Raw genomic sequence first — 57326 nt, forward strand, 5'->3', positions numbered from 1 at the left:
AAGTCGTATGCTTTCCATTCATTGACCGATGTATTTGGTAATATTCCATATCAATCCTATGGCAATGCAGATCCCGATTTTGAAGCCCTACAGCAAGATCCAGATAACTTGGCGCCTAAATATGCCAGTCAAGAAAAAATCTATAAAGATATCCTGAATGAATTGAAGCAAGCAGCTGATACTTTGATCAAATATAAAGGTGAAAAAACATTTGGTGCATCCGATGTCATTTATCAAGGTGATAATGCAAAGTGGGCGAAGTTTGCCAATTCGCTACGTTTACGCTTAGCAACGCGGATCAAAACAAAGGATGCCAATCTTGCACAAACTCATATTGCTGACGCGATAAACAAAGGCATTTTCACCGCTAACAGTGACAATGCCGTATTTAAATACTCTAAGACTTCACCAAACGAAGCACCTTTATTTCGTGCTACAACATCAAACCGTAGAGATTTTGCAATTTCCAATGTCATTGTTGAGGCGCTACAAGGAAAAAGAGGACCATTTACAGCTGCAGATCCTAGACTTGATAAATATGCAAGACCAACAACTGCAACAAATACGTATTTTGGACAACCCTACGGCTTACCTTTAGCTGCCGGCAACTTATTCCCAGCCGACAAAGTTTCTCTACCAGGCACGGTAATCAATGCTGCAGACTATGGAGAAGTACTATTAGAATATGCAGAAGTAGCTTTCCTGTTATCTGAAAATAGCAATTGGGATCAAACCCAATATGTAAATGGCACACGTGCATCCCTAGAAAATGGGGAGTGGCTGCATCCGACATTACTGCTTACTTAGACAAGCTGCCTGCAGCTAATAAAGAACGCGTACTATCACAAAAATATTTAGCTTTATTCAATCAAAGCATTGAATCATGGTCTGAAGTGAGACGTACCGGTTATCCTTTATTCTTAATTAAAAAGGGAGATGTGGTATGGAGTGGTACTGTAGATGGAAAGCCTGTTACCTATACTTTCAATCCTGAAATCGGAGATGCTATCCCTAGTCGTCTGGTTTACCCGATTAAAGAGCAAAGCACCAATAAAGTCAACTATCAGGCTTCGCTTGCACAACAGGGCGATGATGTGATTACGAATAAATTATGGTGGAACAAATAAGTGATTCCTAATTTTCTTAAAACAAAGCCAATCTGAAAAGGTATGGCTTTGTTTTATTTAAGCATATTTTCTAAACATCTATCTATCAGATCTATGAATTTTAAAAAATATATTTTTCACTAATTTATATGATCTTTCTCATAAAATCAATAAAAATGATAACAAAAGCAGGTTTATCTTAAATGAACAATGGTTTATTATTCTTTTTTATTTAATGACTTTGATATGTCACAAATAAAAAGTAAAAATCACAATTTTGTCTTAACACTGTTAAATCATTTATGCTTATAAGGCATGGCTAGTAAAGATCGCATACAACGTCTTAAAGACGAAAATAGAAGCAATATTCTTGACGCCTCTCTTCAGATTGTAAAAGAAGAGGGATGGCAAGCATTGAGCATGCGTAAGATCGCCGATATCATCGAATATACGGCACCCATGATTTATGAATATTTTGCAAACAAAGATGCTATCTTAACAGAACTTGCTAACCAAGGTTACAGGCTCCTTGCCCAAAAAGTAAAAGAAGCAAAATCTACAGAAACAAATCTGGAAAAACAATTGGAAACTATGTGGTTTAGCTATTGGGATTTTGCATTCGAGGAACGTGAACTTTATCAATTAATGTTTGGTGTCGGAACTGCCTGCTGTGGTTTTGAAAAAACATATAAATGTGCTGAATCACACGGGAAGATGATCAGTGACGTTATCCGAGAAATTATGAAAGAAAAAAATCCTTCGGAAGACTGATCTGTAGAAAGTACTTTACATACTGGTCTATTATACATGGATTAATATCGATCAATCTGGTGAATCAAGGTAATGGAGATATTACCAACCAACAAGTTTTAAAAGACGCGATTTACGGAATTACACGTTCGCTTACTGATTAGTTTTTTTTTACCTTAAATAATACAACGTTAAAAGATTTAACAGCGTTAAATATACCATACCTCAATTTTTTAATATAACATGAAAACACATCTATTACTAGATTTTAAGAGAATTTACGTCTTATCACTTAACAGTGTTAAACAACTTAATGTAGTAAAGGCGCTTTATTTTTTACCTGCAATTTTCCTGTACAGCTGTACCACAGGAACAAGCAAACCAGCACCTCCTCCCCCTGCTAACTTACCGGTAATGACCATATCAAACGGTGAGGAAACAGTCTATCAGGAATATCCTGCTAGCATCGAAGCATCGGCCAACATTGAAATCAGACCTCAGGTAGAAGGTATTTTGGACCGTATTTTTGTCGATGAAGGAGCAAAAGTTAAGAAAGGTCAGGCACTCTTCAAAATTAATGATCGTCCTTATCAAGAGCAACTTAATCAAGCGAAAGCTAATTTACTATCTGCCCGTGCAGCATTAGAAAATGCGTCTTTAGAAGTAGAGAAAAAGACACGGTTAGTCAATAATAAGGTATTGACAGATTTCCAACTCAAAACAGCAATCAGCGCCCGAAATGCAGCAGAAGCAAATGTTCAACTTGCCATTTCAGCAATTGAATCCGCTAAAATAAATGTTGGATATACGTTGATCCGTGCCACATCTGATGGCTTTATCGGAAGATTGCAAAAAAAGCAAGGAAGTTTGGTTAGCCCATCTGATGCACAACCATTAACGGCTCTGTCTGATGTACAGGATCTACATGTATATTTTTCTCTAGGCGAGAATGATTTCATTGCATTCAAAAACAACACAGCAGGAAGCAATTTACAACAAAAATTAAACAATCTTCCTCCGATTAACTTAGTGCTATCTGATCAAAGTATATATGATCAAACTGGTAAGATCGATATGGTGGACGGTCAATTTGACAAAAACACCGGAGCCATTACTTTACGTGCTACTTTCAAGAATCCCGAAGGTGTTTTAAGAAATGGAAATACGGGACGTGTACGATTGCAGAAAAAATATGACAATACGCTATTGGTACCACAAATGGCAACCCTCGAGATGCAGGATAAAATTTCGTTTATACTGTTAACAAAGAAAACAAAGTAGTGCAACAGCCTATCACAGTCATCGGCAAAAGCGGATCCAATTACCTCGTTAGTAACGGCCTTAAAGAAGGAGACCGTATCGTATATAAGGGAATTGATTTGCTTCAAGATGGTCAAGTGATCACCCCACAAGCACTACCTAAAGACAGCATCAACTAAAACATAATACGATAAACAAAATGTTTAAAAAATTTATAGAAAGACCCGTACTTGCTACAGTTATCTCCATTCTGCTCGTCATATTGGGGATCATCGGGATCCTAAAACTTCCTTTGCAACAGTTTCCCGATATTGCTCCACCAGCGGTGCAAGTTACGGCACTTTATCCCGGAGCAAATGCCGAAACGGTACTCCGTGCTGTAGCCCCCTCTCTTGAAGAGTCCATCAATGGAGTGGAAAATATGAGTTACATGAGTTCCACAGCCAGTAATGATGGTTCTCTCATGATTACCGTTTATTTCAAATTAGGAACTGATCCGGACCAGGCTGCAGTCAATGTCCAAAATCGTGTTTCACAAGCCACCAGCCAACTTCCAAGCGAAGTTGTACAGGCGGGGATCACAACCGCCAAGCAGCAAAACAGTCTGATCATGGTATTAGATCTTTATACGGAAGATGAAAGCAAATATGATCAAACTTTTATTACCAACTATGCGCAGATCAATATTATTCCTGAACTTAAACGTATCCCCGGAGTAGGACAAGCTTTGCCCTTTGGCGGAAGTAAAGATTATTCGATGCGTGTATGGCTCAAGCCTAATCAGATGGCGACTTACAAACTGACACCAGAGGAAGTCATGGCGGCCATTCAGGATAAAAACGTTGAAGCAGCTCCCGGAAAATTCGGAGAAAGCAGTAAAGAGGCTTTCGAATTTGTTATCAAATACAAAGGAAAACTTAACCAGCCAAGCGATTACGAAAACATTATTATTCGCTCTAATACAGATGGTTCGGTTTTAAGACTTAAGGATGTTGCCCGTGTTGAATTGGGTTCTTATACCTATGCCAGCCACACTCGAATCAATGGTAAACCTGGACTTAATATCGGTGTAATGCAATTGGCAGGTTCCAATGCCAATGAAATTCAGATTGCGATCCAGGAGTTTATGGAAAAAGCATCATTAAGTTTTCCAAAAGGGGTCAAATACTTAGTGCTTTATAATACGAAAGATGCTTTGGATCAATCCATAGACCAAGTTAAACATACTTTAATAGAAGCTTTTATACTGGTATTTTTAGTCGTATTCCTATTCTTACAAGATTTTAGATCAACACTGATTCCTGCCATCGCAGTTCCTGTAGCGATCGTCGGAACCTTCTTCTTCATGCAGTTATTCGGCTTTTCGATCAACTTGCTGACACTATTTGCACTTGTCCTCGCCATCGGTATTGTGGTCGATGATGCTATTGTCGTCGTCGAAGCTGTACATGCTAAGATGGAGAATGAACATCTGTCTCCAAAACTGGCCACAACATCGGCCATGAGTGAAATCACAGGAGCCATTATTTCCATTACATTAGTTATGTCGGCGGTATTCCTTCCAATCGGATTTATGGAGGGATCAACAGGCGTATTTTATCGGCAGTTTGCTTTTACTTTGGCCATTGCTATTGTTATTTCAGCTATCAATGCGTTGACTTTGAGCCCGGCACTCTGTGCACTTTTTTTAAAGCCTACGCATCATAACCAATCTGATAAAAAGCAACTCAACTTTAAAGAACGCTTTTTTGCTGGATTTAATGTCGGTTTTGATCGATTAACTAAAAACTATATCGGTAGTCTGCGTTTCTTAATTCGTTACAAATGGATTGCATTTAGTGCTTTGGGCGTGATATTACTGCTTACTGTTGTCATGATTCGCAAGACTCCAACTGGTTTTATTCCTTCGGAAGACCAGGGTTTTATTGCAATATCTCTTTCAATGCCAGCAGGAGCATCTTTAGACCGTACATCAAGCGCATTAGCCGAAGCAGAACAACAGTTGCAACATGCCGATTTTACAAAAACATTGAATGTTTTAGCCGGCTTCAATATTTTGACACAGTCAACTAGCCCATCTGCTGGTGTGGCTTTTATCTTACTTAAATCACATAAAGAACGGGGAGCTATAAAAGATATCAATGCTATTATGGCTGATGTTAACCAGAAATTATCTAAAATTAAAGGTGCTAATTTTTTCGTCTTTACTTTCCCAACTGTTCCTGGATTTAGTAATGTTGATGGACTTGATATGGTTTTACAAGATCGAACTGGTGGCCAACTGGGTAAATTTAGTACTGTAGGACAACAGTTTATTGGAGAACTGATGCAACGTCCTGAAATTATGATGGCCTTTACCACATTCAAAGCCGACTATCCGCAGTTCGAACTGCAGGTTGATGACATAAAGGCTGAACAGCTCGGTGTAAGTACCAAAAGTATTTTGCAGACCATGCAGGCATACTTCGGAAGCTCGCAGGCTTCAGACTTTAACCGATTCGGTAAGTATTACCGCGTCATGGTTCAGGCTGACGTACAAGACCGTACCGAGCCCTCTTCTATGGACGGGATTTTCGTTAAAAATCGTCAGGGAGATATGGTTCCTATCAATACGCTGGTTACCATGACACGTGTATATGGTCCGGAGACAGCATCACGCTATAACCTATTCAATTCTATTGGTATCAATGCGATTCCAAAACCTGGATACAGTTCAGGAGATGCTATTCGTGCGGTAGAAGAGGTAGCAAAACAGCACCTCCCTACAGGATATACTTATGAATTCTCAGGTATGACAAAAGAGGAAATTGTTTCGGGTGGACAGTCTACTCTTATTTTCATCTTGTGTTTGATATTTGTTTACTTCCTGCTTGCTGCGCAATATGAAAGTTATATCATTCCATTAGCAGTTATCCTATCTATTCCAACAGGAATCTTCGGCGTATTTGCTGCGATTAGTCTAACAGATATATCTAATAATATTTATGTTCAGGTTGCCTTGGTTATGCTGATCGGCTTATTAGCCAAAAACGCCATTCTTATCGTTGAATTTGCTATTCAGGGACGTAAACGAGGACTTTCGATTGCAAGTGCTGCTCTAAAAGCTGCAAAACTACGTCTGAGGCCTATCATTATGACCTCTCTCGCTTTTATCGTAGGAATGATCCCAATGATGACGGCAGTTGGTCCTTCAGCGCAAGGAAATCACTCTATTAGTATTGCCGCTGCAGGCGGTATGCTCAGTGGAGTTGTACTTGGCCTATTCATCATTCCGGTACTTTTTATTTTCTTCCAATATATACAAGAGAAAGTAAGTCAAAAGCCTACGGAAAAACAAGAATTTGACCAATCAGAAGTGGTTAGAGTACCCGCACATACTAATGTTTAGTGAAACAATGACAAAATTGAAATACATGAATATAAAAGTAAACATACTGATGGCTTTCATATTACCCCTTGTTGTATGGTCTTGTAAAACCGATAAACTGATCAGCAACAAGGATCTTGCTCCTCCCCTTCCTACACAGTTTCGTGATCAAGAAGAAGGAGCAAAAGAAACGAGCATCGGTTCCATTCCATGGCGAGACTTCTTTCAAGACCCTATTTTACAAGTTCTGATTGATAGTGCCATCCATCAAAATGTAGACATGCAACTCGCCATCAAAAACATCGAGTCATCGCAGCTGATGTTAAAACAAGCTAAAGCTAACTATTTGCCAAATTTGCAATTGCAGATAAAGGCAAACAGTACTAATCCATCCAATAACAGTATGAATGGGTTGAGTCTAGGACAATTTCTAGGTCAAAATCATGTTGAAGATTATACAGCATCGTTAGGACTATCGTGGGAAGCCGATCTATGGGGAAAGATCAAGAGTCAAAATACCGCAGCATTAGCTTCTTATTTACAGACCGAAGAAGCAAAAAAAGCTGTACAGACACAACTGATTTCTCAAGTAGCACAGGGATATTACCAGTTGCTTATGCTTTATCAGCTACATGAGATTGCACAGCAAAATCTACGTCTTAGCGACAGTACCTTACGCATTGTCCAACAACAATACGAAGTTGGTGACATCAGTATGTTGGCTGTAGAGCAAGTGGATGCGCAACGTCTTGCTGCGGCCAGTCTTATTCCAGATTTTGAACAGCAGATCCATTTACAGGAGAATGCCATTCAAACGTTGAGTGGTCGACTACCGCAGGAGATTAAAATCAAAGAAAAACTGGCAAATATTCAACTTCCTGACAATTGGTCTGCGGGTGTACCTGCCGATTTATTGAGCCGTAGACCTGATGTTAAGCAAGCAGAACTTGCTGTTACCAGTTCCAAAGCCTATCAACAATATGCTAAAGCTAGGATGTATCCTTCCTTAGTTATCAGTGCCGAAGCTGGAATCAATGCTTTCAAAAGCAGCAATTGGTTCAACATACCAGCTTCCCTATTTGGTGCTGTCGCAGGAAGCCTTACCCAGCCTATATTTCAACGTCGTGAACTAAAAACACAATATGAAATCGCACAAATTGATCAAGAAAAAAATGTTATCCGATTTAGACAAACAGTGATCACAGCAGTTGGTGAAGTATCTGATGCTTTAATTTCAATACAGAAATTAAAAGAAAAGCAACGCATCACTTTAGAAAGAACCAATCGATTGAAGAAAGCTATTCAACATGCCGATGTGCTTTTCGAAACCGGGATGGCAACTTACTTGGAAGTCATCACAGCTCAAAGCAATATGCTACAAAGTGAATTGGAACTTGCACAAGTTAAGAAGGCAGAACTTGCTGCTGTTGTCGATTTATACCGATCTCTAGGTGGTGGCTGGAATCAATAATTAATATATACAAGTATAACAAAGGAGCAAGTTTTATGAGACCTGCTTCTTTGTTATTTTTAAAACTTATATAGCCCTTTTTAAAAATTATTAATTCTACAGATTATCTTTTCCCCACCTCTTAACCTTTTCTATCCACTTTTTTCGCAAATTTTCATCAGCTGTTTTTACAATACCGATGTAGCTTACCTTTATTGGAGTAACACCACAAAACTGCAGTGTTGATTTTTTCAACTGATTGATACTTGGTCTTCCATAGATAAGACGGTAATACCAGCCCGGCTGATCCAATGTCGTAATGATATGCCCAGTTTTACCTTTCAACAGTCGATCCCAAAATATCGAATCAGATCGATACTTAAAAGCCATACCCGGTAAAAACAAACGGTCTATAAATCCCTTCATTAAGGCAGGCAATCCGCCCCACCATACCGGATGTACCCATACAAGATGATCTGCCCACAAAATAATTTCCCAAGCTTTGATTAAATCTGGTTCTAGGTCCATACGTTTGTGATAACCATATTGGAGATTAGGATTAAATTCCATATCTGCTATTGTAATCTCCTTTATTTCGGCTCCTGATTGTTCGGCTCCTTCAATATAGGCTTTTACAAGAGCAAAGTTTAGTGCATCTTTATTAGGATGTCCATTGATAATTACTATATTTTTCATTAGCGTCATTAAATTTGTAAACATTACATTTTAGCCACATCCATTAATATATTTTTACATTAATGGTTTTATATTCCACTAATTGTTGCTGCAAGTCCTGTTTTTTATGCAATTCATGCGCAAAATAGACACGATTATTAAAAACATTTTTGCAAAGAGATTCAATATGTATAACTGTTGATAAGGCAGTCAATTCAGCCTGCCCTTTCTCACTGAGCACACTAATTTTCTTAAATTTTCCATCAGTATTTGCTACAGTAATTTCGAAGACTGCTAAATCTCCATTTCCACTCGATCCGAAAACTTTCTTCCTAGTATTAAGAGACAGGCTATTAAAAATTCCAAATTGTTGCATCGTCCCTAATAACCAGGTTATAAATTTAGAATTATAGGTCATCTTGACAGAGACGTCTGAGATTTTTTCAACTTTATTAAGGATATACAAATCCGGTACGTCGAAATTATAAATTTGCCGACGGCCGATTCCAAACCCAAAATTAAAATAATCGGTATCCAAAAAATGTTTAATCTGTACGGGCTCATTGTTCTGGTATCGGACAAAAGGTTTGGCAACATTTTCTGCCATAAAATGAGCTGAACTTCTCCTGCAAGATCTTTAACAGAATAGTAAACGGCTACATCAACTTTTTCAATATCAGTCATGCTGTTTACATTCGCCTTGATCAAACCAGCAATTATTCCTCCCATCCAACCCGATGCAAATACAATCCGGCTATTGATATCATGACCTACGAGCGAGTGGTAGGCTTTCATCAATGCTGGAGTTGGTTTTGTAATATCAATATAATCCAAATGGTGTTTAACCGCAAAATGTAAAACATTGTCTTCGTTATCATTTACACTCAACACAATAATATCTATTTTTTTATCTAAAATAGACTGAAAAGTATCCGGTTGGTTGACATCAATCGTTAGTTCATTATTTTCCACAGTAGCTTTCCGACTTCCCACGAAGAGGTCAGCATCAGGATTTCTGGATTTAAGTATCCGATAAATAGTCTTCCCTACCAATCCTTTACCTCCAATAATTAAGATATTCTTTTGCATATTTTTTTTATACAAAAATATCGCTGAAAACTTAACCTCTACAGGACATATGTCTAAAAGGTAATTGTGACATAAGAACAGTTCTGACTATAAAGATTAATTTTCTGGTTAGTATTAAATTAATCTCAGACCTCTTCTTTTTCAAAAATTAATAAGGGTAAGGGAGCATCCGGTTGTCAGATATAAAAAGGGATACTTGTTGAAGTACTGAAATAATAGGATTTAGTTTTTCTACAAATTACGGCATAGTATTAAAATTTCTCGGAACATTAAAAAACAATCAATATGTTAGGTTATTTCATTGGACAAGTTTGTAAATATCGGCTAAGCGTATGCGTACAAAATCTCGCTCGCGCCTTCCCTCACTTGTCCTATCAGGAAATTAACATACATCGTCATAATTTCTACCAAAATCTTGCCCGTATTATATGGGAAAATTTTCATCCTCGTCAGGTAAAAATACATTTATCAGAATCAGCCCTTGAAACGATCAATAGGCTCCAAAAACAACGAAGTCAAGCTATACTGTTATTAGGTCATTACGGAAATTGGGAGCTGATAACGAAAATACCACAATTTACAAACATACCTACACAAGCTCTATATAAACCTTTAAAAAACAGATTTTTAAATTATTTAAGTTATAAAAAAAGGACCAAACATGGTATGCGCCTGTTGCCTGCTCAACATGCATTAAGGATACTTTTACGGGAAAAACAAACTCCTTCCATTACATTATTTATTGCAGATCAATTTCCTGGACATGACAATGGAATTGCTGTTGAGTTTTTACAACAAACTACCTTCATGTTTTCTGGTGCAGAAAAGCTAGCAAGGCAACTAAATACATCTGTAGGATATGTTTCCTTACAACCTTTAAATAAACTAGAGTGGGAACTTGATATTAAACCGATATGTGATCATGCAGCAGCAACTTCAGAAGGATTGATAACTAAGCAATTTGCGTCCATGCTGGAAAAAAGCATACAAAAAGACCCTAGTTGGTGGTTGTGGACACATCGCCGTTGGAAATAAAAATAAAGGGTAAAGTACCTACCAATTGTCTTAATAAAAATTAAATACTTCATATGATCAGAAATTTTGAAATTAAAAAAACAGTGCTTTTCGCATTTATAATGGTTATTTCCTGCCAATTTGTGGATGCACAAGTACAAATAGAAATGAAAACCGAATATATTGGAAAATCGGACTACCGAAAATCAGAGAACGAAAAAAGCGAAAAGTAGGTGATAGTCAAGGTGCTGCTATGGTTCACCAGGCTAACATTACGATTCCTCTATCTTTGAAATTGAACGAAAATAAACGTCCCACACTCTGGGCTATAAGTGCGAATGGTGCTTATGCAAAGCTGGACAATAAAAACTTTACAGCGCCCTTAGTCGTAGATGAAATATTAAATATTGGGATGAATCTAACTCATTTGAGACCTTTGAACGACCGGTGGTCTATACTGGCGACTATCGGTGGAGGTATTTTTATGTCTAATACTGATTTTTCACAAGCAGGATTCAAAAATGTACTTGGCAATGTCGGAACTGTTTTCATTCGTCACTTAAAACCAAATTTGGATTTAGGCGGTGGCATTATGATCAACAATTCTTTTGGTTTCCCAATGGTCTTTCCTGCCCTTTATCTCAACTGGAAAACTGAGGGGAAATATGCAGTAAAGATAGCTCTTATGCAGGGCTTAGAAATGGCGGTAGGATATGATTTGACGAAAAATTTCCGGTTAAATCTTATCGCAGAAATGAATGGCCAGACAGCTCTACTACAACAAGAAGGAAAAGATAAAATGTTTTCACATTTATATATGATTGCGGGTTTTCGTCCAGAAATAAAAATAGGAAAAAAGATATCAATACCGCTAACCGTTGGTATGAATCTTTGGCGACCAGCTCAGATCACAGATAGAACATTGAAAAGTATGTTTCAAGATAAAGAGTATTATTTCAGAACATCTCCCTATGCATCGGCAGGTTTAAAGATGAATTTATAATAAAGCAAAAGGAGTCAGATATTATCACTGTAAATCTGGCCCTTTAATATAAGAGGCAATCTTTATTCAAAGATGCAAGACAAGGAATAGCTATAATAAGTTTCTAAAAATTATTAATATACCCATCTAAACCTTAATGATTGCTTTTTATTCATTAAGGTCACATTAATAAATCAATATCACATTAGTGACTAAGAAGTAATCTCTTTTCGTATACGACTCAAATGTCGTTGCGTAATACCTAGGTAGGAAGCGAGATAATGTAATGGGATTTGCAAGATAAATTCTGGTTGATTTTTGAGCAACGATGCATAACGTTGGGCGGCAGTTTCCTTCTGCAATTGAAAAACCCGTTTTTCCAATTCTAGATATTGCTGTTCTGCTATTATCTTAAGAAACATAGTCCATATCGGCTTCTCAAGAACCAATTGATCAAGTTTATTTTTCTGAATCACATATAATTCTGTCGGCACAATAGCCTGTATGGCTTCCACACTAGGACCACCAGTTATAAAAGAAGAATAGGCCGCCATAAGATCATTTGGAAATCGAAAACAATAAGTAATATCGTCACCATTTGGAGTTGTATAAAAGGAGCGAAAGATCCCAGATCGAATAAATGCCACTTCATTACTTTTTTCATGCTCACGAGCAAAATATTCTCCTTTATTCAACTTTCTGATCGTAAAAAGTTGAAGAACTTGTGCAATCTCCTCTTCCGAAAAAATTCCAAAATCACGAAAAAATGCTGCTATCATTTATGCTCTATATCTAATTTCTGTACGTTCTAACAAAATTATTATTACAAAGCTACATTTAATCTTTTGCAGATAGATCTATTCATGCGCTTTAGTTATTCGTTTTACATTTAAGCCTATAAAATTTATTTTTTGTAATTTTGAATCAATAACAAAAGACTCATTAAAACAGAATATACATTGGAAGAACTACAGTACAGCAAGATATATGGAGCAGAAAACGCGGGTATTCCGTTAGTAGTTATACACGGCTTATTTGGCATGTCCGATAATTGGGGAACATTTGGCCGCAATTTTGGAGAAAAAAGACAAGTGCATCTTTTGGATCTTCGTAATCATGGGCGCAGTTTTCATAGTGAAGAGATGTCTATCGAAGTTATGGTTGATGATCTATCTGCCTATATCGCATCTATTGGAGCGGATCAAATTGATCTTATTGGACATTCATTAGGTGGTAAAGTTGCCATGCAATTTGCTATAGATCATCCTGAAAAGTAGCTAAATTGATTATAGCTGATATTGCCCCCAAATCCTATCCTCCGCATCATGAAGATATATTCAATGCACTAAGTGCCGTTAATATTGAAACTGTCGAAAATCGTAAAGATGTACAGATAGCACTTGAGCACTATATTAAAGAACCAGGAGTTGTCCAGTTTTTATTGAAGAACGTGTATATCAAAGAAGACCGAAGTCTAGGGTGGCGTTTCAATCTAGACGTTCTGAAAGGTAAATACACTTCGTTTATCACAGTAGGTGTCAAATCAGGTATATTTAAAGGACCTACTTTATTTTTGGCTGGTGAAAAGTCACAATACATCCTGCCCGAAGACAAAGCAACTATCGAAAAGCAGTTTCCAAAAGCCATAATAAAAACAATCCCTAATGCAGGACATTGGGTGCAGGCAGAAAACCCACAAGCATTTGATGCTTTTGTTGCCGAGTTTTTAAATCAATAAAAAGAAGTTTCTTATAACTTTCTTTTCTAAAAAAGGTTTCCAAAACAGGAAATTCTAGTAAAATATAAAGCCTCTTGAAAAAATCAAGAGGCTTTATAGTATTATTCTTCATCTCTTCATCAAGTATACACCTAAAAATTTAGTCTCTTATCAAAAGTACTCCTTCTTGAATACCAAAATCATTCTTCTGGTTCTGATTTTAATATTGTTAGACACGCATTAAGATATACTCCTATTTAACTAAGACTAGTGAAGTAATTATACAGATATTACATAGAGATAAAATAGAGGATATATAGAGCTTTACCTCTACGAACCCTCTAGAAACCCTCTATTATGACTCAATAAAATCTTTATAAGATATAGATCAGCTCATCACATGTGTACAAGAAAGTCTAGCTGAAAAGTGCTTACATTTTTAATTCTCCGGGAGAAATACCGTAATATTTTTTAAATGCGCTACTGAAGTTATTTTGATGTCCATACCCCGTCAACAATGCTACTTCATATACTGTCTTTTTATCCGCTAACAAATAATTTTTAGCTTTTTCCATACGTACACGTGTTAGATAATCGTGAATAGTAACTGAGAAATATTCTTTAAAATCTTTACGCAGTTTACTTTCACTGGTTAACACTTCTGCAGCCAGTTCTTTTTGGGTCGGTGGATTTGCGATACGTTGCTCCAGGATGTGTCGTGCCATTTCAAGCCGTTGAATATCTTCCTCATGAAATAAAGAATCCGTATTTCCTTTTTGTTCGTTGTACTGTTCAATTGGTACATCAGCAATTCAACAATCCGAGACTCGGTATGTAATCTTCTTATTTCTCCTTTTTTCTTTGATTCAATTAATTCAGAATGGTATGTTGCATTTCGTAAGTAGCAACAAGATCTTCTTCAGAAAATGAAGCATATTGCCCTTTTTCGATCTCATGCACAAACTGCTGATGGAGCAAAGAATCTCTCTTAATTAAATTGAGGTAATATTCTTTAGATATAACTGCTATAAAATAAATATATTCAATACCAGGTTCTACTTGATGGGTTGTTCGCACAGAAGGAATGTAACGAATATTATGTCTACTCATGCCATAGGGCATTTTTGCATCTTTTGGTTTAAAAAATATAAATTGACTTGTAATCGTTTCACCTTCTATTTCAGTGAGGATCTGTACAGGTCTATCGAAGTTCATTTTAGAATGTAATATAAAAAGACCAGAAGTTGAAAGTTGAAAATTCTCCATATGCACAGGCCCCATTTCAATAATGGTTTTGTTTTCAACCAGTGGTTTGTCTGGCACATAACTGTCCGGGATTTCTTCCTCAAAAAGCCAATCTTCCAACTCTACTATTTTACTTTTCACTAACATGATTACAGTTTAAAATAAGCTTTGCGCAGTTAAAATTAATGAAATAAGCTGGAATATTAAAATTATTTATAATCTTTCTAAATAACTATCAAATTCAACATGCATTTCTTCAAGTTGAACATAAGGTTTCAATGTTCTTGGATTCATCGTCACATTTGATTCGACTGAAAAAATAGTATAGATTTCTTTCTTATTCAAAACCTCCACAGGCGTACCATCAAATAGCTTTCTGCCATTTTTGAGCATCATAATGCGATTGGCATATGTAGCTGCAAAATTAACATCATGTACGATCAAAATAACCATGAGTCCTTTGCGCGCCAATGCTTTGGCAATACCTAAAACTTTCTGCTGATAATGTAAATCCAATGCTGAAATAGGCTCATCTAAGAGCAAGAGTGCATCTGGATTATCCCATATCTGTGCTAAGACCCGAGCTAAATGGACACGTTGCTGTTCACCACCTGATAAACTTAGAAAATCACGGTCTGCAAATGATGCTACACCACAAAGTTTCATTGTTTCGGCTACAACTTCGAGATCATGTGCTTGAGGTACATTTTTATAATGCGGATAACGTCCCATTAATACAATTTCATCGACTTTAAAACTTAAAGTCATTTGCTGTTGCTGACTCAATAAAGCTCTACATTGTGACAAAATATATGGAGTATAATCCGACAGTAGCTTTCCATTTAAGTGAATGCTACCTGAGCAGGGTTTCTTTTCTCCGCAGAGTAATCCCATCAAAGTAGATTTTCCTGCGCCATTGGCACCTAACACAGCCAATACCTCTCCCTTCCGTACTTGAAAAGTAACATCTTTCAGGAGTTTTCTTCCCTTGATTTCGTAATTAAGTTTCTCTACACGTAACATAACAGACCCTATATTTGAACTAATTATTTTTCCTTTATCAAAATATATAAAAACAAAGGAGTTCCCAATAGGGCGGTGATCACGCCAATTGGAAGCTCTATTGGAGCAACCGAAACCCGAGCTATAACATCTGCTAGCGTCAGCACCAAAGCGCCAAACAGCAACGATCCAGGTAAAACAAATCGATGATCTGCCCCACCTATAAGACGAATAATATGAGGAACAATCAATCCCACAAAACCGATAATACCTGAAACTGCTACAGAAGCTCCTACAGCTAAAGTTGAAAGGACTACAACCCATCTTTTGATACGGTCGGTTTGTACACCTAATAAATCGGCCTGCATTTCACCGAGAGCGAATGCATTTAATGATTTTCCAAAAAAGGTAAACAGATTAAGGGAATAATTATAAATGGAGCAACTGCCAATAGATTTTCCCATGTAGCTCCACCCAGACTACCAAGCAACCAAAATGTAATGGTCCGTAATTGCTGCTCGGTCGAGACATAGGTCATCAAGCCCGTCAGTGCACCAGCAAAAGCATTAATCGCAATTCCAGCCAATAACATCGTTGTTACGGATGGCTTACCATTTTTACTAGCTATACGATAAACCAAAAATGCTGTTAAACCTGCACCCGCAAATGCTCCAAAAGCTAATACATAATAACCGATCCAAGCTGAAAGTGAGGTGAAAACCAATGTTTCAAAAGCGATAATCATAACTGCAAATAACGATGCGCCAGAAGATATACCGATGAGTCCCGGTTCTGCTAATGGATTACGAAATATTCCCTGGATAGCTGCTCCAGAGATACCCAATGCTGCCCCTACCAGTACGCCTAGTAATAATCGTGGTAACCGAATTTCAAAAATGACATCCTCATGCATGCTGTTGATGGGTGTTGCTGATGCTAAATGCGTTTTTTGCATCAACAAGGAAAAAATATCTCTGGGAGGAATAAAATAAGCCCCTAATCCCAAGGAAATTATACACACGACAATTAAAATTGATACAAGTGCCAGTAAAATTAGCTTCTGTCTTTTATACACATCGATTACTTTGAATCCATTATTCTTACAAAACCTCTGTGCAATTCCAGAATTGCGTCAGGTAGCCGATTACTAAAATTGACTAATAAAGAAGCATTCATCGCGAGAATACGTTTATTTTTTCCTGCATTGGTAATTCTCATACCGGGTAATTTTAAAATTGCATCCTCACCCCCCAAACTACTAGCCCCAAAATCGAATAGCAATATTATATCTGGATTGGCCTGTACCAGCGCTTCTGTCGTATAAGGTTTAAAATCAGAAAACTCTTGAATAGCATTCTTTCCTCCAGCTAAATTGATGATTGCATCTAAACTACTCCCCTTACCGGCGACACTCATAGTGCCCGTACCACGTGCATAAATAAAAAGAACTTTTGGAGGAACTTTACCTTTATTTTCACTTTTAACCAATTCAGTAATACGGTTCAAACTTAACTTTGTTTGGGATACCACTCCTTTTCCGAGCTCAGGTTGACTAATGGCATCCGCCACTTGCTGTATATAATTTAAAGCGCCTGGAATTGTATAGTTGGGTTTTAAGGCTATATATTTTACACCAGCTGCGCGTACTTGTCGAATGATTGCTGCAGGAACTTCACCTTCATTTGCTAATATGATATTCGGTTCAAACGAAAGTAATCCCTCTGCTGAAACTGAACGATTTTTACTTACACGGGGCAAAGCTGCGGCAGCCATAGGTGAGACACTGGTCACGTCGGTAGCAACAACACGATTCCCCACACCTAATCCAAATATCGTCTCAGTAATGGAACTGTTCAATGTAATAATCCGTTGCTGTGCATGACCACCAAAAGCAATATACATACAACAATGGATTATTATAATAAAGCAAAATCTACTCATTCTTTTTTCTTTAATTCAAGTTAAACGCATCATGACAGGAAAACTTATCTAACGCTTTTCAACACAAAACAAATCAATAATCAGTCTAAATACAAATTAATTTAAATTTACCTTTTGCGTATACCTTAGATTAAATAAAGTCAAAAACCACTATAAATCAATCAAATACATCAATTTAAAAGTTGTAAAAGGATATATTCAAATCGAATTAAATAGAATTAATGTCAGTTTTCATATAGAAAAGTTCAATTCAATTGCCTTTTTTGTAATATTATTTAGATTGATTAAAAATAACCTAGTGTTTACAAAAAGCTCCTTAATACGAACTAGTTCTCTCCTGATATTATGTGCATGCAACTTAATAGTAACTCATGCCCAAGATAAATTACAGATTAGTGGCACTGTAAAAAACGAATCTAACAAAGCGATACCAAACGTAACGGTTTATTTATATCCTGATAAAAAGGCTATAAAGACAGATACTTCCGGTCATTTCCATTTTAATCAGCTTTATGCAGGTAATTATGATTTGGAAGTTCAAGCTCTTGGTTATAAGAAATTCCAACGAACCATTGATCTAGAAGATAAAAAACAGCAGCTGAATATTATACTAGAGACCGATAACCGCCATATTGATGAGGTACAAGTAAACCGTAAACTGGAAGCGGTAGACAATCTTGTTAAAGCCGAAAATGCAGCTATGCCTGTTAAGATTATTACCAAACGTGAAATCGAATTGATGGGGAGTCGCCGACTGGATGAAGTATTGAAAGAACAAACAGGTATTGCCATAGTCAATGACATTGCCGGAGGATCAAGAGCTGTCGGGGTACAGATCCAAGGTTTTAGTAGCAACTATGTGATGGTATTAGTAGATGGACAACCCATGTTGGGGAGAAACAGTGGGAATTTTGATTTATCAAGAATTTCAGTTACAAATATAGAACGTATAGAAATTATAAAAGGAGCTTCATCGTGTCTTTATGGCAGTGATGCTTTAGGAGGTGCTATTAATATCATTACGCGACATGGTGCAGTGACGCCACAGCTACACACTTCATTTCTATATGGCACATTAAACACGGTAGATGCAACTTTAGAAGCTGAAACACCTTTTGACAATCAACGTGGAAGTATTGTTTTATCCGGAAACTACTACCGCACTGATGGATTTAATACTGACAAAAACTATCTGGAGTCAAATAGTACCACTTATCCCCCATATACCAATTACAGTTTTCAAGGACGCACACGTTATCGTATCAGCAAAAATGGAACAATCGGTATTACGGCGAGGTATGCAGGCCGAGTATCAAAGATGATCAATGCCTGGTCTGAACAGACCATATTGAAAGATACCCAGAAAGATCAGGACATTAACATAGCAGCGAGTTATGATCATAACTTTGAATCAGGGATTCGGAGTATGTCTCGCTATTATTATTCTCGTTTTCACTCAGAAATTGCTGCTCAGTGGTTGCAACAAGGAGTATTGGCCGGCGCTGAAGAATTTGGTCAAGATGTACATCGAATAGAACAACAGTTTGCTTATAGTCCTATTACAAAACTAAAATTTACAGCTGGTATCGGTGGAAGTCTAGAGGTAATGGATGATCAAAAACTGGATGCTAAAAGATCGTTAAATACCGGCTTTGTATATCTACAGACCGAATGGAAACCTGTTGATCAGCTACTGACCACATTGGGACTACGCTATGACCAAACAAATGTATATAATGGTCGTCTCAGCCCAAGTCTTGGTTTACAATACCATATTAATTCAACTCTTGTTGCCAAAGCAGGTTTTGGGGCAGGATTTAAAGCTCCTGATTACAAAATGCGGTATCAGGTATTCTACAATCCAGCGGCAAACTATATGGTAGTTGGTACTGAACGCGTGGCAGATGTTATTTCAGCAATGGATGCGGCTGGTGAATTGAGCTATAAAAACAGTTATATGTTGAATTTAGTCGCAGGAAATCTAAAAGCGGAAACTAGCCTGTCTAATAATATTGGTTTAACATGGAATGCTAGTCAAAAAATTCAAGCTGATATTTCCGTATTTTATCATCGCATCAATAATCAGATCAATACGGTCAGTGTCGGGAATGGGACGAATGTTGCTCAGATCTACAGTTACCGCAATCTACCGAAGGCGATGAACAAAGGTTTCGAAACTTCAATTACTTATCAAGCAAACAAAGTTTTACAGTTCTCTGTAGGCTATCAATATTTAATAGCAAAAGATTTAAGTGTCTTAGACAGTATAGCAAGCGGAAACTTTCCATATAATCAAATCAATAATCCTGAAACAGGAGAATATCGACAAAGTAAAAAATCAGACTATTGGGGTATTGAAGATAGATCAAGACACATGATCAATTTTAAAACGCAGTACGCATATAAACCTTGGGATATGAATATCAATGCAAGAATTAATTTTAGGGGAAATACACCATTCCAGGAATACAATGGAAATCAATTCATAGACAAGAATGATATTTTCATTCCATACCATACGCTTTTAAATATGACCGTTGAAAAAAGTCTGATGAAAGGAAAGCTCACTTTTCGTCTCATTGGAGATAACCTATTTAATTTTACCAGCCGCTATTTACTTGGACAACCGGGTCGTGTCATCATGGGTGGACTGAGTTATCGTTGGATCAAAGAATAAATTTTCCAAAGCCACATAGCATGTAGAAATAGGAGAACAGCAATTAAGTTTTAAATGCTAGCTAGCCCTCCTTTCAAGATGTTTTATAATTTTAAAAATTGCTACAAAATGAATACAATAAAACTAATAATAGCTGAATGCAGCATATGGATTTCTTTTCATAAAATAGGTCGTTGTATTTTCTCTACAGTTATCGTATTTCTTATTGCCTCATGTGGCAAGGATAAAGAGTACAATATTGTACTTGAAGATGGCAAGAGTATCGTCATTAAAGATCTTCCAGGTGATACCGATGCTTCTATGGGAGATGGAACAGAAGGTAAAGAAAAACGTAACTTTTATACTTTTCTATTTCGATTTAAGGATCAGAAACAAATTTGGATTAAGACAAAAGCAGATTCGACTCAATGGCTGAAAACGAAAGATTGGGACTTAGCTTTTACTGGCCCCTATAATTCTGAAGTTTTTGTCAACAATGCGCAATACCAATATAACCCAGGATATCAAGGAGAGGCAAATAATAGCGCAGTCATCTTAATTAAACAGCCCTATCAAAGTATCACCGTCGCACCTTCGGATGACGAATTTAATAAAAGTGAAGTTAACAAAATCGGATGGGCATCTTCAGAAGGTTCAGATGGATGGTTTCGATATAGCCTGAACAATCACATTATGCAGGCGCTCCCTAACAGGACATACGTCATTAGACTTCCTGATGGGAAATATGCCAAATTACAACTTATCAATGCCTACAAAGGTAATCCATCTGCCGTTACAAATATGAACTGGCCCGCACCCTATTATACATTCAAATACTATGTACAAGAGGATGGTAGTAAGGCGTTAAACACAAACACGCTCTAAAAAATGAAAATTAATTATCCGTTAATAGTATATTCTGCCATAAATTTTATCAAATAATATTTATGGTAAAGTAATTTTCATAGATGCTGATCATATCATAAAAATAAAAACGCAATTATACCATAGTGTATTAATGAGTAAATGATTCCAAATCTCTTAATAATCCACAGGCTAGTGATTATCCTTAAAAAATATTAAACTTCTAATTAACAGCTATTTAACAAGAAATATTTGTTGATTATTACAACTAACAAATAAGCTTAAAAGCTAAACTCTAAAAAGCAAAAAGCATAGATTAAATATCATTTTTAATATACAATGGATAAGCTAAACTCATTACCTTTACTATTATTTAGAATTAATATAAATAAAGATAACAATCAAATAACCTGATCATATAACCACGGGAATAATTGAAATTATAGTATTACAATATATAGCACTAAAAATGAAAATAACAAAAACTAATACCCTTTTAAAATTCGTTGCAATCTTTGTTTTTTTAACATTGCTAGGCGCCTGCAGTAAAAGCGATCCTAAAATAGAACCTGAACCGAATCCAGATATTTCAGAAGGAATGTTCAATCGCTTAATTTCAGTAAAGAACTTTGGAGAGGACTTACCAACCGGGACCTTACCCACAACTAAGCAATCACCTATATATTATAGTTTAGAACAGAATAAGGCTATTACGCCAGATTATAGGCTGACAGCACGTTGGGATATTTCTTTCGCAGACATATACAGGAGTTTTATCAATTGCAATAATAGTTCAAATGGATATGGGGTAGGTGGACCTGGTAAAGGTGGAATTTATCTAGTCAAGAAAAAATTTGAAGATGTTGTAGATATTCCTTCCGATGCTGAATTCCGCAAGGGAGAAAAAGCGTATGGAACGGATGACTCAGGAATTTTTGGCGAAGGCCTGGGATGGTATCTATATGATTTTGGTGGCGACATCAAGGGTGGTGGAGCCGAAAACAAAAAGCACGTTTGTTATCCAATTGAAGAACATACCTTGATCGTGCGCACAGCCAATGGCAATTATGCAAAAATCAAAATACAGAGCATTTACAAAGACTTATTAGACCCAAAAGATTGGTTTAGAACTTCACCTACACCATTCTTTACTTTCCAGTATGTATTAGCGAAATCTGGGAGTACCAAATTTGAGATCAAGAATTAAATAATAATGTCCATAAATACGATAGTTCAATATTTAGATAAAATGAAAAGAATATACACTTTTATAAGCATACTATTCCTTGGGTTACTGTTTAGTAACTGTACTAAAACTGAGGATCTTCCTTTACTTCCTAGTGACAAAATACTAGAATATAAGGTGACCAACCTCCCGAATGATGATGTTATCTATGGTGCCATAGACAATAACGAGAATACCATCACGGTTTACTTACCCTATTATTATGGATTATTAGTAATTGATCCTACAATTCAGGTATCATCTGGAGCCAAAATCACGGAGGAGATCTTGCCTGTTAAAACTGATGAAAAAGATAAGACATACACCGTAAAATCTGCAACAGGAACAACCCGTACCTACAAGCTAAAGATCGAATTACAAAGTACACCTTCTTTTGAAGCGACTTTTGCATCAACATCTTCCATTGCACTTACACAAGGGCCAGGAACCACACTTCCAGCGATAAATGGGACTTTTATGCATACAAACTCTTCTCTAGTCAGTATAGTACTCATCAACCAAGAGACCAAGCAACGTGTTCAGATGCCAACTCCGAATAGTTTAAAAGTTTCGGCTAACGGGTATCAATTAACTTATACAGGGACAGAACGGGAGTATCGTATTCCTTCGGATATCATAGCGGGTACATACGATGTCGAAGTGACCAACCTTAATCATACCATTATATTGGCCAATCCGATCAAGATTACCTATCGACAACCGAATGTAGCTTTAACTTTATTGGGTTTAAAATTGGCTAAAAAAGCGGATTGGACTATCAATGCTAGCTCAGACAAAGTGTTACTCGATCCGACAGCAGTCATTATGACACTTAACGGCATAGATTACCCGCTTACGATCAAATCCCATACCCGTACCGAAATGCAGGTTTCGCTACCGGAAAACCTTCCAACAGGGAGTTTCGAAAATGTCCAGATCAAATTCCAGTTCAAAGACTGGCCTGACGTAATAAAAACCCAGCTGTACACCAGTACGATAACGGAATCATAAACATGCATCCACAATATGCCAAGGTAGCATCAACATTAAATAAATAAAACAAAGGAGGTCAACATGAAATTAAACATTAAAACAATCTTACAATCGGCAATGGCTGTAACAGTGCTTTCGGCAACAGTGTGGGCAGCAACTCCAAAAACAGAACAGGTAACAGCTCCTTTGGCGCTTACTCAAACAAAAGCAAATACCAACTTCACCGTAATAGGTCAATGGTGGACTCCTTCAGATGTTGCAAACTGGCCGGTTATTTATTTAGATCTTACTACAGGTAACCAAAGCTTAAGTAATGGTGGACAAATCACATTATCCCGTTTTGTCAATGCAACTATTCGTGCCAATGCAGGTTTCGAAATTAGAACAGTAATGGCAGACATGTCGGCTGTTTCGGCATCTGATTGGTCTGTTGCTAATGTAGTAACATCACTAGGAAATAACGAGTGGTATGAATTTGATTTATCAACAATTAGCATCCTACCAATTCAACCCATTACTGTACTGGTTGGCAACAGTTCTGGAGCGTTGTATGCATTAACCCTGAATAGCTTCATTAATATACAACAAAAAATAGTTACTGGCCAAATTCAAATGAAAACTGATTTAAACATTGAATATAAAGCTTTATAAAAATACCTAAGATTATTAAAATATAATTTTCGAACATACGGTTTTTATAAAAATAACACGCATCCACAGTATGCCAAGGTGGCATCAACATTAAATAAATAAAAAACAGGAGGTCAACATGAAATTAAACATTAAAACAATCTTACAATCGGCAATGGCCGTGACAGTGCTATCGGCAGCAGTATGGGCAGCGGCCCCAAAAACGGAACAGGTAACAGCTCCTTTAGCGCTTACTCAAGCAAAAGCAAACACCAGCTTAACAGTAGTTGGTCAATGGTGGAGCCCATCAAACGCTGCCAACTGGCCTGCTGTTTATGTAGATTTTACAACAGGTTCTCAAAGTCTAATCAACAGTGGACAAGTAGCATTCTTCAGTCATGTTAATGGCTCGATCAAAGCAAATGCAGGTTTCGAAATTAGAACAGTAACGACGGACATCTCCGCTGTTTCTGCATCGGACTGGAGTACTGCTACACTAGTAACATCATTAGGTAGTGGCACATGGTATGAGTACGATCTAGGTTCCCATGAGAATGTAGCCATTCAACCACTGACTGTATTGGTTGGTAACGCTTCAGGTGCCTTATATGCCGTAAAACTCAATAACTTCAGTAACGTAGGGCAACGAGTTGTTGCAGGTCAACTACAGGTAAAAGCTGATGCTAATATCGAGTATAAAGCGCTTTAAACAACAATAATTATCTATAGAAGATGCCGTAACCTGTGGATGGGTTGCGGATCTTTTTAATCAAAAAAATCATGCTACTTTCATTATCGAAAAAACAAATACGTTCATTCCAATTATTAACTATCTTCATACTGACTATGACATGTTGGTCTTGCAAGAAAGAAACCCCCGATTTACCATATAACGAGATCGAGTCATTTAGCATAAGAGATGCTTCAGGCAATACCTTTTCAGCAAGTATTGTGGAAGACCGTATAATCCTATACTGGCCACCGCTGGTGGACCAACCAAAAAGCATTACACCGACCATAAAAGTCTCAGAACTAGCCACTATTACACCTGCTTCAGGCACGTCAATAGAATTACAATCAGAAAAACCCATTACCTATACCGTTAGAGCGCAGGATGGTTCCAGCAAAAACTATACATTATCCTTTCAGGTCAACCAACCGCAGGTACAGGCCAAATTGAATGACCCTGTAAACACCTATTATCTAAAGGAACCAGAAAAAGGGATCTTTACCTTCGTTGGAGAAAATATCATACCCAATGAAACACAAACAAAAGGTTATTTAATAGACAAAGATGGAAAACAAACGTTACTATCTTTAAACACCGCTCTAACCTCTTTTGTAGCTAAATTTACAGCCCCAGACAACCTCACAGCAGGAAGTAGTTACCAGGTGAAATTGGTTTCAGGCCGCTTCTCCATAATTAGTGATCCTTTCGAAGTAGCACTACCTGGACTTGGTGCCTTAATAAAATCTAATGTTGCTTATAATGCCACAAAAGGACAAAACCTGGTTATACCGTTAGTCAGCAAAATACTTTATGAACTTTATTTCAAAAGCGATTTTGATCATTTTGTAGCTGTTGATAACCTTAACAATTCTTATAAAATAACTAATGCAGTAGTTGATGTTACAAAGCTGACCGTGAGCCTCCCAATACCAACAACAGTGCTTGGAAATAAAATTACCGTCCTCAAGATAATGGACAAATCCGGTAAGATCTTGACTGAAAGTAATTATTCCATTGCTGTAAATTAAACTTATTTGTCAAAAGACTTCGAATCGTGCTATTAAAAATTTACTGGACAAAACAGGTAATTCTGGCAGCTTTGCTAACCGTGTCTTTATGCAGCTGCAGTAAGGGGAAGTCATCAACGGTAGAACCGACAATAGTGCCTAACCCAGAAGAAACGCTACGAGAAAAATACAGCAAAAATATCGCGCTGTGGCCGATCGTAGAATGGTATAAAAACATTGAGGTACGAGAACTAGCAGCATTGCCCGATAATCCTTCAAAAGATAAGGTTGAGCTTATTGCGCTAGGCAAAGCCCTGTTTTTTGATCCCCGTACAGGTAATGGTCTAAAGACCTGTGCTTCGTGCCATAATCCGGACACATACTGGATCGATCAGAAAACAACAGCTGATGGTATAGCTTTACATCACCGTAACACACCATCCATGGAAAATGTCTGGTATCTGGAAGGGAAACTCTTTCACGATGGGCGTGCGAAAACCTACCGTGAACAAATTGCAGAAGCTATCAATTCGCCAATTGAAATGGGCGGAAATACGAGTTCTTTATCTTCCAAACTAATGTCCATACCTGGTTATGTAGATCTGTATGAATCGGCTTATAATAATAAGAATATGACAATAGAGGGTTTGCTAGATGCAATAGCTGCTTATTCCAAATCCATTAGCAGTGGAGAAACTGCATTTGATAGGTTTGTCCAAGGTGATTATCAGGCGCTAAATGACCAACAGCTCGAGGGATTACATTTGTTCCGCACGAAAGGAAAGTGTATCAATTGTCACAACGGTCCGTATTTTACGGACTTAGATTTTCATAATCTCGGCTATGCAGTAACGAACAAAGGTGCATTGGACAACGGACGATTTGAGTCTTCTAAATTAGAAAGTGACAAAGGTAAATTTCGTACGCCTGGATTAAGAAACGTCACAAATACTGCACCATATATGCACAATGGTAGTATTGCTACTTTGAGTGAATTAGTCAACTTACTAAGCCAAGGAATGCCTCAAAAGACTGGTCAGCAGATTAATGGCATATTATCACCACATATACAGAATTTAAGACTCAGCAGTAAAGAGCAGGAAAATATCATTGCTTTTCTGGCTAGCTTATCCAGTAAACCGATAAAGAATGATAGACCAATATTACCCTAAAATAAAAAATCCCAAAGGAGGTCGCCTTTGGGATCTTTGACTATCCACAGATATGGAGGCATCAATATTAAATAAATTGGTACAAAAATAGAAATTTAAAAGGAAAAATAAAGTTAAAAAAAACTAAAGATTGATTAACTTCTCATTTATAGCCAGTGGGACAGCAAAATTAAATCAATTGATTCTCAAGCGGATTCAACATCAGTAGTATAAAGTCTATTTGGCGTAAAAGAATCATTTAAGTAAATATATGGGCAAATCAACTAAATTTATTAGGAAACAAATGAAACTATTGGGTCATGCCGCTCCTATTGGTATTTGTTTATTATTACTCTTAAGTGCCTGTAGAGACCATGGAAATAAAACTATAACACAAAATGAGAGGCTAAGTCCTGACATTGGAACACGAAAAGAACTGATTCTTGATTCAATTTTTTTATATGCTCAACAATTATACCGATGGCAGGAATCACTTCCCTCCTATACAGATTTTACTCCTCGTAAGAAGTTTGGAAGCATTAGTCCCGAACAGACTGCTTATGAACGTGAGCTTTTCGCAATAAGTCAATACTCATTGGCCCAGAATGGCAAACCATATGAATGGTCTCCAATCAGTAATAAACCCAAATATTCGTATCTTGAGCGCCGTAGAAACACAAAAAAAGTAGCGGGCATCTTGCAAGCATGGAGCACCAATATAAATATGCTACACACCTGTCCTATTGGACTTCAGGTAAAAAATACATAGCCTACCTTTACATTGCTTCATTTCCCGAATTAGCTATCGTTAAGACAGAACTCGATAGACTTTTTAAAGAGCTTTCGAATAAACAAGTAACTCATCTGATTTTAGATCTTCGTCACAATGGCGGCGGATATGTTGAGACAGCGGAATATTTGGCCAATTTGATTGTACCTCAAAAACTGGATGGGAAAATCATGTTCAGTGAACAATTTCATCCGAATGTCCAAAATGGCAAGGCTACTCTTTTAGGTAAACAACCCTATTTAGATCCAAATGGAAATCCTGTACAATATAAAGGCCGTTCCGCAACTTTGGCCGATGTAGACTATAGTGAAAAAGCCAATACACATTATTTCGTCAAGAAAGGAGTATTCAACACATTACAACACTTATCATTTATTGTATCCGGACGTACCGCATCAGCTAGTGAACTTCTTATTAGTAGTTTTAAACCTTACTTTCCGGTGAGACTTATTGGTCAGAAAACTTTTGGAAAGCCAGTAGGATTTTTCTCTCTTAAAATTGATGCTTTCGACATTTATTTTGCATCATTCCTGATTCGTAATGCTAATGGTTGGTCGGACTATTTTGATGGAATGTCTGTCGATATTTCCCTAGCCTCCCCAAAAACAGACCTACATATAGGTAATCCGAAGGAGCCTTGGCTAGCATCTACACTGCAAGACATTGTTTCTATTACAGACTCTAAGCTGGAAAAAGGTGTTGATAATATTAAAGATAATCCTCCTTTCGTCTTTTGGCCAGAAACAATAGGTGAGAATCTGCTGTTTAAAACAAATTTTCAATTAAAAAACTAAAAAAATTATGTACAATTTAATTCAGATCGTTTTTCATAGATGATAAATCATTATACAGCATAAAGGTTTTAAAATAAATACGAATATTTGTATAGAATAATTATAACTAAATACTAGAAAAATGCTTAGTCAACATATTAAAGAGCAAACACATGCTGCTCACCAAAACGTAGAAGGTACAATCGTACGTCAATTAAAAAGTATTCGTTCAGATGCAGATTACGCAAAGGTTCTAAAAGGTTTTTATGCCTATTTCCGTGCTGTTGAAGATCGTATTGCACCTTTTGTAACTTCGGATATTTTGCCCGATCTAGCAGATCGTCGTAATTCTTCTTATATAAAAAAAGATATCGAAGCATTGGGCGGAAGTGTAGAAAATCTTCCAGAAGCTAATGCTCCTCTAGTTAACAATGTGTTAGAAGCCCTAAGCTCACTTTATGTTCTTGAGGGATCCATTATGGGGGGGCCATACATTGTGCAGATGCTGAATAAATATGGAATCACTAAAGGCACTTCGTTTTTTGAAGGGTATGGTGAAAACAGTCGTGAAATGTGGGCAGGATTCACTACTGTCTTAAATAAACATGCTGAAGATCCTGAGAGCTATACACTTGCGACAGAGAAGGCAAATCAAACTTTCTACAATTTTGGAAACGTATTTTCCCCTATTGTAAATGTAAACTAAACCACAACATTATTGTTTATATTTACGAATGGAGCAAAAAAATGATAAAACAAAATGGGTAAAACGCTTAGGAGTAGGCGCTTTTCTCTTTTTTCTTTTTAAAGGTTTAGTTTGGTTAGCAGTATTTTTCTTTGCAGCAAAATCCTGCAATTGGTCGTTCTAAACAAAACCTGCTCATATCATTTAATGATACATGTTAGTCTCGATTTTCTATTGAGGCTAACAAATTATAAATTCCCGCGAATAATGAGCTTGGCTAATAATTATCCGATTAAATATACTTGCCTATTAATGGTATATTTTTTAATTCCTTCCGCTCCATTTTTACAATAAAAAAAACATAAAATATCATCAAAATAATAGCAACAGGAATACGTAATAAAAGTTGCATACCTTGAGTCCACGAATCGGAATACGCATCAATACTCATTTTCATAAAGAAACATAGTAACATTGCCAATAGATATGTGCCTATTTTTTTCACGGGGTAGGGTATATAATAATATTTTTGACCAAGAAAATAAGTCACGACCATCATACTAGCATAACAGATCAGTGTAGTCCATGCTGCTGCATATATACCCCAATAGGAATAAAAAGATAATTGCCAACAAGTGTAACAATGGAACCAAACACCGTAACATATAATCCCATGCGCATCCGATCAGTAAGTTTATACCATACCGAAAGATTATAATATATTCCCAAGCATATGTTAGCACATAAAAGTATCGGTACGATGCCCAAACCGGAACGATAGGAAGCCCCGATCATATATTTCCAGACGTCAAGATATAAAGCAGAAAAAAGAAAAGCTAAAGAAAGTGTGACTACAAACCATTTCATCACATTTGCATACAGAGCTGGTGCATTTTTGTCTTTGGATTTATTGAAGAAAAATGGTTCTGCAGCCATTTTAAATGCTTGTATAAATAACGTAATAAAGATCGCTAATTTATAGTTTGCTGAATAAATCCCAACGACACTTTGCGCATCGACATCCTGTGGCAGCAATTTCGCCAGCATTTGCCGATCCATTACTTCGTTTATCATGCCCGCTAACCCAATAAAAATCATAGGAGCGCAATATTTAAAAAGCTGTTTCCAAAGACTGAAATTTATCTTAAACCTAAAACTCTTCCATTCTGAAAATAATAATAAGAATACAAAGAGATTTTGGAGCACATTTGCTAAGATTAAAAACCCTATCCGGTTATTATTAATGAACCAATGTACAATAGCATCATCCGGATGATGCAACGCATATTTGGGTAACCATATTAAGAAAAATAAAGTAAACAGTATATTGATAATAATACCAGATAATTTTACAAAAGCGTATCTTTTGGGACGGTTTTCCTGTCGTAGTTTAGCAAATGGAATAGCAGTTATTGCATCTAATCCAATAAGATAAAGACACCACAAAATGTATTCTGGATGTCCATCAAGCTTCATAAAATTGTTAATTGGAACAGTAAAAAAAGAAATAAACGTAATGAGTAATGCGGTACTGAGCAATATTGAACCAAACGCTGTTTGAAAAAGTGAGTGTCGGTCTACACCTTCTGTATTTGAAAAACGAAAATACCCCGTTTCAAAACCATAGGTAAATATAATGTTTGCTACAGCAATCCAAGAATACAATAAACTGTAACCACCATAATCTCGTACACCTGAAGAATCTATCATCAGGTAAGTAAGAATAGGTGTCAGTAAATAGTTTAGAAATTTTGCTCCAATGTTACTTACACCATACCACAGGGTTTGTCCTGCCAATTGTTTTATAGCCGTCAATAAATTATAGATTTTGACACAATATTAGTGAAACTTTCTTAATTGCTATAATACAAAACGAAAGCATATGGTAAGATAAAAAGCTGGACTAATACTAATAATAATCAACTATTGGCCACGCCATTTAAAGTAAAGATCTTATTTTGACAGACCATTTATAATTCGCACCTGATAAGCTCCGTTATAATGATCACCAACCATAAGATTCTCACTAACCGTAATATAATATTGGCCTGTGTCTGTAAATCGATATTCCAGGACTTTTCCGAATGGACCATCAGCACTCCCGTTTGGAAAAAAAGCTGACCAATACGGATATTTGCCGTATTGGTTGGACTTTCAAGTATAATATGAGCGGAATCCGGTTTATGGACAGATATAAAAATAGTGTCTGTAATACCTGATTTTTTCTCCATTTTATGAGTAAGACCTCCCTCTAAAAAAGTAATTCCGGACTGCCGATGCAATTCGGTATCCTGAGACTTGTCTTCCACAGCTGGCCTTTGATGAGAGATATTTGGTTGGCATGCAACAAAAGTGAGAAATATAATAGATGTAATGACGAACAATCTAGACATAGTTTTATTATTATAAACAAATAATAGAATCAAATAGTTTACACCCAATTATTTGGTTAAAGCAAATCGTCCTTTAAGATTCATCATCAAAACTCTTCCTGTGTTAATTCCATATTAACCATCGCTCCAGCTGTATTTCCAGTACTAACAGCACTTGCTACGGAGCGCATCATTGTGGTGGAGTCACCACAGGCAAAAACACCTGGAATATTGGTTTTCTGAAAACTATCAACTTTAATATGCCCAGCCTCAGTAAGCTCACATCCCAAATTCACCGGCAGGTCTAAATGCTGTACAAAGGGAACTGGAGCATACACCGCATCAAAACTTTCTGTTCGACCATCATCAAACACCAATTGCTTAACATATCCGTCTTTGTGGACAATTTCTACAATTTCAGTTTCAATTATACCAATTTGATTTTTAGCTAATTTATCTTTTTGTTCTTCTTCAAAATTTGCTTCACCTCTTGTCAAAACCTGTAATTGATCAGTGAGATTATGAACTAATGAAGATAGATGGATTGCCTTATCCCCTTTTCCAATAATACCGGTTTTTGATGTTTAAATTCATAACCGTGACAGTAAGGGCAATGAATAACTGAAATCCCCCAGCACGCAGAAAAACCCTTTATATCAGGAAAAATATCCTTAACTCCAGTTGCAAAAATAAGTTTCCTACCGATGTAAATATTCCCTTCTTCTGTACAGATCTCAAAACCTTCTGACGCAAACCTACCATCTGTCACGACACCATTTTCAAAAATAATGCTTTCATATTGCTCAACCTGTTGCTTTGCTATGGTAGCAATCTCCAAGGGTGTCTTACCATCTTGTGTCAAGAAATTATGGGAATGTGGCGTCTGTCGATTGCACGGAATTCCACTATCAATTACCAACACATCTCGCAAAGAACGTCCTAGTACCATGGCTGCAGAAAGACCTGCATAGCTACCTCCAATAATGATGACATCATAAATTCTATTTTCTTTCATAATAAACCTTTAATACACCATCCAACAATTACTTTTGTGGGATGGTGTATTAAAGGTAACAACTATTGCAACTTAATTGCAATAACATTGACGGATATTATTATTTCTTACTCTTTCATGACAGATGCATTTTTATCAAAATTTGGATGGATAAATTAACATGCCTACAAACCATATAATTTCAATTATTTTACAAAATACTTGAAACACTACTCAATAAAAAAAGGCTATCTTAAATTTTAAGTTAACCTTTTTTCATTTTTGCAATACGAATAAATTAGAAGCTATCTTCTAAATAGCCAATATCCAACGCACATCAAATGCATCCGTTATTTCAATCAAGCTTTGTTTGATTTCATCTGGAGTATAATTAATCTTTCTATTAACTTTCAATTTATGAATTAATAATTTGCGATCTCCCGCATCATTACAATGCAGAAATATAGATAAATAATTTCCGACCTGACGACCTTCATTATGTACCAAATCTGAACCATGAATTACAATCATATCAGAAATTAATGAGCCAATAATTATAGGTGACTCCGGATAGTTATTCATCTCATTTTTAAATGCTTCAAAATACAACTTACCACCAAAACAATTTTGGTAAAATTGAAGTGCTTTCTTACAATTTCCTGAAAATGTAATAAAAACACCATTCATCATTTTATCGGTTCTCTGAAATAACATATTGCTATAAATTATGCATCAGGTATTTCAGGTTCAACCAATCTCTTCATTTTATCTAATGATTCCTGCCAACCTAAATAGCACATTTCAACAGGTATTACATCTGGAATATTTTCTTGCACAATTTGAAGTTCAGTACCACAGGACACCTTATTCAGTGAAACTGTCGTTATCATTTCTCCCGGAAGATTAGGATCATCAAAACGATCACTATATTTAATTGATTCATTCGGTAAAATCTCTAAATATTCTCCACCAAAAGAGTGCCCATTGCCAGTGCTGAAATTTATAAAAGTCATTTTAAAGTTACCGCCTACTTTAAAATCCATTTGTTGCACTGTACATATAAAACCATAAGGAGGTAACCAGGTGGCATGTGCTATTGGATCAGCAAAAGCACGAAACACTTTTTCAGGACTGGCCTGAATAATGCGATGTAAGGAAACTGTATTCTTTTTCATGACTTAAATTTTAGGAATTAATATTTTTTTGATTCTACATATTTTACAAAACTATTCAAGATGGCCTGCCATCCTTGTTTTTGAACTTCAACCTCATTTTCGCTCTCCGCATCAAAAACTGTCGAAAGAGTTGTTTTACCATCCTTTTCCGTAAATACGTACGTACCTTTCTTCCATCATTCATACTGTAAGCCAACTCCTTAAACAATTCGACCTTATCATAAATACCTTCAAAATCAAAGCCAAAACTACCATCTTTAGCTTCCATTCTATTTTTAAATTTTCCATTTACCCGGACATCATTTTCACTTGCAGGACAGTGCCAATTTGGATCTGCACTATTCCATTGCATGATATCACTAGGTGTATTCCAAGCGTCCCATACGATCTCGATGGGAGCATTTACTATTGCTGTAACGTTAATTTTTGTTGATTGTATCATTCCTCTTTTCTTTATGTTTATAATGCTTATACAAAGATGGAGATCATTTCAAAATGTCACATGTTGTAAAAACGACAACTATAGGGGTGGATAACGACAAAAACTATTTGTACATTTATCTAACTAAATTAAGAGATATGCAAATTTCCATTTTCGTTCCACAACATGGTACAATAGAAGGCATTACACCCGCATTTCGCACTTTTCAAACCGCCAATGAATTTCTTACCTTCTTTGGCAAGAGACCCATTTTCAATGTCGAATATGTTGGCTTAAATGAATATATCACTGCAAATAACGGAGAGTATACCATAAAAACAAACCGCTTATTATCTGAAGTTACTAAAACAGACCTCCTCATTATCCCTCCAACATTTGGAGATATGGATAAAGGGATAAAAGCAAATGAAGAGGCCTTACCCTATTTCAGAAAACTTCATTTAAAAGGAACAAGCCTTGCAAGCTTATGTGTAGGAGCTTTTTTACTAGCAGAAACAGGATTATTAGATGGAAAAAAGTGTTCCACCCACTGGGCATACATAAACGAGTTTAAACAAAGATACCCCGCAGTCGAGATCGAAGATGGAGCTGTGATCACCGAACACGAGAATATCTATAGTAGTGGCGGTGCAAACAGTTTATGGAATTTAATACTGTATCTGGTCGAAAAATATTCAGATCGAGAAACAGCTGTCATGATATCAAAATATTTTGCATTGGATATCGGAAGAGATAACCAGTCTCAATTTGCAATTTTTAGAGGTCAAAGAAATCATAACCACACTGATATCCAAAAAGTACAGGATTATATAGAAAAAAATTACGAAGAAAAGATTACTGTAGAAGATTTAGCAAAACTCATCAATATTGGTCGTAGAACGTTTGAAAGAAGATTTAAAGATGCTACAAACAATACACCTATCGAATACATGCAACGCGTACGCATAGAAGCTGCAAAAAATCATTTTGAAGCCTCACGAAAGAATGTCTCCGAAGTCATGTTTAACGTAGGTTATACCGATACAAAAGCGTTTAGAGATATTTTCAAAAAAATAACAGGCTTAACCCCAATAGAGTACAGAAACAAATTTTCAAAACTTGGAGATGAAATATAAACTTAAAAATTATAAACCAATCCAAAGATCACAAATCACTATTATCGATTATTTACATTTATAGCCATAAGCAATACATCAATTCCTCAGCCAATAAACCATCCGGCCATCGTGATTCTTTTGAATACGTATACACAAAACCACATCGCTGATTCGCTGCTTTTGAAGCTTCATTACCCACCCGATGTGATACAATAACCTGAGCACACTCCTTTTGCCTAGCCCATTCAATTCGTGCTTGAAAGAATAATTGAGAAAGTCCCCTGCCACGATAAGCCTCTTTGATGAACGAAGAAATTAAAATGGCCTCAGATTGATTATCTCTGTTCAGCACTACACCACTTAAACCGATCAATAAATCTAAATGATATAAAGCAAAAATTGCCCGTGCATCGTTTTCCAATAAAGCAATCCAATCATCCTGACTATACAATACTTCTTTTGCATATGAACTACCAAATAATTCAGGATTTGTCTTTAAAGCCTCAAGTCTGATTAACTTATAATCTTGCCATTGAGATGGGGCTATCCGCTCTAGCTTATAATCACTTAAATTAATATTCATTTTCATTAACTAGTTTAATTTTTCATTTTTCGAGAGAAACAAGTTACTGATGGAAATTTTAAGTTTGATATGTAAGCCTATAATCCACCTTAGTAAGCAGATCAATATAACAATTTTCTAATTATTTCTACTTTTCACAACTCATTTAAGACCATTAACAACAACGTGAAAAGTCAATAAATTTGACGCTATCTTAAAAAGATTTAAATAATTACAAACATACAGCAATAAAAAAAATAATTTTTTATTGCTACATTTAGATTAGCAAAATTTACAAACGAGCTCAATAGTACTTTTATTATTTTAAAACAGAAAATAAGGGATACTTTTATTAAAATTACATTTTCGAAGACATGAAAATTCCAAAAAAGTTTTTAAGCCGTCAACATGAAATAACTGCTGATTTTTTACGAGAAGTAGATAACCATCTGATAGATATATTATCGGGCAAAAAGGATCAAATGTTTGAGATTAGAGATTTTGCAGCTTTGCTTTACATTCACCCTATTCACCTCAGCAATACAATCAAATCCGCAACAGGGTATTCACCTTGCTATTTCATGGAAAATAGATTAACAGAAATATCAAAATCACTCTTACAAAATAGCGATATGTCAATTGCCGAAATTGCGCGCACATTAACCTATGACCCCTCCAACTTCACCAAATTCTTTAAGCGTTTTTCAGGAAAAACTCCAAAGCAATATCGGGTAGATTATTTCCAATCATTATCATCCGAAGTTAATAAGATAGCGATATAATACTTAAACTGTCACCATTTTAATCAACATTTGTCATTTAACTTTGTTTTCAATAAAAAAGAAACAAATGGAAACAAAAAATAAAATTGCACTTGTAACTGGTGGTAGCCGTGGACTAGGAAAAAATACCGCTCTCAAAATCGCATCAAAAGGAATTGATATCATCTTAACCTATCAGTCACAAAAAATTGAGGCAGAAAACACCGTTCTAGAACTTAAAAACTTAGGAGTAAATGCTGTGGCTTTACAACTTAACGTTGCGGACAGCAAAACCTTTGACAGCTTTTTCACTGATGTCCAATCGACACTTGTATCGGTATTTAATACCGATAAATTTGACTTTCTAATCAATAACGCAGGTATCGGTATCCATGCTTCTTTTGCAGAAACGACTGAAGAACAATTTGACAACTTGGTAAACATTCATTTTAAGGGAGCCTTTTTTCTAACGCAAAAAGCTTTGCCACTGCTACGTGACGGCGGTGCTATTATCAATGTATCGTCAGGCTTAGCTCGTTTCGCTACCCCCGGCTATGCGGCATATGCAGCAATGAAGGAGCAATGGAAACTTTAACTAAATATCAGGCAAAAGAATTAGGAGTAAGAGGTATTAGATCCAATATAATTGCACCAGGAGCAATTGAAACTGATTTCGGAAATGGTTTAGTACGAGACAACGAACAAATTAACGAAGCAATTGCTTCACAAACAGCACTGGGAAGAGTGGGACTTCCAGACGACATCGGAGGTGTAGTTGCTTTCATGTGCACAGATGACGCAAGATGGATCAATGCACAGCGAATCGAAATTTCAGGTGGCATGTTCTTATAGAAGAATAAAAAAATTCAGCTACTAAAACCTGCGTATTCAAATATCATTTTGAAACATGCAGTATTAGAAATCATTAATTTAATACCATTTTAAATTAATGATTTCTTTTTTCTTAGTCTAGTCAACTTCAAAATCAACAAAAACAGCTCCATCAAAATGTTGCTCTTTAATATTCCTAAGGGCATCTTCGATAACAATTAGTGCTGGTTCTCCAATTCCAGAAGTATAGTCCAAGCGAACGAGATAATCCCATACATCAGAAACTTGGATTGGATAGTAACTTGGATTTTCATGATCAATACCTTGCGCAGAGGCTAATATATTGTAACCTCTAATTTGCAATTGCAGTAATAAGTTCTGATTAACAGGTAAAAATTGCATAGTCATTTAATAAAACAAAATGTATTAAGCTTAATCAAATCAAAAACACATCTTTTAAAAGAATTCTTACAAATACTTATTGAGTGAACCTATGAAATAAACTATCTAAAGACATATCCTTCTTGCTTAACTAAATTTTTATCAGATATTTTTTGTGAAATATCCTAACTGATTCGATCGCTAAATAATAAGTGACATCCGACACAAGATAGCATTTAATCTGATTTGTAATGTTTTTATAGTTAAACAAATAATTAGAATAAAATGTTTTAAGAATCAAATTGAAAAATACAATTTTTATGAATTTATACAAGGCAAAAAAGCGGCACCAGAAAAAATCATAACCAATACATTAAACCTCATATCTGTTAAGTTTCTCACTTCAGAGCACTGAAAATAGTATCAAAAAAAGCTCCTTGTTCATAACAAACAAGGAGCCTCACTTCAAAGCATTATACACTAATTTTTAATAAACAGACTTGCAATATTAAGAACAGCCTCAGCTCCTAAAGGCTCATCAAAAGATTGAGTAGCCGCAGCCAAAGATAAATTACCTGTAACACCTTTCAAAGTTGTAATATCAACATTTGCTTGAACTTTATTATCTTCCCCCATATAAACTGGATCTACAACAGCACCAATTCCACTATCATTTGCACCTGTTATCCAAGGTTTTTGATTTGCAGCAGCACCCCCTCTTGCTCTACGCATCTGACGTATATGCGAAGCATGACGAGCCTCTACCGAATGTATCTGTAAAGCGGCCGTTAGCACAACTTTATTTCCGAGCAAAATACCTGCCTGTCCCTTATATGCACGGACACCAGTATCTTCAAAAGCTTGAGCAAGAGCTAAGAATGTATCATAATCACTAAAAACATTTCCAAAGGTACCTCCAGCTGTAAAATCAAAAGTAGGTTTAGAAACTGCTTTATCCCCTAATACCTGCTTAAGAAATTTAACATGCGCATTTTCATGATCACGAATGGTTGTAATAGCTCCCAAAGGTCTACCTGAAGGAATTAGATTGGGGGCAGCAACCCCTTTAGTATAATATTCCGCTTCAAGATATTCCAACGTTAACGCATAATTCAACACACCATTAACATCTGTAGGAGCTGTCGCGCCATAAGCTTTCTTAAAAAGATCACTTATAAGGAAGGGTAATGCGGCCAAAGTAACTTTTTTCCAAAAGAAGTCATATTTCGAATAACTTCTCTGCGTGGACTAATGCGATCAGTGAATTCTGGATCAACATTATTTATTTCGTCAAAAACATTTAATAGATTCATAACAATAAGATTTAGAAGGTTAATAAGTAGGTAAATCCTTTACATCAATTTTAGATTTGATAAATGGGGAAGCCGCCTGAAGTACCATTGTGGGACTTTTAGCAACATCTAAACCATTTGAATCAATAACTTCCATATTCGCAAAACTTCCATTATCGATCAAATCTCTGATCAATGCAGCATGCCTAGCTTCAACAGATACAATTTTACCTGCTAAGGCAAGATAGTTGACATCTTTGATCAGCCATCCAGCACCATTATAGGCAGAGACACCCAGATCTTCAAATGTTTTGGCGGTGCTAAGCACACTTTCTCTACTTGAAAAGTTAATACCGGAAAGATTAAATTCTAAATTTGAAATAGCTTTCCCACCTAAAGCTTTTTTAAAGAATTCGCGATGCGCAACCTCATGATCTCTGATATCTGTTAAGTAAGTCTTTTCCAAATCTGATATACCAGAGTATGGACTATTTACAACCTGAATATAAAAAGCCGCTTCAAGTTGCTCAAGTGCGTAGGCATAATTTAAAATAGCGATGTCACCACTGCCAAAATAAAAACCATCTGCCCCCATATCTTCATCATGGCGGTCCTTTTTACAACCAGTTACCCCAAGTAGGGCAAGACTTGCTACGCCTGCACCGGTAAATTTTAAGAAATCCCTTCTCCGAAGGTCTTTTTTATCGAGATGTTCGTTTTCTTCTACTAAACACTCTTTTTGAGATGACATTTTTTCCATAACATATTCGTTTTTAGTGTATAATTTTTTAGTTTATGAATTTATATACGACAACTTTTTATGAGTGGATTGGAAGATTTTCTTTTTTTTCAATATTTTCTCAAAACAAGTATATACCACATATTACAAGCGTATTAATTCACCCTGCTTTATTTTATGTAAGCTTTAGAAAATATATTATATTATTTCGATTCATAAAAGAGTATACTACTCCTAGATTCTCATCCCCTATTAGTACACCTGTGCAAACGATACTTCCTGAATAAAAAAATAAAGTATCGTTAATCTCCGATAGAAAATCAATGCTTATTTATTAAAAAAAGGCAAAATTGTGGTATAATTTTAGCTGTGATATAATGCAGATCCAACAGCAAAATATAAAAAAGCTAGTTGATAAATGTACCAGTAATTAGAAACCGAAAATTAAATTTAATAGCATGTCTTTTCACACATACCTAAAGAATATTGAAGAAAAAACCGGAGTAAGTCCCGAAGCATTTATAGACTTAGCAACCCAAAAAGGATTTATAGAAAACAATAAAATTAAAGCTGAAATAAAAGCTAATCAGATTATCAATTGGTTAAAAGAAGATTATCAGCTAGGACATGGTCATGCACAAGCAGTGTATGCTTATATCAAAGGGAAAAGAGATTAATTCGCATTAGCACTAACTTAATATTTGTTTTTATATGATTGATCAATATGTTATACCTAAAAAGTGTTGAAAATACTAAGCCACATGTGGATCGTATATCTTACCCATACAACATTCCATCCATCCACAGTTTAGATAAGCTTACTTTCCGTAGCCCAGTCACTTTTATCGTAGGAGACAACGGATCAGGAAATCTACTTTTATCGAATCAATTGCGATTAAGTCAGGATTTAATGCCGAAGGTGGAAGCTTAAATTTTAACTTTTCAACGAAAGAATCACATTCGAACCTTTATGAGGATATTAAACTGATCAGAGGGCCATACCGCTTTAGAGACGGTTATTTCTTAAGAGCGGAGAGTTTTTTTAATGTTGCCAGTGAAATAGATAACCTTTACGAAGGCGATCAAGCGAAATTAGAAGAAGCATATGGTCAATCATTACATCAATGTTCACATGGAGAAAGCTTCTTAGCACTGATGCATAATAGATTATCAGGAAAAGGGTTTTATATTTTTGACGAACCAGAATCAGCACTTTCATTTGACAGTCAACTCAATATGATGATTCGGATAAAAGAATTGGTCGATCAAAACTCTCAATTTATTATTGCAACACATTCCCCTATTTTATTATCCTATCCCGATTCAGAAATATATAAAGTAACAGATAGCGGACTTGAATTAACGCACTATGAAGAAACAGAACAGTTTAAATTGACCAAGCTTTTTATTAATAATTATCGACAAATATTAAATGAACTGGGACTATAAATTTCCCATAAAAATAGAAATGGCTTAATCCCTTAATTTTAGACTAATATATTTTAAAATTATTTTTCTCTAAAGCCTTAATAGCGTTCCTTTCATGTTCCTCAAGCATCACTAATTGCTGTGTATCCAAGCTTGAAACTGCAGGGATAAAAATAATTGGAAAACGCTTAGGTGCTATAATATCCCATAAAATTTTTATACGCTCCATGTGAAAATCTGAGGTGACTAACATCACCAGGTCTGGTCTTTCTTCCTCCAATATTGGTAAAGCCTTCCTAATATCATCAACTGAATGCGCCGAAAGGGCAAAAGGTAAAAAAAAATGATTTGGGATTCCTTTTGAAACGAGATATGCTTTGCTGTATGTTGCATGTGGAAGATCTGTAGGATTAAAACCTCCAAATCCGCCTGAACATAAAATCTGGCAGGAATCATTATACCTGCAGAGTTCAAATACACAATTAAGTCTGTCAGTTGCAATTTGACTCAGATTTCCCCTTTCATCATTTGGCGCACCCAAAACCAAAATTACTTCTTCATGAATTAAACTTAAAAAAAGTATCTGAGATTTTATAATCTAATAGCGACACCAACATAAAAACGACTGAAAACACCTACTAAAATATTCAGAAACAATCCTTTTTTAGTTTAAAAGATTAAAACTTAAATCGTATACCTACCCCAAGCTGAAAAACATCAGCAAGAGAAAGTGCTTTTATATTCTGAAAATAATTAATAATATAATAGTCATTTGAATTGAATTCAGTATAAATTCCAATCTTTTCTATTCCGATTTCCTTCCATATTTTATTCATATTGAGTTCAATTTCATTAGATAATGAGATGTGAGGTCTCAAAGCAGGAGACCAATAATAATAACCGGATGGATATTCCGATGAATTAAATTTAAATGATAAATCATCATGAAAAGTATAACTGAGAAATACACCTGGATTAAGCGGATACAATTTTCCCCAATTATTTAACTTTATTTCAAAAGGCTTGTAAGCAAATTTTGCGGTTATCGAATGTAGCTCTCCTCCCTTAGAAACAGGTACATAACCATAATTAAAATCAATGTTACCTCTCTTATTTTTAAAAATATCATATCCTGCGCCAACACTTATATAACCAATGCTTCCAGCATATTGAATAATTGCCGCATCTGGGATTAAAAAGTTCTTTTTCTGGGCATTACTCGGATTGACTGTGCCAATTAAAAAAAGGACTAGTATGCTTAATTTAAAAAGATATTTGTTCAAAGCTCAGTTTATTATTTACAATTTCGACTAATAAAAATTCATTTTTTCCAATTGCACTCGTGACCACAAAAGGTGTTTCAAAGTTTCCAACAGTAAACTCCTCAAAAACATGATTATGAGCATGAAAGGATGTGAGAAAACCTCCGGCGTTGCTAAATGTTGAAGCATAATCGTATTCCAGATTTTGATCAATCTGGAGAGGTAGGTGGAACATGAGAAATAGCCACATAACTCTCTACATGAGGCTGTGGCTCTAGCTCCTTTTTAAGCCAGGGTATATTAGGTACCTGACCATTAAAATTATACTCCCTACTGTTCGTATCATGACAGATAAATTTAACTCCCCCATATACAAAAGAATAATTGAGCTTTCCATACATATGCTGAAATGCATCTCTGCCACGTGAAGTAAGATCATGGTTGCCAATAACCGCAAGAAATGGTCTATTCAGCTTAGTAAGGTTTTCGGCAACCCATTGCATTTCTTTAAGATTACCAAACTCAGTTATATCACCAGCCACAATAACAAAATCAATCCCTGTCATCGTATTTACTTTCTTATAAAAATTTACTGTTTCATTATGTGACCGCTGCGTATCTCCTGTTATTATAAACCGGACAGTATCATCTTGCTGACCATCCCCCAACTTATTTAAATTGATTGCGTTGAGATCGCGATATGAATTTTTACTAAAAATCTGATTTGGACTATATTCAAAATCACTACAACCGGAAAAAACCGAAATGAATAATATAAAAGTGACCTGAATTGCCAACCTGATTGCTTTTTCTCTAATCATTGAAAAATAATTGAAAGATTAAATAAGAAATAAAAGCACATTAACACCATTTGTGAAAACGATGAATCACTATGCAGTTTCGAATATTATAAGATATTGAAGGCATTTGCATGCCGCAATAATATTTATTACGTTTCGAAGTAATACAAATATTAAAATATAAATTGACCTTTTGACTTAAAAAATCAGAAATAGTTTTATTGAGACTTTTAAATGACAAAAATGACCTTTAAACGGAACAACGAGAGATCATTCTTCATAATTTTATTAAGTAGCTTTTCGATATGAGTAAAACTGAAATAAATGAAACATTAGAATACTAAACAACTAATAAATCAAACTTAATATTAATACATAAAACTATATTATTGATTTATAAATCATAAATTAAATAAATGACACCAGCTACCCTTACGAAATAGTTGTTAATCGCAAATAGTATTTACAGATTAAAATTTCTTGTAATTCGATCATCAATAAGTTTTAAAAACGCAATAATGGTTATATAAAAATGACCGATTAAAAATTTAAAATTAAACTGACCATATTGGACATATATAGGAAATATAAAATTTTACATTAAATTATTGATGCATTAAATACAGTAAAAATACCACAATCAACCCATCGTACATTCCTCATATGGCTCAATTAAAAAATTTAGAACACGCTAAATGCTTAGGCAAATACCATCTTGGATGAAAATCTTACAGTGCAATAAAATATGCGTCGCTGGATATAGATTAGAAGAAAATAACGATATTAGATTTAATAAAATGCAGTAACCAAGCGATTATCAAGACCCTTAAAAACTATGACTCATATAGCACTGCTTATTGGCAATGACATCAACAATATCAACAAGGGAACAAGTTGGAATGATCTGTTAATGAGCATTAAAAAAAAATACCATGTTCAATCCTTAGAAAATGGTCAAAAACCATTCCCTATGCTTTACGAAGAGATATTCCTGAATGCCATAAAACAAAAGCATGTGGATGAAAAAGAGCTTAAAACTTTCATTGCAGATGCCGTTTCTGCCATACAACAAAATGAAATCCATGAATTGATTAGAACATTACCTATTCAAAATATCATGACAACCAATTATGATTTCAGTCTAGAAGGCATACATCCGAAAATAAAAACAAGTTTAGTGAATGAAACGACCTATAGTGTATTTAGACAATATCAATCTTTAAACAAAAACTACTGGCATATTCACGGAGATTGCAATAATCCGTTTTCTATTAACCTTGGCTATGAACATTATTGCGGACAACTACAAAAAATGCGTGAGTATGTTGTCAATGGACCAAATTATGCCCCTAGCACAAAAGTATATAAAACATCCCTTATTAGAAGATTACAAACAGGCAGACAAATGGTTTTACAATCATGGGTTGATCTGTTCTTCACAAATGATCTACATATTTTCGGTCTCTCCTTGGATTTTGTCGAGATCGACCTATGGTGGCTTTTAACCTATCGAGCAAGAAACAAGTTTTACAAGAAGAATACCTTTATCAAAAATCAGATTTATTACTATATTCCTAAGAAATATGTAAAAGATTCGGCAGACAAAATACAGCTTTTAGCCGCCAATGACGTCAAAGTAAAGATCGTTGATGATGAAAACAAAATCAAGTATTACAAAGCCGTTGTAAAAAGTATTAAGGATAAATTGTAGGATAACAGTCTAAAAACTAAAATACACAAAAAGTGCTCGCTTTACATCAAATTACGAGCACTTTCAATAAATTTAAAACTTCATTTTCTGAATTCTTACAGCATTCAGTATAGCTATCAAAGATACACCGACGTCAGCAAAAACTGCTTCCCACATTGTTGCTATCCCCCCTGCACCCAAAATCAATACAACTCCCTTGACCACAAAAGCTAAGGTAATATTTTGCCATACGACGCGCTTAGTTTGCTTTCCGATCCGAATTGCAACTGGTATCTTGGACGGTTTATCGTCCTGTATAACCACATCTGCAGTTTCGATGGTCGCATCGCTACCTAGACCTCCCATTGCAATACCTACATCACTTAGAGCTACAACAGGAGCATCATTTACACCATCACCAACAAAGGCAACGCGTTGATTTTGTGCTTTGATTTCTTTAAGTTTATTGACTTTATCTTCCGGCAATAAATCTCCATATGCCTCATCAATTCCCAATTGATCAGCCACATATCGAACCACTGTACTTTTATCACCACTTAGCATAGTTGCTTTTACATTCAGTTTGTGTAATTGCTGAATGGTTTCTAATGCATCAGTCTTAATGCTATCCGCAATAGTAATATATCCGACAAACTTACCGCCATATGCAACAGCGATCAAAGTATACACAATCGTAGCGGGATCAACATCATAACGGATATTAAACTTATCCATTAACTTAAAGTTGCCGACCAATAATTGCTTTCCGTCCACTGTAGCCTGCAATCCATGCCCGCCTATTTCTTCCACTTGATCTAAGCGAATATTATGATCAACCTCACCGACATATTGATGAATAGCTGTAGCTACAGGATGAGTACTGTTACTCTCCAAAGCATTCACCATCTTTAATATTTCAGCTTGATCAAAATTAGTATCAAAATTAACCTCTTGCACCTGAAACACACCTTCAGTCATCGTTCCAGTTTTATCCATGACCACATGCTGAATATTCGCTAGTGTATCCAAGAAATTACTTCCTTTAAACAAAATTCCATTGCGGCTTGCAGCGCCAATTCCTCCAAAATAACCCAAAGGAATAGAGATTACCAGAGCACAAGGACAAGATATAACTAAAAATACCAATGCCCGATACAGCCAATCGCTAAATACATAATCTTGCACAAACAGCGCAGGCAATAAACAAATACCGATCGCCAGAAAAACTACTATTGGCGTGTATACTTTAGCAAATTTACGGATGAATAATTCAGTTGGTGCTTTTTGAGCAGTTGCATTCTGTACCAGCTCTAGGATCTTACTTAATTTACTATCTGTATAAGCAGTTGTTACTTTAATCAAACTAACCGTATTCAAATTAATCATTCCAGCAAGAACGGTCTCTGCTTTAGATTTACTATCAGGTTTACTCTCTCCAGTTAAAGCGGCCGTATTGAAAGATGCGACATCAGATAACAATTCACCGTCCAAACCCAGTTTTTCACCTGGTTTTAGCTGAATGATTGAGCCGATTTCTACATTTTCAGCTTTTATGATCTGGGGTTGATTATTGATTAGAACAGTCACCTCATCTGGACGTTGATCCAAAAGTGCTTTGATATTCCCTTTAGCCCTTGATACGGCTAAAGTTTGAAAAACTTCCCCAACAGCATAAAATAGCATGACCGCCACACCCTCAGGATATTCTCCGATAGCGAACGCACCGATAGTAGCTATAGCCATTAAAAAGAATTCGGAAAAAACATCACCTTTCCGTATACTGACTATTGCATCCTTAATGACCGGAAAACCTACCGGAATGTATGCTACCACATACCACATAGACCTTACCCACCCTTGAAACCAACTCTGTATTACCCAGTTATCCAAAGCAATAGCAAGCATCAAAAGAACAAAAGATATAATCGCAGGAGTAAACAGCTTCAAAGGGCTACCTTCTACATGAGAGTGATCGTGTCCATCATCATCAGTATGTTGAGCTTGACCATCTCCATTATGATTATGTCCTTCACATTTACCCTGATGACCGATGAGTTCCTGAGCACCAGCCTGATTATATATTTTTGTTGTCTGTGTGCAGCAAAGCTGCGTACCAGCTTCGTCATACTTGTGTTTATGTTGTACAGTCATTGTATAAGATTCTTTAACTTAATTAATACTATCAAAGATAGGCGCTCATGCTATGCAATACTATTGCATAGTTTCATTCATACAATTTTCGCAAATACCTTTAGCAAATAGTCGGACCTCATCAATTCGAACCGAATTATTATTGGGCGCAGAAAAATTAATATCTGTCCGGCAAGTGGTATGCTTACAGATCTTACAATAAAAATGAAGATGCCAGTCTCTATGTGTTTCCTCATTACAATCATCATGACAGAGGATATATTTGCTCGTATTATTTTCCTGTATACTATGCACAATACCTTTTTCTTCAAAAGTTTTGAGTGTACGGTATAGGGTTATACGGTCTGCAGGATAGAAGTGAGCCTCCATTTCAGATAAGGATAAAGCAATATGTTGAGAGGCTAAAAATCGTATACTAATATCCGCATACTTGTTGGCTTTGTATTTTTATCCCGAAGTTTATTCTCTATTTCATTATTCATGCACTTGTAATTTAAGCGAATATTCTATTTGTTCTCATTAAAATAACAATTAGAAATCCTTAACAGCACTTAATATCTTAATATCTTGTATTTTTATCATTGATTTCAGCACAAATAAGTATTAAAAACTTCTATTATCATACCAAAATATACACATAAATATATGAAATTTAACTCCAAAATAAGTTTAATTTCTCTCGAAATAAGATGAATGAGGTATCAAGAACAATAAAGAGTCAACTTCTACAACTACAATACTGACCATAATTTTACATTTTACTAACTATTTTTAAGTGGCAAGGATAACGGACTGCATAATGTAATTCATCATTTTGGAATACAGGCCCACTTCTATAAAGAATAACTATTGTACTACTCAAACTTATTTTATCCTGCGTTTTAAATAAAATCCTATCTACACTAATAGTAACTTATTAAATTTCAGCACACAAACTGATTCTATTATCCACATTTTGTATCTTAGTTTAGATTCAGCAGTAAAAAAGAAACAATTCAACAAACCATTAATAAACAATCTCTAAAGATATGTTCACAATTGATAAGCAAACCCTCAGTGACTTAAACGCTATTGATCATAGAGATTTTAGTTTATGTAATTTCTTTGACAATACCAGCACTTTAGGCGGAAGGTCCCTATTATACAGCTACTTCATTAATCCATTAAAAGATATAAAAGAAATCCAAGACCGAAACGAAGCAATCGAATACTTATCAAACGTAATGGATAATCATCCATTCGATAAATATATGTTCCAAGATTTAGAAAAATATTTAAGTCTTGGAGTAGAAACTGATTCAGCAAATCTATTTCGTTACTACTCAGAAAAATTATCTTTCAATTTCTGGTCCGCAGAAAATCAAATGGAACGCTTATTAATCAAACGCTCTATTGCCGAAATCGCCATGTTAATCACATACTTGACAGAATTATTAAATAAAGCAGTAGAACAGGAAAAACCAGTAGGACGACTCAGGGAGATGCTTAAATCTTTAAACAAATTAACATCAGATTTCGATCTATCCGAATTAAAAGTAATAGCCAGTAAAAAAATATCGCCCGCTTTAATTCTCAAATATGATTATAAATTCAGAAATTTAAATAATCACAATATTAAAAGATTTTTACTATTATCTACGAACTAGATATCTATCAAGGAATTGCAAAATCCATGATGCAAAATCATCTTATTTTTCCCACATTTCACAATAAAACCGATGTAGATCATATGTTAGAGATAAAAGGAGCTTATAATCTATTTTTAAAAAACCTATAAAAACGATATCATAATATCACAAGAGAAAAACATCTGGTTTTTAACTGGAGCAAACATGACTGGTAAATCGACCTTGTTAAAAACCCTAGGAGCATGCATTTATTTAGCTCACTTGGGCTTACCTGTTCCTGCAGAAAAAATGGATACACTTTTTTTTGATGGCCTTTTAACGACAATCAATCTTGGTGATGACCTTAGCTCTGGACGCAGCCATTTCTACAATGAGGTACTTAGAGTAAAAAAAGCAGCTGAACTACTTGCTTCAAAGAAGAGAATGATTATTTTGCTGGATGAATTATTTAAAGGAACAAATTATGACGATGCTTATCACGCTACTTTAACATTAGTAGAAAGATGTGAAGAATTAAACAATTCTATTTTTCTGATATCCTCTCATATAACTGAACTAAGTACGAAATTAAACAAAAATCATGTTGAGCTAAAACATTTAGAAACATTAATTAATGAAGAATCACATATTACCTTCACTTATCGATTAATCCCAGGTATCTCCACAGAAAAGCTGGGTATGCGTTTACTCGAGAGAGAAAAAGTATTTGAATTATTTAAATCAATTCAATCTCAAAGATCTTAATTTTAACAATACCAAACTAGGGTTCAAATATTTTAACAAAATCCGATTGATCAGTACTAACACATCTTTATAGTATTAAGGTTCATATTAATGGTTTGGTATTTAAATTATTAAAATAAGTGATTTTAGATAAAAACATAGTTGCCATTTTATCTCCTCTATGAATAGCTTCATCAGCTTTCTCTCCTTCAAAAATTCCTGAACCGTACTATACCAGAGCTTTAGCCAAGCATCAAAATGCACATTAGTAAGAGCCATAGCAGCATGTGGCGGAAATGGACTTCCAAAGTAAGTATGCTTTTCCAACAAGATAGTTTGCCAAAAACTATACATTTTTTCAAATGATCCTCCCAGCGGCCAGCCAGTAGATTATTGAAGATGGGACCAATGAGAGCATCCTCACGTACCCTGCCGTAAAACGTATCAACAAGTAATTGAATATCTGCTAATGAAGTTATATCTTTCTTTTCCATATTCCTAATACACAAATTGATAAAGGGTTATTTTTAAAATTGTATCGACAAACAAATATAGTCATAATTAAAAGAGTTAAACATCTTTTATAACTATATTTGTACTAATCAAAAAAACTGACATGGAAATGAACAAACAAAACACTCCGGTATCACTCTATAAAGAAGTGTCATATAAAGGAGAAAAACCATCAGTAACAGTCTTACTCGAAACATCATCGACTAAAGAGATTCGGATATGTCTAGCAGAAGGAGTAATTATGACCGATCACAAAAGCCCATTTCCCATTGTCATACACATCCAGGAAGGTTCCATAATTTTAAATGTAGCAGGAGTTATACATAACATGGAAAAAGGAGATCTCATTGGCTTAGAAGGTGCCATCATGCATAATCTTACAGCAAATAAAAACAGTATCATAAGACTTTCTATACACAAGCAGGATCATGTCCAACGCGTGCAAAATGTTATAAATATCAATTAGAACAGTATCTTTGCACATAAGATTACAATTAAAGAAAATATAATTTAAAAATGGGTGTTTTTTCTAAAACCTGCGAATATGCCATGCGTGCAGTCTTTTATATCGCTCAAAGTTCTCATGAGGGTAGAAAAGTAGGCATTAAAGAGATTGCTGAAAAAGTAAAGCTACCAGAACCCTTTCTAGGTAAGATTCTTCAGAATCTCAGCAGAGTAGGTGTAATACAATCTTCGAAAGGACCTAATGGCGGATTTTACATTGATCCTGCAGGGTTAAAAAAACCAATTGCCGACATCGTCTTAGCTGTAGACGGCGAGCAGATCTTTATCGGATGTGGCATGGGATTAGATTATTGTTCCGAGAAAAACCCATGTCCTCTGCACAACGATTTCAAAAAAGTAAGAAATCACCTTAGTGCCATGCTTAAAAATACAACAATTGGTCAATTTAATCTAGAACTCATAAAAGGTAGCTTAACATTATCTAAATAATAATTAACCTGAATTCTTAATAACAAGAAAACAAATGCCTTCATAATATCAATAAAAGAATCAACTATTATCGGAAAACAAAAAAGTCCTATCTTTCGACAGGACTAACATAAACATATGATACTTAATTAAACATTTTCTATTGATAACAATTAATAGATTTTGAAACTTTCCAGGCTCCGCCGTCATTAACTAAAGTAACCAAATCTGTTTTAGTAAAATTTTCAAATTGCATAGTAACTTTCGCTACCATATAATGTGCAGACTGTTCTAAGATTAAAGTTGTCGTTTTACAATTTAACTTTTCTCCTTTTTGTTTTTCAAAAACTGATAACGTCCGAACGGCTATTTGTTCTTGCAATTTTACCCTGGACTTTCTGATTATAATCAGCAGTAAATAACTGCTCTAAACCTAATGACTGCCCTTCAGTCATTACGTCTATATAATGATCGATTGCAAAATTTGCAGTTGACAAATTGATTGTCTTTTCAGGATTTCCCGAAGCCATTGTAAGTGTACTGATTGCAACCAATACTGCTACAGTGAATGTTTTTACTAGCGTTTTCATAATGTCTTTATTTTATAAATTTAGTTTTCTTGAGTTATCAGTTAGTCAGTTAAATACCCCATTCTTAAAAAGTATTTCTTTTAACTTTCTGACTCAAAATTAAGACAAGGAACACGCTCTTTTTATTACATTTAGATCAACAATATAAAAAACTCGGTGAATAGCAGGAAAATAAAGGTAAAGTATCAGACCTTTATTAGCCGGTCTGCTTCCAGTTTATCAAAAACCATTAAAACACCAATCACTTGAAACTGCTCTTTCATATATGATGCTCTCGAAAAATACTGGACCGCCCCGATTTCATTGCTAGGATTAATCTCTTCTCTAAGATCATATATAAAACAATCCTGCTCCATAATAACCACAGGATTTTCGCCATATGCAGGAGCAGTTATATGACAATAAAAATCCAATCTATCATCGTTCAGGTCAATCATCAATTCTTCTCTAATCTCCCGCTTTAAAGACGTTAATGAACTCTCTCCACGATCCACCTTACCGCCAGGCAAATACCATGCTTTTTTATTATTACTATAGGCCAACAAGAGTTTATTATCTTTTAAAGTGATTAAACCTGCTGTAAGAAGACTTGAATTAAGCGTATCCATATCAAAAATTTTAAACTTATATAACGCGTAATCTAATAATTTTTAAAGAAAAATCAATAGTCAGATTTACTTATTAAAATGTGCATAAAGGAAAAACATCATTTTCTCTAGGTATAAAAGCATCAAAAGAATTTCCGTTAAGGAAAAATGAATAATTTATCCATAACTTGTCCTTCTCATCGATCAATATCAACTATGCGTAAAGAAAATTCAACAAATTCTATAAATGAAAAATCGCTATTAGAGTTTTGCAAAGCCCATAAAGCACTCGCTCAAATCAGTGGTAGATGGAAATTATCTTTACTATTTGCTCTCCATGAAGAAGATTTATATTACGCAAGTTTTAAATCCATACTTCCAGATATTTCCGATCGGATACTCACCAAGCAACTGAAAGAATTGGTCGAAGATCAAATTATAGATAACAAAAAAGATAAAGTCAAATCGCTTTACATCCTAACCGAAAAAGGAAGGAAAATTTTAGCCTTATTAACCGCCTTAGGTGCTATCGGTGAAAACTAGAAACTTACCTGTTCTAAAAATTCTATAACCTCACCATTTGGACTATAAACCAAACTATTATGAACACCGACAGATTTAGATTTATTTTTCAACTGAATAGCAAGCACTCCATTGCTCAGGTCTATAGCTCCAGCTTTTAATGCTTCCACCCTTGCTTTAGCCGCGTCCTTGACAACAAAGCAGATATGAAGAATAGAATTTTCGACCATTTCCTCCCCTAACCTTCGCTTTCTACCCTGAGCAGGCATATCGGCATCACCATCGCATATTTCAACATATACATTAATCTGTTCATGATACATCATGACACATTTTTCGAGATTAAAATCAGGTAATGACCAAGAATGCACAATTACAAATCCCAATTGTTCGTAGAACTTTACTGTTTCATCAAATTGAGGAGCCTTTAACGAATAATGATGAAAACCGACAATATTTTCTGACAACTTCATAATACATATTTTAGACAAACCTATGAAAGCTTATCGCTGAATAAAAGAACTTACAAAATTGTTCGTTGGCCGCATCATAATATTTAAAGAAAAAAACTCATCCAGCATATCATAAGAATATCCTAACATTTATCAAACGATTTTTAACAAATACTGTTATTGAGTAATAATAGAGAAATTATGGCAAACTCCAAATTCATACGATTTTTCAATTTACATACTGGCGAAGACAAAAAGGAAAATGTCTTAGAAAATGTCGTAAATAATATTTCATTTCGAGGAGCTAATCTTTGGATACTAGCTTGCGCCATAGTCATTGCCTCGGTAGGTTTGAACGTAAACTCTACAGCAGTCATTATAGGAGCTATGCTTATTTCACCTTTAATGAGTCCAATAGTAGGAGCCGGATTCGCATTAGGAATTTACGACTTTCCGCTGTTAAAAAAATCATTAAAAAATCTTATTATTGCAACCTTTGTAAGTTTATTGGTTTCTTTCTTATATTTCACTCTAAGTCCTTTCAAAGATGCACAATCCGAACTCTTGGCACGCACCTCACCTAATATATACGATGTACTTATTGCCTTCTTCGGTGGACTTGTTGGTGTTATTGCCATCACCCGTGTCGACAAAGGAAATCCAATTCCTGGAGTTGCTATAGCAACAGCATTAATGCCTCCTTTATGTACTGCAGGCTATGGACTAGCAATTGGCAATCTTTCTTATTTCGCGGGAGCATTATATCTCTATATGATCAATTGCTTTTTCATCTGCCTTTCTACTTTTATCATTGTCAAATACCTCAACTATCCAAAGGTTAACTTTGTAGATGCAAACCGTGAAAAGAAAATAACGCGTGTCATTTCACTTATTATTCTCGTACTTATTATTCCCAGTGTATATTTCGCATATACATTGTTAGAACAAAAACAATACGCACAAAAAGTTAACAAATTTATTCAGACAACCTTTACAGACAAAGGATATACAGTCGTTTTTGAAAGAACGAACTATAATTCCAATCCTAAAAAATTAGAATTAGCATTCCTAATCAAAAAATTCAGTAAAGAAGAGGTAGACAGAATAAAAAGAGAAATGGAAGATTATGGAATTAAAAATACAGAACTAGTCATCCGTCAAGACAACAATGATCTTAAAGCAGATATTTTAAATGAAATCAACAAAAAAGAACAAAATCTTTCTGAAAAAGATATTAGAATAAAACAATTAAATGTCGAATTGAATAAATACCAGATCAATACACCAAATTTACAAGAGAATATCAAAATCTTATTTCCGCAGATAACGAGCTACAGCATAGGTGTACAGAATAAAATAATCACTGCGGATAGCGCTATCAATACCATTTCTTTAATTTATATAGCAGATAAAAAACTAAGTGAAGAAGAATTTATCAAGCTCCAGAATTGGATGAAGATCCAATTCCGGAAAGAGAAGTAGCTGTTATTGCAAACCAGAACAGTGATTTTGCACTACCACGAAAAGAATTGACAAAGTAAGCTTGCCATTTCCCTACAGGGAAATGGCTTCAATCATGGTTAAAATTGTTCCTGCATATCGTGACGCGATGCTTCATCTGTTCATTACTAGTGAACCCATCACTTAAAACCCGATTTTTCCTGCAACAGTAATTCTCCCCAAGCATTTAATTTCCATAGTACCTCCACCAGTTTTTCACCGAGAGGTGTAAGCGTATATTCAACACGAGGAGGCAACTCATTAAAGCTTTTTTTACTTAAAACACCATCTTCTTCAAGCTCCTTTAATTGTTGATTTAACACGCGGCGATCCACCTTAACTATTCCCCTCAACATTTCACTAGGACGCTTTTCACCTTCATTGATCCGCCAGATAATCGGAATTTTCCATTTACCACTTATCGTATTCACCGCAAATTCCAATGGACATATTTTTTCAGATATAGCTTGCACCTTTGATTTCATAAAATTGACTTTTTTATCCCATAGGGATAATAATATGCGGTATTGTCATTATGAATTTACTTTTAAATATTTGCAAAAACAAATCATATCGCATGACAAACTTAGCAAAGAAAATAGATGAAATTAATAAAAACTTAGCCGTGCAGTTGCCGGCTGACATTATCGAAGTTTTTAGTCAATCTATTCAAGAATTAAAGAGTAGTAAAATTGAAGAAAATAGCACACAGGTCGGTGATAAATTCCCCAATTTCAGCCTAAAGAATACCCGTAATCAAATCATCGACTTAAGTGAATTACTAAAAAAAGGCAAAGTAATTGTAGCTTTTTTTCGTGGTAGCTGGTGTCCCTATTGCAATGTAGAACTAAAGGCATTACAGGACCACATGGAATTTTTTAAAGAAAAAAACATTTCGTTAGTCGCTATAGCTCCACAATCGGAAAGTTATAACAAAGAATTAGAAGTGAACCACATGCTCCATTATGATATTTTGACGGATCAGGATAATACACTAGCCAAACAACTCGGTATTTCATTTGAATTACCAACATATGCAGTCGATACCTATGAAAAATTAGGGATTACACTATCTGAATATAATAAAAATGATCACAACGAATTACCAATACCAGCAGTGTATATCATTGATACGGACCATACCATAATCTATCAATTTGTTGACAGCAATTATATGAACAGAGTGAATATTCAAGACCTTATCGACCAATTATGATCGAAGTAAAAAGAAAAGGAGCAAGATCAACTAAAGATCTATCTCCATCTATTTTAAAGCAATTAAATTGTGGAGAAGTCGAAACAGCAAATCTGGTTGAGTGGTTAGCTATTGATCAACGATCTTTACTGACGCATATATTAAAGCAACATAAACGCATAGCGTATCTAAAACCAGTTTTAGTAGCTATTGATCAGCTAAAAAAACAAACAGTCAATACGATCAATGAAGCTATCGGAACAGCGCTCTTTGAGCAATCATTCAAAAATGGAGATCAGCAATTTCTAAAAATATTATCCCAACATCAGGCCGATATGGCTCGCTGTTGGGCAACATACACAATTGGCAGAAATCATGAATTGAGCATTGAGCAGACACTAGAGCAAATTAAGCCATTTGCTGCAGACACACATTTCGGAGTGAGAGAGATCAGCTGGATGGCGGTAAGACATAAAATTAAAGATAATTTAATTTCCAGCATCAGCATCCTTTCCAACTGGACTTCGCATGAAAACAAAAATGTAAGAAGATTTAGCAGCGAGGCTACAAGACCACGCGGTGTATGGTGTCAGCATATTGATCTACTCAAAAACAAACCTGAGCTAGCATTAGAAATTTTGGAACCACTTCGATCCGATCCAGATCGTTATGTACAGGACAGTGTTGGCAACTGGCTCAACGATGCCAGTAAGACAAAAGCAGATTTCGTGCGCTCACTTTGTGAGCGCTGGGAAAAAGAAAGTGGTACAAAAGAAACCAAATATATCATCAAAAAAGCATTAAGAACAATTGGATCATAAATAACCAAATACTATTTTCTTGTCATTTGCAAAGTGGAAACCAGTGAAAATTATTGTAAATTCAGTCCGAAAGACCAAGAATTATCAAACACATAAAATATGGATCCCGATATTAGAATGTACAATAATCAACTGAATCAAGAAGACCAAGCCATATGTGATATGCTAGCTGAGGAAATTTCCCAGCATTTACCAGATGCTGAAAATAAAATATGGCATGCACATCCCGTATGGTTTATAGAAAAAAATCCCATTGTAGGATACAGCAGACAAAAAGCTGGAATAAGACTGATGTTTTGGAGTGGTTCCGATTTTGAAGAAGAAAAATTAAAGATTATAGGATCTAAATTTAAAGACGCATCGATTTACTATAATTCCATTTCTCAAATCGATAAAAACGATTTAAAACGTTGGTTAGAGAAATCAATAAAAATACAGTGGGATTACAAGAATATTATAAAACGGAAAGGAATATTGATCCGATTGAAGTAAAGCCATAATTTCAAAAGCCCACAAATAAAAATATGAGCAAAAACATTTTCATCAACACCTTAATACGACCAAAACCCTTATATACAAAACTATTAACTTAAAATAAAAAGCACAATATAATTTACGCTTTTTGTTTTAAATATTAATTTATTTCGGTATGACGATCACCTCCAATATCCAGATCTTCATTGATCATTTTTAGTCTTCGACCAATAAGACTTAGTACCACATGCATGACCCCTACCGTTATTAATCCTATTCCCATCCAAATACCAATGGTAATACCTGCTA

At 35.4% G+C, this 57326-nt stretch carries 67 protein-coding genes and 4 pseudogenes (1 of these 71 running past the window's edge); 38 read left to right on the forward strand and 33 right to left on the reverse strand.

What is annotated here, in order from left to right:
- Positions 1 to 21: 21 nt before the first annotated feature.
- The 7 genes and pseudogenes from L950_RS04235 to L950_RS04255 all read left to right on the forward strand — a co-directional run.
- Positions 22 to 866, forward strand: a pseudogene (locus L950_RS04235) (SusD/RagB family nutrient-binding outer membrane lipoprotein); the annotation flags it as partial.
- A gap of 9 nt (positions 867 to 875) precedes the next feature.
- On the forward strand, positions 876 to 1127 hold the full coding sequence (locus tag L950_RS34945; RefSeq protein WP_410528090.1) for a SusD/RagB family nutrient-binding outer membrane lipoprotein: 252 nt from the start codon (positions 876 to 878) through the stop codon (positions 1125 to 1127).
- A 294-nt stretch (positions 1128 to 1421) separates the two neighbouring features.
- Positions 1422 to 1877, forward strand: coding sequence for a TetR/AcrR family transcriptional regulator (locus L950_RS04240; protein ID WP_021187824.1), 456 nt, complete (start codon positions 1422 to 1424; stop codon positions 1875 to 1877).
- A 222-nt stretch (positions 1878 to 2099) separates the two neighbouring features.
- A complete protein-coding gene (locus L950_RS04245) occupies positions 2100 to 3137 on the forward strand; it encodes an efflux RND transporter periplasmic adaptor subunit (protein ID WP_316930529.1) in 1038 nt (345 codons plus the stop codon).
- Positions 3137 to 3295, forward strand: a complete 159-nt coding sequence (locus L950_RS36240) for a hypothetical protein (protein WP_316930530.1) — start codon at positions 3137 to 3139, stop codon at positions 3293 to 3295. The genes L950_RS04245 and L950_RS36240 overlap by 1 nt, the downstream gene beginning before the upstream one ends.
- A gap of 20 nt (positions 3296 to 3315) precedes the next feature.
- Positions 3316 to 6504: an efflux RND transporter permease subunit gene (locus tag L950_RS04250; protein ID WP_031286871.1), complete on the forward strand. Its 3189-nt coding sequence runs from the start codon at positions 3316 to 3318 to the stop codon at positions 6502 to 6504.
- Between the two features lie 7 nt (positions 6505 to 6511).
- Positions 6512 to 7954: an efflux transporter outer membrane subunit gene (locus tag L950_RS04255; protein WP_231576849.1), complete on the forward strand. Its 1443-nt coding sequence runs from the start codon at positions 6512 to 6514 to the stop codon at positions 7952 to 7954.
- Between the two features lie 96 nt (positions 7955 to 8050).
- Here the strand turns inward: L950_RS04255 and L950_RS04260 are convergent, their stop codons facing one another.
- From L950_RS04260 to L950_RS04265, 3 genes are read right to left on the reverse strand one after another with little or no spacing between them, the layout of a single operon-like run.
- Positions 8051 to 8629 carry an NAD(P)H-dependent oxidoreductase gene (locus L950_RS04260; RefSeq protein WP_021187827.1) on the reverse strand — a complete coding sequence of 193 codons (579 nt, stop codon included), beginning with the start codon at positions 8627 to 8629 and terminating at the stop codon, positions 8051 to 8053.
- A gap of 43 nt (positions 8630 to 8672) precedes the next feature.
- On the reverse strand, positions 8673 to 8984 hold the full coding sequence (locus L950_RS29425) for a hypothetical protein (protein ID WP_197086237.1): 312 nt from the start codon (positions 8982 to 8984) through the stop codon (positions 8673 to 8675).
- A gap of 38 nt (positions 8985 to 9022) precedes the next feature.
- Positions 9023 to 9697, reverse strand: a complete 675-nt coding sequence (locus L950_RS04265) for a hypothetical protein (protein WP_197086238.1) — start codon at positions 9695 to 9697, stop codon at positions 9023 to 9025.
- A gap of 285 nt (positions 9698 to 9982) precedes the next feature.
- Here L950_RS04265 and L950_RS04270 point away from each other — a divergent pair, with 285 nt between their 5' ends.
- Positions 9983 to 10732 carry a lysophospholipid acyltransferase family protein gene (locus L950_RS04270; RefSeq protein ID WP_021187828.1) on the forward strand — a complete coding sequence of 250 codons (750 nt, stop codon included), beginning with the start codon at positions 9983 to 9985 and terminating at the stop codon, positions 10730 to 10732.
- Between the two features lie 232 nt (positions 10733 to 10964).
- Positions 10965 to 11714, forward strand: a complete 750-nt coding sequence (locus tag L950_RS04275; protein ID WP_231576850.1) for a DUF6268 family outer membrane beta-barrel protein — start codon at positions 10965 to 10967, stop codon at positions 11712 to 11714.
- A gap of 191 nt (positions 11715 to 11905) precedes the next feature.
- Here the strand turns inward: L950_RS04275 and L950_RS04280 are convergent, their stop codons facing one another.
- On the reverse strand, positions 11906 to 12472 hold the full coding sequence (locus tag L950_RS04280; protein ID WP_021187831.1) for a Crp/Fnr family transcriptional regulator: 567 nt from the start codon (positions 12470 to 12472) through the stop codon (positions 11906 to 11908).
- Positions 12473 to 12652: 180 nt separating this feature from the next.
- Here L950_RS04280 and L950_RS29430 point away from each other — a divergent pair, with 180 nt between their 5' ends.
- Both L950_RS29430 and L950_RS29435 read left to right on the forward strand, forming a co-directional pair.
- Entirely contained in the window at positions 12653 to 12970 is a 318-nt protein-coding gene (locus L950_RS29430) for an alpha/beta fold hydrolase (RefSeq protein ID WP_197086239.1), read from the forward strand.
- 5 nt (positions 12971 to 12975) lie between these two features.
- Positions 12976 to 13431, forward strand: coding sequence for a hypothetical protein (locus tag L950_RS29435; protein ID WP_197086240.1), 456 nt, complete (start codon positions 12976 to 12978; stop codon positions 13429 to 13431).
- Positions 13432 to 13841: 410 nt separating this feature from the next.
- On the opposite strand, the gene L950_RS31870 is transcribed toward L950_RS29435, so the two are convergent.
- From L950_RS31870 to L950_RS04305, 5 genes and pseudogenes are all read right to left on the reverse strand, one after another.
- Positions 13842 to 14135 (reverse strand): helix-turn-helix transcriptional regulator, encoded by a 294-nt coding sequence (locus tag L950_RS31870; RefSeq protein WP_021187832.1) that lies wholly within the window; start codon positions 14133 to 14135, stop codon positions 13842 to 13844.
- A gap of 145 nt (positions 14136 to 14280) precedes the next feature.
- Positions 14281 to 14796, reverse strand: coding sequence for a hypothetical protein (locus L950_RS31875; protein ID WP_231576851.1), 516 nt, complete (start codon positions 14794 to 14796; stop codon positions 14281 to 14283).
- 72 nt (positions 14797 to 14868) lie between these two features.
- On the reverse strand, positions 14869 to 15678 hold the full coding sequence (locus L950_RS04295; protein WP_021187834.1) for a heme ABC transporter ATP-binding protein: 810 nt from the start codon (positions 15676 to 15678) through the stop codon (positions 14869 to 14871).
- Positions 15679 to 15701: 23 nt separating this feature from the next.
- Positions 15702 to 16732: pseudogene (locus tag L950_RS04300) on the reverse strand (FecCD family ABC transporter permease).
- 5 nt (positions 16733 to 16737) lie between these two features.
- A complete protein-coding gene (locus L950_RS04305; protein ID WP_021187835.1) occupies positions 16738 to 17559 on the reverse strand; it encodes a hemin ABC transporter substrate-binding protein in 822 nt (273 codons plus the stop codon).
- Positions 17560 to 17896: 337 nt separating this feature from the next.
- Here L950_RS04305 and L950_RS04310 point away from each other — a divergent pair, with 337 nt between their 5' ends.
- The 11 genes from L950_RS04310 to L950_RS04360 all read left to right on the forward strand — a co-directional run bounded on the left by L950_RS04310 (position 17897) and on the right by L950_RS04360 (position 29123).
- Entirely contained in the window at positions 17897 to 20275 is a 2379-nt protein-coding gene (locus L950_RS04310) for a TonB-dependent receptor (protein WP_021187836.1), read from the forward strand.
- A 108-nt stretch (positions 20276 to 20383) separates the two neighbouring features.
- Positions 20384 to 21139: an HmuY family protein gene (locus L950_RS04315; protein ID WP_021187837.1), complete on the forward strand. Its 756-nt coding sequence runs from the start codon at positions 20384 to 20386 to the stop codon at positions 21137 to 21139.
- Between the two features lie 448 nt (positions 21140 to 21587).
- Positions 21588 to 22325 (forward strand): HmuY family protein, encoded by a 738-nt coding sequence (locus L950_RS04320; RefSeq protein WP_021187838.1) that lies wholly within the window; start codon positions 21588 to 21590, stop codon positions 22323 to 22325.
- 42 nt (positions 22326 to 22367) lie between these two features.
- Positions 22368 to 23354, forward strand: coding sequence for a hypothetical protein (locus tag L950_RS04325; protein WP_156169518.1), 987 nt, complete (start codon positions 22368 to 22370; stop codon positions 23352 to 23354).
- Positions 23355 to 23417: 63 nt separating this feature from the next.
- Positions 23418 to 23987 (forward strand): hypothetical protein, encoded by a 570-nt coding sequence (locus L950_RS04330; RefSeq protein WP_021187840.1) that lies wholly within the window; start codon positions 23418 to 23420, stop codon positions 23985 to 23987.
- A 118-nt stretch (positions 23988 to 24105) separates the two neighbouring features.
- Positions 24106 to 24675 carry a hypothetical protein gene (locus L950_RS04335; RefSeq protein WP_021187841.1) on the forward strand — a complete coding sequence of 190 codons (570 nt, stop codon included), beginning with the start codon at positions 24106 to 24108 and terminating at the stop codon, positions 24673 to 24675.
- Positions 24676 to 24812: 137 nt separating this feature from the next.
- A complete protein-coding gene (locus L950_RS04340) occupies positions 24813 to 25724 on the forward strand; it encodes a hypothetical protein (RefSeq protein ID WP_021187842.1) in 912 nt (303 codons plus the stop codon).
- A gap of 26 nt (positions 25725 to 25750) precedes the next feature.
- Positions 25751 to 26875 carry a cytochrome-c peroxidase gene (locus L950_RS04345; protein ID WP_021187843.1) on the forward strand — a complete coding sequence of 375 codons (1125 nt, stop codon included), beginning with the start codon at positions 25751 to 25753 and terminating at the stop codon, positions 26873 to 26875.
- Positions 26876 to 27158: 283 nt separating this feature from the next.
- Positions 27159 to 27623 (forward strand): hypothetical protein, encoded by a 465-nt coding sequence (locus L950_RS04350; RefSeq protein WP_156169519.1) that lies wholly within the window; start codon positions 27159 to 27161, stop codon positions 27621 to 27623.
- On the forward strand, positions 27560 to 28438 hold the full coding sequence (locus L950_RS04355) for a S41 family peptidase (RefSeq protein ID WP_021187845.1): 879 nt from the start codon (positions 27560 to 27562) through the stop codon (positions 28436 to 28438). Before L950_RS04350 ends, L950_RS04355 begins: the two co-directional genes overlap by 64 nt.
- Positions 28439 to 28559: 121 nt before the next feature.
- Positions 28560 to 29123 carry a biliverdin-producing heme oxygenase gene (locus L950_RS04360; protein WP_021187846.1) on the forward strand — a complete coding sequence of 188 codons (564 nt, stop codon included), beginning with the start codon at positions 28560 to 28562 and terminating at the stop codon, positions 29121 to 29123.
- Positions 29124 to 29394: 271 nt separating this feature from the next.
- Here L950_RS04360 and L950_RS37065 read toward each other — a convergent pair whose 3' ends face one another.
- From L950_RS37065 to L950_RS04390, 8 genes and pseudogenes are all read right to left on the reverse strand, one after another.
- Positions 29395 to 29772, reverse strand: coding sequence for a polysaccharide biosynthesis C-terminal domain-containing protein (locus tag L950_RS37065; protein WP_197086243.1), 378 nt, complete (start codon positions 29770 to 29772; stop codon positions 29395 to 29397).
- Positions 29676 to 30899 (reverse strand): lipopolysaccharide biosynthesis protein, encoded by a 1224-nt coding sequence (locus L950_RS04365; RefSeq protein ID WP_197086242.1) that lies wholly within the window; start codon positions 30897 to 30899, stop codon positions 29676 to 29678. The genes L950_RS37065 and L950_RS04365 overlap by 97 nt, the downstream gene beginning before the upstream one ends.
- A gap of 173 nt (positions 30900 to 31072) precedes the next feature.
- Positions 31073 to 31411 (reverse strand): hypothetical protein, encoded by a 339-nt coding sequence (locus tag L950_RS04370; protein WP_156169520.1) that lies wholly within the window; start codon positions 31409 to 31411, stop codon positions 31073 to 31075.
- A gap of 170 nt (positions 31412 to 31581) precedes the next feature.
- The gene (locus L950_RS34950) at positions 31582 to 32043 is read right to left on the reverse strand and encodes an FAD-dependent oxidoreductase (protein ID WP_410528091.1); all 462 of its coding nucleotides are present in this window, start codon (positions 32041 to 32043) and stop codon (positions 31582 to 31584) included.
- Complete coding sequence (locus L950_RS34955) at positions 32001 to 32489, reverse strand: NAD(P)/FAD-dependent oxidoreductase (protein WP_262506988.1); 489 nt, start codon at positions 32487 to 32489, stop codon at positions 32001 to 32003. The genes L950_RS34950 and L950_RS34955 overlap by 43 nt, the downstream gene beginning before the upstream one ends.
- 291 nt (positions 32490 to 32780) lie before the next feature.
- On the reverse strand, positions 32781 to 33158 hold the full coding sequence (locus L950_RS04380) for a glyoxalase (RefSeq protein WP_231576854.1): 378 nt from the start codon (positions 33156 to 33158) through the stop codon (positions 32781 to 32783).
- 35 nt (positions 33159 to 33193) lie between these two features.
- Entirely contained in the window at positions 33194 to 33643 is a 450-nt protein-coding gene (locus tag L950_RS04385; protein WP_021187851.1) for an SRPBCC family protein, read from the reverse strand.
- Positions 33644 to 33660: 17 nt separating this feature from the next.
- Positions 33661 to 34085, reverse strand: a pseudogene (locus L950_RS04390) (SRPBCC domain-containing protein).
- A 137-nt stretch (positions 34086 to 34222) separates the two neighbouring features.
- Between L950_RS04390 and L950_RS04395 the strand changes: the two are divergent.
- Positions 34223 to 35200, forward strand: coding sequence for a GlxA family transcriptional regulator (locus L950_RS04395; RefSeq protein WP_031286881.1), 978 nt, complete (start codon positions 34223 to 34225; stop codon positions 35198 to 35200).
- 58 nt (positions 35201 to 35258) lie between these two features.
- Here L950_RS04395 and L950_RS04400 read toward each other — a convergent pair whose 3' ends face one another.
- Entirely contained in the window at positions 35259 to 35765 is a 507-nt protein-coding gene (locus L950_RS04400) for a GNAT family N-acetyltransferase (protein WP_183917026.1), read from the reverse strand.
- Between the two features lie 353 nt (positions 35766 to 36118).
- On the opposite strand from L950_RS04400, the gene L950_RS04405 reads away from it, so the two are divergent.
- Complete coding sequence (locus L950_RS04405) at positions 36119 to 36526, forward strand: helix-turn-helix domain-containing protein (RefSeq protein ID WP_021187854.1); 408 nt, start codon at positions 36119 to 36121, stop codon at positions 36524 to 36526.
- 67 nt (positions 36527 to 36593) lie between these two features.
- A pseudogene (locus L950_RS04410) lies at positions 36594 to 37357 on the forward strand (SDR family NAD(P)-dependent oxidoreductase).
- A 117-nt stretch (positions 37358 to 37474) separates the two neighbouring features.
- Here the strand turns inward: L950_RS04410 and L950_RS04415 are convergent.
- The 3 genes from L950_RS04415 to L950_RS04425 form a co-directional block, all read right to left on the reverse strand.
- Positions 37475 to 37738 carry a hypothetical protein gene (locus L950_RS04415; RefSeq protein WP_021187855.1) on the reverse strand — a complete coding sequence of 88 codons (264 nt, stop codon included), beginning with the start codon at positions 37736 to 37738 and terminating at the stop codon, positions 37475 to 37477.
- Positions 37739 to 38197: 459 nt separating this feature from the next.
- Positions 38198 to 38914 carry a ferritin-like domain-containing protein gene (locus L950_RS04420; protein WP_021187856.1) on the reverse strand — a complete coding sequence of 239 codons (717 nt, stop codon included), beginning with the start codon at positions 38912 to 38914 and terminating at the stop codon, positions 38198 to 38200.
- 135 nt (positions 38915 to 39049) lie between these two features.
- Positions 39050 to 39769, reverse strand: coding sequence for a ferritin-like domain-containing protein (locus L950_RS04425; protein WP_021187857.1), 720 nt, complete (start codon positions 39767 to 39769; stop codon positions 39050 to 39052).
- Between the two features lie 437 nt (positions 39770 to 40206).
- On the opposite strand from L950_RS04425, the gene L950_RS04430 reads away from it, so the two are divergent.
- The 3 genes from L950_RS04430 (at position 40207) to L950_RS31890 (ending at position 41197) form a co-directional block, all read left to right on the forward strand.
- Positions 40207 to 40425: a DUF4287 domain-containing protein gene (locus tag L950_RS04430; RefSeq protein WP_021187858.1), complete on the forward strand. Its 219-nt coding sequence runs from the start codon at positions 40207 to 40209 to the stop codon at positions 40423 to 40425.
- A 47-nt stretch (positions 40426 to 40472) separates the two neighbouring features.
- Positions 40473 to 40679, forward strand: a complete 207-nt coding sequence (locus tag L950_RS31885) for a hypothetical protein (RefSeq protein ID WP_231576855.1) — start codon at positions 40473 to 40475, stop codon at positions 40677 to 40679.
- A 224-nt stretch (positions 40680 to 40903) separates the two neighbouring features.
- Complete coding sequence (locus L950_RS31890; protein ID WP_021187859.1) at positions 40904 to 41197, forward strand: AAA family ATPase; 294 nt, start codon at positions 40904 to 40906, stop codon at positions 41195 to 41197.
- A 43-nt stretch (positions 41198 to 41240) separates the two neighbouring features.
- Here L950_RS31890 and L950_RS04440 read toward each other — a convergent pair whose 3' ends face one another.
- From L950_RS04440 to L950_RS04450, 4 genes are all read right to left on the reverse strand, one after another.
- A complete protein-coding gene (locus tag L950_RS04440) occupies positions 41241 to 41723 on the reverse strand; it encodes a YdcF family protein (protein ID WP_021187860.1) in 483 nt (160 codons plus the stop codon).
- A 130-nt stretch (positions 41724 to 41853) separates the two neighbouring features.
- Positions 41854 to 42459, reverse strand: coding sequence for a hypothetical protein (locus L950_RS04445; RefSeq protein WP_021187861.1), 606 nt, complete (start codon positions 42457 to 42459; stop codon positions 41854 to 41856).
- Positions 42440 to 42673: a hypothetical protein gene (locus L950_RS25810; RefSeq protein ID WP_021187862.1), complete on the reverse strand. Its 234-nt coding sequence runs from the start codon at positions 42671 to 42673 to the stop codon at positions 42440 to 42442. The genes L950_RS04445 and L950_RS25810 overlap by 20 nt, the downstream gene beginning before the upstream one ends.
- Positions 42648 to 43259: a metallophosphoesterase family protein gene (locus tag L950_RS04450; protein WP_021187863.1), complete on the reverse strand. Its 612-nt coding sequence runs from the start codon at positions 43257 to 43259 to the stop codon at positions 42648 to 42650. The genes L950_RS25810 and L950_RS04450 overlap by 26 nt, the downstream gene beginning before the upstream one ends.
- Before the next feature lie 814 nt (positions 43260 to 44073).
- On the opposite strand from L950_RS04450, the gene L950_RS04455 reads away from it, so the two are divergent.
- Positions 44074 to 44949, forward strand: coding sequence for an SIR2 family protein (locus L950_RS04455; protein ID WP_021187864.1), 876 nt, complete (start codon positions 44074 to 44076; stop codon positions 44947 to 44949).
- Between the two features lie 72 nt (positions 44950 to 45021).
- Here L950_RS04455 and L950_RS04460 read toward each other — a convergent pair whose 3' ends face one another.
- Positions 45022 to 47079, reverse strand: a complete 2058-nt coding sequence (locus tag L950_RS04460; protein WP_021187865.1) for a heavy metal translocating P-type ATPase — start codon at positions 47077 to 47079, stop codon at positions 45022 to 45024.
- 60 nt (positions 47080 to 47139) lie between these two features.
- Positions 47140 to 47448 (reverse strand): hypothetical protein, encoded by a 309-nt coding sequence (locus L950_RS04465; protein WP_021187866.1) that lies wholly within the window; start codon positions 47446 to 47448, stop codon positions 47140 to 47142.
- Positions 47449 to 48107: 659 nt separating this feature from the next.
- Here L950_RS04465 and L950_RS31895 point away from each other — a divergent pair.
- Together L950_RS31895 and L950_RS31900 are read left to right on the forward strand one after the other, a co-directional pair.
- Entirely contained in the window at positions 48108 to 48725 is a 618-nt protein-coding gene (locus tag L950_RS31895; protein ID WP_031286885.1) for a hypothetical protein, read from the forward strand.
- 162 nt (positions 48726 to 48887) lie between these two features.
- Positions 48888 to 49451, forward strand: a complete 564-nt coding sequence (locus L950_RS31900; protein ID WP_262506989.1) for a MutS-related protein — start codon at positions 48888 to 48890, stop codon at positions 49449 to 49451.
- 221 nt (positions 49452 to 49672) lie between these two features.
- On the opposite strand, the gene L950_RS31905 is transcribed toward L950_RS31900, so the two are convergent.
- Entirely contained in the window at positions 49673 to 49924 is a 252-nt protein-coding gene (locus L950_RS31905; protein WP_231576857.1) for a hypothetical protein, read from the reverse strand.
- A gap of 128 nt (positions 49925 to 50052) precedes the next feature.
- Here L950_RS31905 and L950_RS04480 point away from each other — a divergent pair, with 128 nt between their 5' ends.
- The gene (locus tag L950_RS04480) at positions 50053 to 50409 is read left to right on the forward strand and encodes a hypothetical protein (protein ID WP_037524391.1); all 357 of its coding nucleotides are present in this window, start codon (positions 50053 to 50055) and stop codon (positions 50407 to 50409) included.
- A gap of 50 nt (positions 50410 to 50459) precedes the next feature.
- Positions 50460 to 50897 carry an RrF2 family transcriptional regulator gene (locus tag L950_RS04485; RefSeq protein ID WP_021187868.1) on the forward strand — a complete coding sequence of 146 codons (438 nt, stop codon included), beginning with the start codon at positions 50460 to 50462 and terminating at the stop codon, positions 50895 to 50897.
- Between the two features lie 320 nt (positions 50898 to 51217).
- Here the strand turns inward: L950_RS04485 and L950_RS04490 are convergent, their stop codons facing one another.
- Complete coding sequence (locus L950_RS04490) at positions 51218 to 51466, reverse strand: hypothetical protein (RefSeq protein WP_021187870.1); 249 nt, start codon at positions 51464 to 51466, stop codon at positions 51218 to 51220.
- Positions 51467 to 51651: 185 nt separating this feature from the next.
- Positions 51652 to 52074 (reverse strand): NUDIX hydrolase, encoded by a 423-nt coding sequence (locus tag L950_RS04495; protein ID WP_021187871.1) that lies wholly within the window; start codon positions 52072 to 52074, stop codon positions 51652 to 51654.
- Positions 52075 to 52269: 195 nt separating this feature from the next.
- Between L950_RS04495 and L950_RS04500 the strand changes: the two genes are divergently transcribed.
- Positions 52270 to 52596 carry a winged helix-turn-helix transcriptional regulator gene (locus tag L950_RS04500; RefSeq protein ID WP_021187872.1) on the forward strand — a complete coding sequence of 109 codons (327 nt, stop codon included), beginning with the start codon at positions 52270 to 52272 and terminating at the stop codon, positions 52594 to 52596.
- On the opposite strand, the gene L950_RS04505 is transcribed toward L950_RS04500, so the two are convergent.
- Positions 52593 to 53048, reverse strand: coding sequence for a VOC family protein (locus tag L950_RS04505; RefSeq protein WP_021187873.1), 456 nt, complete (start codon positions 53046 to 53048; stop codon positions 52593 to 52595). The genes L950_RS04500 and L950_RS04505 overlap by 4 nt on opposite strands.
- Before the next feature lie 159 nt (positions 53049 to 53207).
- Between L950_RS04505 and L950_RS04510 the strand changes: the two genes are divergently transcribed.
- Positions 53208 to 54509 (forward strand): DUF389 domain-containing protein, encoded by a 1302-nt coding sequence (locus tag L950_RS04510; protein WP_231576858.1) that lies wholly within the window; start codon positions 53208 to 53210, stop codon positions 54507 to 54509.
- 158 nt (positions 54510 to 54667) lie between these two features.
- Here L950_RS04510 and L950_RS04515 read toward each other — a convergent pair whose 3' ends face one another.
- On the reverse strand, positions 54668 to 55012 hold the full coding sequence (locus L950_RS04515; protein WP_021187875.1) for a winged helix-turn-helix transcriptional regulator: 345 nt from the start codon (positions 55010 to 55012) through the stop codon (positions 54668 to 54670).
- Between the two features lie 92 nt (positions 55013 to 55104).
- Between L950_RS04515 and L950_RS04520 the strand changes: the two genes are divergently transcribed.
- The 3 genes from L950_RS04520 to L950_RS04530 all read left to right on the forward strand — a co-directional run bounded on the left by L950_RS04520 (position 55105) and on the right by L950_RS04530 (position 57035).
- Entirely contained in the window at positions 55105 to 55743 is a 639-nt protein-coding gene (locus L950_RS04520; RefSeq protein ID WP_021187876.1) for a peroxiredoxin-like family protein, read from the forward strand.
- On the forward strand, positions 55740 to 56543 hold the full coding sequence (locus tag L950_RS04525; protein ID WP_021187877.1) for a DNA alkylation repair protein: 804 nt from the start codon (positions 55740 to 55742) through the stop codon (positions 56541 to 56543). The genes L950_RS04520 and L950_RS04525 overlap by 4 nt, the downstream gene beginning before the upstream one ends.
- 99 nt (positions 56544 to 56642) lie before the next feature.
- On the forward strand, positions 56643 to 57035 hold the full coding sequence (locus L950_RS04530; RefSeq protein ID WP_021187878.1) for a DUF1801 domain-containing protein: 393 nt from the start codon (positions 56643 to 56645) through the stop codon (positions 57033 to 57035).
- Between the two features lie 142 nt (positions 57036 to 57177).
- Here L950_RS04530 and L950_RS04535 read toward each other — a convergent pair whose 3' ends face one another.
- Positions 57178 to 57326 carry the final stretch of an HdeD family acid-resistance protein gene (locus tag L950_RS04535; RefSeq protein ID WP_021187879.1) on the reverse strand. Its footprint extends 451 nt past the window's final position, so 149 of the gene's 600 nt are visible here — the last part of the coding sequence; its start codon lies off the right edge, out of view; the stop codon is at positions 57178 to 57180.

Origin of the sequence: Sphingobacterium sp. IITKGP-BTPF85, from assembly GCF_001006065.1 — a bacterium.
Classification (GTDB): domain Bacteria; phylum Bacteroidota; class Bacteroidia; order Sphingobacteriales; family Sphingobacteriaceae; genus Sphingobacterium; species Sphingobacterium anhuiense.

What these genes read in the sequence shown, in the direction of transcription:
- L950_RS04240 (WP_021187824.1), top strand. Translation starts at nt 1,422, where the DNA reads ATGGCTAGTAAAGATCGCATACAACGTCTTAAAGACGAAAATAGAAGC.
- L950_RS04245 (WP_316930529.1), top strand. Translation starts at nt 2,100, where the DNA reads ATGAAAACACATCTATTACTAGATTTTAAGAGAATTTACGTCTTATCA.
- L950_RS04250 (WP_031286871.1), top strand. Translation starts at nt 3,316, where the DNA reads ATGTTTAAAAAATTTATAGAAAGACCCGTACTTGCTACAGTTATCTCC.
- L950_RS04255 (WP_231576849.1), top strand. Translation starts at nt 6,512, where the DNA reads ATGACAAAATTGAAATACATGAATATAAAAGTAAACATACTGATGGCT.
- L950_RS04260 (WP_021187827.1), bottom strand. Translation starts at nt 8,629, where the DNA reads ATGAAAAATATAGTAATTATCAATGGACATCCTAATAAAGATGCACTA.
- L950_RS29425 (WP_197086237.1), bottom strand. Translation starts at nt 8,984, where the DNA reads ATGCAACAATTTGGAATTTTTAATAGCCTGTCTCTTAATACTAGGAAG.
- L950_RS04265 (WP_197086238.1), bottom strand. Translation starts at nt 9,697, where the DNA reads ATGCAAAAGAATATCTTAATTATTGGAGGTAAAGGATTGGTAGGGAAG.
- L950_RS04270 (WP_021187828.1), top strand. Translation starts at nt 9,983, where the DNA reads ATGTTAGGTTATTTCATTGGACAAGTTTGTAAATATCGGCTAAGCGTA.
- L950_RS04275 (WP_231576850.1), top strand. Translation starts at nt 10,965, where the DNA reads ATGGTTCACCAGGCTAACATTACGATTCCTCTATCTTTGAAATTGAAC.
- L950_RS04280 (WP_021187831.1), bottom strand. Translation starts at nt 12,472, where the DNA reads ATGATAGCAGCATTTTTTCGTGATTTTGGAATTTTTTCGGAAGAGGAG.
- L950_RS31870 (WP_021187832.1), bottom strand. Translation starts at nt 14,135, where the DNA reads ATGGCACGACACATCCTGGAGCAACGTATCGCAAATCCACCGACCCAA.
- L950_RS04295 (WP_021187834.1), bottom strand. Translation starts at nt 15,678, where the DNA reads ATGTTACGTGTAGAGAAACTTAATTACGAAATCAAGGGAAGAAAACTC.
- L950_RS04305 (WP_021187835.1), bottom strand. Translation starts at nt 17,559, where the DNA reads ATGTATATTGCTTTTGGTGGTCATGCACAGCAACGGATTATTACATTG.
- L950_RS04315 (WP_021187837.1), top strand. Translation starts at nt 20,384, where the DNA reads ATGAATACAATAAAACTAATAATAGCTGAATGCAGCATATGGATTTCT.
- L950_RS04320 (WP_021187838.1), top strand. Translation starts at nt 21,588, where the DNA reads ATGAAAATAACAAAAACTAATACCCTTTTAAAATTCGTTGCAATCTTT.
- L950_RS04325 (WP_156169518.1), top strand. Translation starts at nt 22,368, where the DNA reads ATGAAAAGAATATACACTTTTATAAGCATACTATTCCTTGGGTTACTG.
- L950_RS04330 (WP_021187840.1), top strand. Translation starts at nt 23,418, where the DNA reads ATGAAATTAAACATTAAAACAATCTTACAATCGGCAATGGCTGTAACA.
- L950_RS04335 (WP_021187841.1), top strand. Translation starts at nt 24,106, where the DNA reads ATGAAATTAAACATTAAAACAATCTTACAATCGGCAATGGCCGTGACA.
- L950_RS04340 (WP_021187842.1), top strand. Translation starts at nt 24,813, where the DNA reads ATGACATGTTGGTCTTGCAAGAAAGAAACCCCCGATTTACCATATAAC.
- L950_RS04350 (WP_156169519.1), top strand. Translation starts at nt 27,159, where the DNA reads ATGAAACTATTGGGTCATGCCGCTCCTATTGGTATTTGTTTATTATTA.
- L950_RS04355 (WP_021187845.1), top strand. Translation starts at nt 27,560, where the DNA reads ATGGAGCACCAATATAAATATGCTACACACCTGTCCTATTGGACTTCA.
- L950_RS04360 (WP_021187846.1), top strand. Translation starts at nt 28,560, where the DNA reads ATGCTTAGTCAACATATTAAAGAGCAAACACATGCTGCTCACCAAAAC.
- L950_RS34955 (WP_262506988.1), bottom strand. Translation starts at nt 32,489, where the DNA reads ATGAAAGAAAATAGAATTTATGATGTCATCATTATTGGAGGTAGCTAT.
- L950_RS04380 (WP_231576854.1), bottom strand. Translation starts at nt 33,158, where the DNA reads ATGATGAATGGTGTTTTTATTACATTTTCAGGAAATTGTAAGAAAGCA.
- L950_RS04385 (WP_021187851.1), bottom strand. Translation starts at nt 33,643, where the DNA reads ATGAAAAAGAATACAGTTTCCTTACATCGCATTATTCAGGCCAGTCCT.
- L950_RS04395 (WP_031286881.1), top strand. Translation starts at nt 34,223, where the DNA reads ATGCAAATTTCCATTTTCGTTCCACAACATGGTACAATAGAAGGCATT.
- L950_RS04400 (WP_183917026.1), bottom strand. Translation starts at nt 35,765, where the DNA reads ATGAATATTAATTTAAGTGATTATAAGCTAGAGCGGATAGCCCCATCT.
- L950_RS04405 (WP_021187854.1), top strand. Translation starts at nt 36,119, where the DNA reads ATGAAAATTCCAAAAAAGTTTTTAAGCCGTCAACATGAAATAACTGCT.
- L950_RS04415 (WP_021187855.1), bottom strand. Translation starts at nt 37,738, where the DNA reads ATGCAATTTTTACCTGTTAATCAGAACTTATTACTGCAATTGCAAATT.
- L950_RS04425 (WP_021187857.1), bottom strand. Translation starts at nt 39,769, where the DNA reads ATGGAAAAAATGTCATCTCAAAAAGAGTGTTTAGTAGAAGAAAACGAA.
- L950_RS04430 (WP_021187858.1), top strand. Translation starts at nt 40,207, where the DNA reads ATGTCTTTTCACACATACCTAAAGAATATTGAAGAAAAAACCGGAGTA.
- L950_RS31885 (WP_231576855.1), top strand. Translation starts at nt 40,473, where the DNA reads ATGTTATACCTAAAAAGTGTTGAAAATACTAAGCCACATGTGGATCGT.
- L950_RS31890 (WP_021187859.1), top strand. Translation starts at nt 40,904, where the DNA reads ATGCATAATAGATTATCAGGAAAAGGGTTTTATATTTTTGACGAACCA.
- L950_RS25810 (WP_021187862.1), bottom strand. Translation starts at nt 42,673, where the DNA reads ATGTTCCACCTACCTCTCCAGATTGATCAAAATCTGGAATACGATTAT.
- L950_RS04450 (WP_021187863.1), bottom strand. Translation starts at nt 43,259, where the DNA reads ATGATTAGAGAAAAAGCAATCAGGTTGGCAATTCAGGTCACTTTTATA.
- L950_RS04455 (WP_021187864.1), top strand. Translation starts at nt 44,074, where the DNA reads ATGACTCATATAGCACTGCTTATTGGCAATGACATCAACAATATCAAC.
- L950_RS04460 (WP_021187865.1), bottom strand. Translation starts at nt 47,079, where the DNA reads ATGACTGTACAACATAAACACAAGTATGACGAAGCTGGTACGCAGCTT.
- L950_RS04465 (WP_021187866.1), bottom strand. Translation starts at nt 47,448, where the DNA reads ATGGAGGCTCACTTCTATCCTGCAGACCGTATAACCCTATACCGTACA.
- L950_RS31895 (WP_031286885.1), top strand. Translation starts at nt 48,108, where the DNA reads ATGTTCACAATTGATAAGCAAACCCTCAGTGACTTAAACGCTATTGAT.
- L950_RS31905 (WP_231576857.1), bottom strand. Translation starts at nt 49,924, where the DNA reads ATGGAAAAGAAAGATATAACTTCATTAGCAGATATTCAATTACTTGTT.
- L950_RS04480 (WP_037524391.1), top strand. Translation starts at nt 50,053, where the DNA reads ATGAACAAACAAAACACTCCGGTATCACTCTATAAAGAAGTGTCATAT.
- L950_RS04485 (WP_021187868.1), top strand. Translation starts at nt 50,460, where the DNA reads ATGGGTGTTTTTTCTAAAACCTGCGAATATGCCATGCGTGCAGTCTTT.
- L950_RS04490 (WP_021187870.1), bottom strand. Translation starts at nt 51,466, where the DNA reads ATGAAAACGCTAGTAAAAACATTCACTGTAGCAGTATTGGTTGCAATC.
- L950_RS04495 (WP_021187871.1), bottom strand. Translation starts at nt 52,074, where the DNA reads ATGGATACGCTTAATTCAAGTCTTCTTACAGCAGGTTTAATCACTTTA.
- L950_RS04500 (WP_021187872.1), top strand. Translation starts at nt 52,270, where the DNA reads ATGCGTAAAGAAAATTCAACAAATTCTATAAATGAAAAATCGCTATTA.
- L950_RS04505 (WP_021187873.1), bottom strand. Translation starts at nt 53,048, where the DNA reads ATGAAGTTGTCAGAAAATATTGTCGGTTTTCATCATTATTCGTTAAAG.
- L950_RS04515 (WP_021187875.1), bottom strand. Translation starts at nt 55,012, where the DNA reads ATGAAATCAAAGGTGCAAGCTATATCTGAAAAAATATGTCCATTGGAA.
- L950_RS04520 (WP_021187876.1), top strand. Translation starts at nt 55,105, where the DNA reads ATGACAAACTTAGCAAAGAAAATAGATGAAATTAATAAAAACTTAGCC.
- L950_RS04525 (WP_021187877.1), top strand. Translation starts at nt 55,740, where the DNA reads ATGATCGAAGTAAAAAGAAAAGGAGCAAGATCAACTAAAGATCTATCT.
- L950_RS04530 (WP_021187878.1), top strand. Translation starts at nt 56,643, where the DNA reads ATGGATCCCGATATTAGAATGTACAATAATCAACTGAATCAAGAAGAC.